Raw genomic sequence first — 49,925 nt, 5'->3', positions numbered from 1 at the left:
CCCGTACAGGTCCAGCTTCACCGACGCCCACGAGTGGGTCTCCAGCAGCTCGGCGAAGTAGTCCGTCAGCTGCTCGGCGCTCAGATCATCGATCCGATACTCGAAGTGTCCGGCAATCCGGCGTACGCCCCGCGCGTACGCCTCGATCGTCTTCGGTCGGAAGCCCTTGAGATGCAGATGCTTGTCCAGGGCGCTGTAGCGGCGCTTGAAATCGGCCTCGAAAGATGGTGACATGACGGTGCAACCTCATGATTCTCAGCGGAATGTCCCCTCGCACGGCGAGGGCGTGAGGTTGCATCTTAGTCACTGCGGGGCCGCCGCGTCGCTGTTCTCCGCGTAGCGGCTCCGTCCAACAAGTGGATCAGCGCGGACGCCCGCGGACAGTCGCGAACCGCAGCGTCGGCGCACGACGCCGGCGCAGGCGTGGCGGCGAGCCTCGTCGTCTCCACCGCGGGCGCCGGCTATCCACAACGTTGGCGCAGACAGGCAGCGACGCGTCGCACAGAAAAGGACATCGTGCTGCCCAAGGCGGTCCATTTGGCAACGTATCCGTTCGCGGCAAGTCATACGGCTGGAAAACGACGCGTTTGGAGCAGTACTACGCGCGAGCATGATTGCGGATCGAATGGAGCATGATCCGTGGAGCGAGGGTTAGGGACATTCGATACTTCGGCGTGGGCGGTTGGGGTTGCTCTCCTTCCGCCTAGACTCATCACTAGAGAGGGATTGTGACTATGCTTTCACTGCTACTTCAACGGCTTTCTTTCTTACACTCCATCTTTTCAATCCTCTTGACCGTGCTGCTTCTCGGCCTTTCACCGGGGGTAACGGCGGCCCTGATCGATTTCGAGGGAAGTTTCGACGGCGCGACCATCAACACCGCAGAGCCCGGTATTCAGTTCACGACTACCCAGGGACAGGACTGGATCTATGGCGACTGGCGTACCGGAAACTACAATGGCCCCTACCCGGACGGTAGCTATTACTCGTTTGGCAACTTCTTCGCCTGGCTTGGTCCGAATCAGGGGATAGGCCGCATCGATTTCGATATCGATGTCGCGAAGAAGGTCGTTGCCCGCTACAGCAGCTTCTCGACCGTCAAGCTTGAGGGCTACGACGCGGCCGGCAACCTGCTAGTCCAGGACACTGGCGGCGGAAACCTGGACACAGGAGCGATGGGCACATTGGAAATCGAGGAACCAGGTATCGCCTACGTTTTCGTGCACGACTCAGCCAACTACTGGCTGATCGACAACCTGGAGTTCGAACTCGCGGATGTCGAGCTACTGGAGGTTGATCTCCAAGAAGATGCGAACGAGACCGAGCACCGCACGGATGACTATGATTCCGTGGTCTTTCGCCGTGGGCAGGAGCTTATGATCAACGTCCTCCTTACACCGGGATACGATCCCGACTACTACAACCTGAGCCTCATCTTCAAGGACTCCGCCGGTACCAAGAACGTGGCCGTACCGGGCTCCGATTTCGATGCTACCAACTGGGTAGTAGAAGTTGGACAACCGGAGGACAAGTCCTGGCTTCCGTTTTTTGACTTCGACGACTACGTTGTCGTCCCGGTCAAGGTCTTCGTCCCTTACGACCTTCCGATCGATCAGTTCGAGGTTATTGCCCGCATCCAGCGCAGTAGTGGGGCCGGGACACCCGAGGAACTGGCAGCCGAAGACCCAGTGTACTTCATTTTCAATCCTTGGAGTCCGATGGATGATGATGTCTATGACGCCGGTATGTCCGATGCTGAGCGAGAGGCCTACGTGCTCAATGAGCGCGGAACGATTTTCGTTGCCGAAAGCGCGTCGAGCAAGCGTTGGAATTTTGGGCAGTTCGACGATACTGTGTTTGAGACAACTTTCAACAAGGTCTTGAGCCTGAGCGCCACCGAGCGCGCGCAAGCATGGGCGGTCGCCAGATACCTAACCGATATCGCGAATCTGGCGGGCACGGATTCCAACGGCGGGATCCTAATCGGAAGATGGGACGGCAATTACTCGGACGGTGTGGAGCCCACTTCTTGGTCCAACTCACGCAGTATCTTCAGAAGCTACGAAAGGTCCGGGGCGGTAAAGTACGGTCAATGCTGGGTATTCGGCGGAATCACCACTTCCATGAGCCGATCCCTGGGAATCCCCTCCCGAGTTATCACCAATATCGGGTCCGCTCACGATACCAAGCCCCTCGATGGAGTCATAACTCTGTACACAGGGGCGAATCCGGAAGATCGTGATTCCGAGAGCATATGGAACTTCCACGTCTGGAACGAGGCATATCTGAGTCGTCCGGATCGGGGCGGATATTCCGCTATCGCTTGGCAGGCCTATGATGGTACGCCGCAGGAGCTCTCAAGCGGCATCTTCCAGACCGGACCCGCGCCGGTGGCCGCGGTCAAGGCGAATGCCGGCGGCTCCTACGACGTGGAGTTTATTCACTATGAGGTACAAGCGGACGTCGAGGAGTGGTCGTACAATCCGTTCGATAATATGTATGAGGTCGTAAATGATTGGGAGTACCGGTCCGATCAAATGCCGACCCAAAACGCGAGCGGTAACAAGCTAGACCGCTTGAACGACTATTGCCTCGACTGTGCAAGCGGCGCTTTCCTCGAGCAAAAGCTGCAGGCTGTGTCTGGCAATCTGGCCTATGTCTTCGATCGGTCGATCAGCTTCGTGATCCCAAAGGCGCATGCGGCAGGTCTGCCCGGAGTCCATGAGGTTGAGATTTTCTCGAACGCTACGGTGGTACCGGGCGGCCAAGCGGTCGGTACGGTCGTGATCACCAACACTGGTGTAGTCGATGATCTCGTGAACGTCATCGTGTATCTGAAAGCGAGGTCCAGCAACGGTCAGACCATTGAGGAGTGGGATGAACAGCAGTATGTCGGTGTGAGTATCAGTGGAGGCGACTCGGAGACCCTGAACTTTGCTCTTAACGTGCCCGCTTCGACGAAGGCGCTACCCGGGTTCGACGCCTTTGCGGTGGAGGCGGTCGTGTTCGGAAACGAGGGTAACGGCGCGGGAACCTACCTCGGTGAGATCGCTGGTGCCGATCTCTCGCTCTCAGCACTGGAGGTCGACGAAGAAGGTCGAACAACCATTACCGCAACCGTCACCAACGTGATGCCAAATTCAATGCAGGGCGCGCAGCTTACTATCGGCACACCGGAGGAAGTGGATATCTTGGACCCGCTCGTCGTCACCGTCGGTGACCTGGCGGCGGGGGCATCTTCCCAAGGCGAGTGGGCGGTGCAGATCCCAGTCGGAGAGTTCGACATCACCGTTGGGGCGTCCGCCGATGGTCTTGCGACTGTCTACGACACCATCGAACTCTCGCTGGCCGGTCCGGCGAAGCTGCGGGTTTTGCTGGACTATTCCGAGATCATTGCCCTGGGTGCAAACACCGATGTTTCCGTGTCGGTCGTCAACTCCGGCGGCGCGCGAGTGCAGGACATCGATCTGTCCTTTTCTGCGGGTGCCGGCCTTGGCGGCGGCGCCAGTTCACTACAGATCGCCGAGTTGGACGCCGGGGAAAGTCAGGAATACATGATCGAGGTTACTGGTGCTGAGGTGGGGTCGCATGGCATGTCGGCGATCGCGACCGCCAACCACGATGGCTCGATCCTGAGCTCTCATGTCACCGGGATCATTTCCGTGCAAGCAGGAACGACCCTTGCCGAGATCAGCGTCGACCCGGTTTCGATACCAGGTAACCAGCTTGGAGATGCCAACCTGATCGTCTCGACGGATGCGGGGACAAATAAGGAAGTGGTCCTCTCGGCTATTGCCTCAAATGCCGACAAGCGCTACTCGGTGTTTGATGGCACCGAGCGCATATTGGCCCAGCCGGTTTCGGTACCGGCTGGTGGCAAGGTCTTGACGCTTCGGCTGGAGGAGCCAACGAGCGCCGGCTGGATCCGCGTCACCGCCACGCCGACTGAGAATCCGAATGGATCGTCCACGGCTGAGTTAGAGATTACGGGGGACGAACCGCTGGTCATTGTCGACGATCGCGTCTCCCTGAGCTACGATCGCACCAGTTACGACCGTCGGACTCAGTCCTTCGTAGTCCCGATCTACCTGGAGAACGGCGACCAGGGTGATCTCTATGGTCCCGTTCGGATCGTTATCTCCAATCTCCAGCCATCAGAGGCGGAGCTGATCGAATTTGACGGCACCAACCCGGATGGTCGCCCCTACTTCCAAGCGCTCAAGGACGGAGAGGTTTGGAGCGCTGGCGAGACTTTACCGGCGAGTATGGTCAAAATCCACAACCCCGTGCGAGAGCGCATTGACTTCTCGACGCAAGTGATGGCACGGGAAGAACCTAACGGCAACTAAGAACATACGTTGTTCGGTCAGAGGAGAGAGCAAGATGTTTTCCATTATTGTTAGAAGACAGGTCCTCGTGGCGACCCTGTTATTCTGCGGGTTTGGGGCCGCCTATGCAGGCAGCATAGCCCTTGATATGACGACAACCACAGGGGGTTTTGTGATATCAGACCCGTCACTCGTACAGTTGGGTCCTGCTGCCAATGAAGCGACGCTGCTTGAAGATAGTATGTTCGGTGTGACGTATCTGTCGAACGACCCATTCCTTGGTGATCCGGGCGTCCCTGTGCCGCTGACAGCAACCGCCTTGACGTTCGACTACGAGTTCTCTACGAGCGGAGACGACAATTTCTCGGTCTCGCTTCTCGATCCGAGCGGTGGCCCGCCCCTATTCGAATGGCTGCATGATGGCACCGCCATGGGACCAGGGACTTTTAACGGAGATGACATCCTCATCGATCTTGTTGGTTTGGGGTTGCAGGGGGATATGATTGGGATAGAGTTCCTCCTGAATGCGAACCTGAATGACACGACTCTCGACTCAGTCGTATACTTCAGCGACGTACGCTTCAGCGTACCCGACGAGCAGATTCCAATCGGTGGAACCGTTTGGCTATTCCTGCTAGGTCTGCTGCCGATGAGACTTTACTTCATTAGGGATTGCCGCAGCTAAGTGCGCCAACAAGCGCCTCGGCCCGAACGCCCGTTGCCGCGCCGTCGCTGCGCTCCGGCGCGGCAACGGGCGGCGGGCCAGGCGTAGCGTTGGGCAACAACAGTCAGCACTCGCGAAACAACAGATGCCAACAGTCTTGCGGCTTGGTCCCTACCGCTTCTTTATTCTACGCTGGCGATGGCGTTGAGCCTCCCCATGTCCATATCGAGCGGGATGAAAAGGTGGCATAGTTTCGGCTTGACCCTGTGAGGCTTCAGCGAACAGGCGGTTTCACTCGCCCGGAGCTGCGAAATATCCATGAGCAGGTATCTTCTCACCGTCTAGACCTCTTGGAGAGTTGGAATGAGTTCTTTGGCGATTCAGATTGACGCGCCCCTTGCGTTGCACGTCGACTTGACAAATGACACGCTTACAGTAGATCTCAATGATGGCCGAACAATTGCCGTTCCTATCGAGTGGTTCCCTAGGTTGGTCCATGCTACACCTGAGGAGCGGACAAATTGGCGATTTATTGGTGCGGGGGAAGGGATTCGTTGGGAATCCCTTGACGAAGATATAAGTACAAGCGCGCTACTCGCCGGGGTGCCGTCCGGCGAAAGCCAGAAATCTTTGAGAAGGTGGCTAGCGGCGCGCTCTGCGTCTCACCAAGGTTCTTCCCCTTCGTAGCGGGATCAGAACAGATGCCCGACAACAGCGGAACCTCCGACGCTTAACAGACCCCCGGCGCCATTGCGCCGTGGGAAAAGGGGTCAGCGGGGAAAAGGAGTCACGGGGAAAAGGGGTCAGAGCCATTGCCTTTAATCGGTGAATGAAAAGAACGCCCAACAAGCGCAAACGCTGCGACGCCTTGGAGCAGCCTTCGCTTCGCTCAGGCTGCTCCAAGGCGCTCGCTTTGCGGAACGTTGCGCGCACCAGCGGGTCTAGCGGAGCACGAAGACAGCCATGAAGTTCACCGAGTTGGTTCGCCTGCTGGAGAAACACGGGTTCCGGCTCACCAAGCAGAAGGGGTCCGTCCGATATTATGCAAAGGACGGCTGCGATAACCTGATCCGGGTTGACTACCATTGCGCAAAAGAGATTCCGAAAGGTACATGCCGCGCGATACTAGAACCTGCAGGCATTCAATAGTAAGGCATTCGCAATGATCGATCTCCCTTACTCACTGAGTATCGAGGCAACGGAAGAGCCGGACTTCTTCGCGTACTTCTCTCCTGATTTGCCTGGCTTCTCGGGAGTCGGGCATTCCGTAGAGGGCTGTATTTACCAAGCGAAGCTTGCAATGGCGGAGCATATCGCGCTTTTATCGGACACCAGCCGGCCTGTACCGCCTGCGACCCGGTGCCCCACCATCACCATACAAAATGCGCAACCGGTCGAGAAAGCTGCGTGACAAACTAGCGCTCAACAAACGGCTCGGCTGCGACCGCCAATCAAGCACGGGTCTACCATCGAGTATGCGGGTGGCGGAGCGCCCCGCCGATGCCTACGTGTTGGCCTGCCAGCGTGAATCCGGTGCGCGCGAGGATGTTGCAGCACCGGGTGGCTATTGCTGGTCGAGCTACCGCGCCAACGCGCTTGGCGCCTCCGATGCGGCTATCACGCCACACGCGCTCTACCGCGAGTTGGCGCAGTCGGACGAGGAACGCCGCGCAGAACCAAAAAGGAGCAGCTTAGTGCATCCGCCGTCTCGTCGACGCGCGGCTGACTGGGAGCGCCGGCTTTCCAGCCGGCTCGGCGCCGTCGCGGCTCGATGCCGCGTCGGCGTCGCCTTGGCGGGCAGCAAGGGCACAAGCGCAGTCGCCCGCCCGGCGGCGCGGCATGGGCAGTCGCCGTGCTCCAGCGCAGTAGATCGCGCGCCGGGGGCATCGAGCCCCCGGCGCGCGAAGCCGGCTGAAAGCCGGCGATCCCAGTCCGTGACGGCTCGCTGTCCAGGCCGGTTTTGTGGGGATAGCTTAGGGTCTGTCCCTGGTTTCGCGCGCTGGTTTGGTTTCGGGCTGGTCTCGCGCGGCTGGTCTCGCGCGGTCCCTGGTTTCGCGCGGCAGGAGCGGGCCGCTCTCGCACCGGGCCGCGGGAGCGGCCGCAGATGCGTTGCGCCGCTGGAGCGGCGCAACGAGACAGGAAGAGGGCTCGCGGAGGCTATGCGTTCAGTCGCTCGATCCACCAATCCCAAAGCGGATCGCGTCCGCCGGGTAGGAAACGCGCCCGATCCCGGACTGCGATCAGCGCAACGCGAATCTCGGTTGCGGTCGGACTGCGCTGGTCAGCCCATTGCTTGACGATCATGGACGTCGTCAGCACCGACACGCCCGCCGCGCCGGCGAGGCGCATCGGCTTGCGGTCGTCGGTGGCGAGCCGCCAGCCACGGCATTCGGCGATGGCGAGCGCCATGGCCTCGCCGTCGTCCAACTCGCGGGCAAAGGCGACGTAGGCGGCCAGCTCGGCGTCGGTCTCGGGCCGGATGACCGTCAGTAGGCCGCTTGCGATGTGCGGGGCGAGCGTAATAGGCTCAGGCACAGGCTCGCTTGGGTCCGCGTCCGCAACAGCGGCAGGCTGCCCGCTGCTGGCCCGCAGAAACAGCGCCTCGCCGAGCACTGCCTCGGGCAACACCCACTTGAGCGCGAGGTCGCTGAGCCAGGTCTCCAGCGCACCGGCCGCGGCGAGGTTGATCAGGCAGCGGGCATCCAGTACGACGGTGTCGGGCATGGCTTCCTGCGGCGTCAGGACGCGAGATCGAACAGCGAAAGCTGCTCCGGCATCTGCACGGACTGCTCATGGCCCTCGGCGTCGAGATCGCGGGAGGTCAGCGTCGCCTCCACGATCTCGCGCGCCGTTACTCGGTCGGTCCGCAGAAAACGGGCGAGCTGGCCCTCGCTGATGGCCTCTTGGATGTACGCCTGTACCGCAAGGTAACGGTAGCGCTCGGGGAACGAATCCTCCGAGGGGGCGCGCGCCGGCAGCCCGAGTAACCGGCGTGCCGCGCCGGGCTTAAAGCCGCGCTCGATCAGTGCATCCCAGGTGCCGCGGCTTAGGAGTCCCACATCCTCCAGCCGTAGCGCGGCGGCTTGCACCGACACGTAGAAATGGTGGGCGAGGCGGCTCAAGTCCGCGGTCTGGAAGTCGCCGGTACGCTCAGTGACGGCGAGAAAGTGGCGGCGCATGGCCGTTTCCGGCATCAGAAAGCTCGCCGCGAAGGCATCCGCGAAGCGCTCCGATAGGGGCTTGCGTTTCGGCGCCTGGACAGTGTCGACGCCGGGCTTGTGCCGGTCCGCAAGGAAATAGGCGTACTCGTGCGCCAGCGTCCAGCGGCGGCGCTCCGGCGGGTGCTTGCGGTTGATCAGGATGCAGTAGCCCAGGTCCGGCACGAAGGCATACAGCCCCGCGAGCCGCGACGGCAGTCCGCCGTAGAAGACATGCACGCCGGACTGCTCCACCAGCGAGCGCAGCTCGTAGACGGGCTGATCGCCCAGATGCAGCCGGGAACGCTCGCGGATCGCGACATCTTCGGCGAAGGCTGCGACCTCCACGCGCTGCGGTACCGAGACCTCCGGCGGGAACTGCCGGAACGGCAAGGTGCCCGTGAGCTGCTCCAGGGCGCGGTAGTCGTCGGCGAAGGCCGTCAACTCCCCGATGGCGCCTAGGAGATCGGGGCTCGTGTCGGCGCTCAGGGACGCGCGTAGATGGGGCTCAATGGGCTGCGGTGCGGGACCCGGACGGACCAGCTCGTTGAGCGTGCGGCCGTAGAGCGCCGCCAGCTTGATCAGCTCTTCGGGCTTCGTCTGCCGCGTGCCCTTTTCGATGGCGATCAGCGTCGGCCGGCTGACGCCCAACTGCTCCGCCGCCTCCTGCTGCGTGAGCCCGGCGGCCTTGCGAGCATCGAGCAGGCGTGCGGCGACGACGCCGGTCGGTGCTTCAGAAGCCTGATGCATTGGCAAGCTGCTCGCTGTCTTATTGGAGGGCAAGGATAGTTCTCGCTTTTACAATGTCAAGAAAACCCTCGTCTTGATGGCGCAAGCTGTCAAGTCGCTGATCGTCGAGCGCTGGCGGGACGGGCCGAGTCAGCCGAAGCCGCGTGCAGCGCGCGGTGCTCCGGCGCTGCGTTGGCAGCATGGTGCCGGAGCCTGCTTGCACGACCGGATGGCCGCAGGAGCGGCCCGAGAAGCCTTACGCCGCTGGAGCGGCGCGACGAGATCAGTTGGCCGGGGGGCGAGGGGCTTCAACGCCGAGCAGCTCGGCGACGTCGACCCGCAGCTCGGTGCCCTCGATGGCGACGGCCAGCTCCCCGGACGAGAGCGACTCCAGCTCGCGGTAGCGACGCTGAAAGCGGTCGGGATCTTGGTAGTCGTGCAGGGCGCGATTGACGAGATCGACGATCCAATAGCGGCGGACGCCGGCGCGGGCGTACTTGGCGAGCTTGACGGTGCGATCGAGACGCAGGCTTGAGGCGGCGACCTCGATCAACAAAAGCACGTCGTCGCCGGCGGGGTTCGTGGTGCGGTAGCGGTCCTCGCGCAGGCGGAGCACGCAGAGGTCGGGGTACAGCTCGGTGGCGTCGTCGAGGACCACCGCGCCCTGGACGCGGACGATGGCCTTGCCGGCCAATGCCGGCGTGAAAATCTCGTTGAGCCGGTCGGTGCTGCTGCCGTGGTCCGGTCCGATCGGCGGCATGTCGCGCATCTCCCCGTCGATCAGCTCCACGCGGTCCCCGCTGTCGAAGATGCCGGCCGCGATGAGGCGGTGAAAGGCTTCGACGCTGATGCGGTGGATGGGGTTGTGGTTGTCGGGGGCTTCCATGGTCGGGCGCGCCCGGTGCGGTGGCGGAGCAGTGGTCGCGGACAAGCAAGGTGGGCGGCGGCAGGGCGCCGCCGCCCGCGGACGGCAAACCGGCTTACTTGCTCAGCTCGTCGGCGCCGATCTGCTTCATGAGGTTGAAGCTCTTGACGAAGGGGCCGGCCATGCGCGGGTCCTTGATCATGGCGCCGTAGTCGCCGGTCTTGAACTTGAGCTTGCCGGTGGCGTAGGCGGTGCCCATGCCCATCATGCCGATGCCCTTTTCCACCCACTTGAGCCAGTCGGCCATGCTGGCGCGCATGTCCCAGTCTGGGGCTTCGCCGTCCCAGTCGCCGGCGCGGGTGCAGATGCCCTTTTCGACGACGAAGACGCCGCGCGGGTTTTCCTCGTCCTTGAAGCCGCAGGTGATGGTGGAGTCGAAGCCGATGTCGGCGAGCTTGCCGCTGACCTCGGGGTCGTTGTTCCAGGCGTCCTTGAGCTCGTTCATCCACTCGGCAGAGAAAATATTGGCCATGGTTGTTGCAGTCCTCCTGGTGTGTTGGCGGAAATCCGCCGGCTTGGCGCCGGGCGGACGCGATGCTCACAAATCGTCGGGGATTCTAGCAGCATCGGCGCGCTGCGCTAATGGTCGGTGCCCCGCAGACTGCACTTGCGGAGCGCCGGGAGGGTCAGCCGAAATCGAGGCACAGCCCGGCGGGGACCAGCCGGCCGGCCTCTTCTTCGAGCTCCAGTCGGGTCAGCGGGTGCTGATCGAGCCAGCCCTCCGGGAAGCGCAGCAGCAGCGTGTCGCCGTCGGCGCCGAGCGTCGGCGCCGGGACGCTGTCCGGGTTGCGGCCGCGGTGCATCAGCACCGACAGGCGCAGGATGACGCAGAGGCGCCGCGCGCAGCAGCGCAGGCCGCTCGGCAACTGCAGAAAACTGTCGATGGGAAACTTGCGCCGGTGGCCGAGCACGAGCGCCGCGAGCACGGTCTGCTCCTGGCGCGTGAAGCCGGACAAATCGGCGTTGTCGATGAGGTAGGCGCCGTGCTTCTGGTACTGACTGTGTGAGACGGCGAGGCCGATCTCGTGCAGCTCCGCGGCCCAGCCGAGCATCGGTTCGTAGTTGGCGTGGTCCAACTGCCAGGGCGTGCGCAACTGCGCCAACAGGTGCAGGGCGGTGTCCTTGACCCGTGTCGCGTGGGCCTGGTCGACGTCGAAGCGCCGGCAGAGCGTGGCGACGGTGCGCTCGCGCACGTCCTCGTGCTCCAGGCGGCCGACCAGCTCGTAGATCAGGCCCTCGCGTAGCGCCTGATCGGACACGCGCATGTGCGAGATGGCGAGGCTCGAGAACAGCGCACGCAACACCGCGACGCCGCCTGCGAACACCGGCCGGCGCTCCTCGGTGAGCCCCTTGAACGGCAGTGCGGAGACCTTGCCGCTGTCGAGCATGGCCTCGCGCAGCAGGTCCAAGGCGTGCTGGGTGATGCCGTCCTCGCTCCAGCCCTCGGCCATGATCACGGCCGCGATGGCCTTGATGGTGCCGGAGCTGCCGGTGGCGGCGGCCCAGCCGGATTGGCGGAACAGCACGCGCACCGGGCGGATCTCCAGCGCGCCGTAGAGCTCCGCCTTGTCCATTTGCTTGGGCGTAATCTTGTCGTTGCCGAAGAAGCGCTGCGACATGCTGACGCAGCCCATGTGCAGGCTCTCGCGCAGCAGCGGTTGGAAGCCCTGGCCGACGATGACCTCGGTGCTGCCGCCGCCGATGTCGATGACGAGGCGCTTCTCGTCGGCGACGGCGAGCCCGTGGGAGACGCCGAGATAGATGAGCCGCGCCTCCTCCCTCCCGGCGATGACCTCGATGGGATGGCCCAGGGCGTGCTCGGCCCGCGGCAGGAAGCGCGACTCCGGGCGCATCTGCCGCAGTGTGTTGGTCCCCACCGCGCGCACGCGCCCCGGCGGCAGGTCACGCAGCCGCTGGCCCATGCGCTCCAGGCAGGCGAGCGCGCGCTCGGCGACCTCTTCGCGCAGGTGCTTATCGTGGGTGAGCCCTTCGCCAAGGCGCACCATCTCTTTGTAGCGGTCGATGATCTGCATCGTGCCGCCGTCCATGCGGGCGACGAGCAGGTGAAAGGAATTGGAGCCGAGATCGACGGCGGCGAGCTGGCCGCCGTTGCCGAGGCTAGGCGGCAGCTCGGGGGCGCCGGGCTGCGGCGCCTGCCCGCCCGGCGCCGTGCTCGTCGCGTTGCGGGGGTCTGTCGAGGGGGCCGTTGCGGCGGAGTCTGCCATCGCCTGCTGGGGGCACTGCTGGTGGGGTCGGCCGCGGCAGTATAGCGGCCTGCTGCCGGCCGGGCAGGATGGATGTCAAGCGCGGCGGCGCAAAGCGGCGTCCGCCGCGGCTGCTCGGGGCGGGATCGGCGCCCGTAGGCGAATCCGGCTATAGTGCGCCGCGGCAACGGGGACGGGTCCGCAGTTGCTCGTGCGGGGCCGGACGCAACGCCGTTTCCCGATCCCGATCCCGATCCCGATCCCGATTTCGACGCGGACGGACGGTTGGCGGAAGGTGGGCGTCAGGTCAGTTGGTGTCGGTTGTTTTTGAACGGTTACTAAGGAGATCGTTGTGATCCTGGCTACGCTCGCGATCCTCGCCGGCTTTGCCCTGTTGGTCTGGAGCGCAGACCGCTTCGTCGACGGCGCCGCCGCCACCGCCGGACACATGGGCATGCCGTCGCTGTTGATCGGCATGGTCATTGTCGGCTTCGGCACCTCGGCGCCGGAGATGGTCGTCTCGGCCATGGCGGCCCTCGACGGCAAACCCGACCTCGCCCTCGGCAACGCGCTCGGCTCCAACATCGTCAACACCGGACTGATCCTCGGCATCACGGCGCTGGTGGCGCCCATTGCCGTGCATTCCAAGATCATTCGCCGGGAGCTGCCGCTCCTGTTCGGCATCGGGCTCCTGTCGGGACTGCTGTTTTGGGGCGGGTCGCTGACCCGCGCCGAGGCGCTGCTGCTGCTCGCGGGCTTCTTCGGCCTCATCGGCTGGACGGTCTTTGCCGCGCTGCGCGGGCGCGGCGATGCGCTGGAGGCGGAGACGGAGCAGGAGCTCGCGGCCCACCCGATGACCCTCAAGGCGGCCATGGTCTGGCTCGCGGTCGGGCTGGTGCTGCTCGTCGTCAGCTCCCGCGTGCTGGTGTGGGGCGCCGTGTCCGTTGCCGAGGCGCTCGGCGTCAGTGACCTCATCATCGGGCTGACCATCGTCGCGCTGGGCACCTCGCTGCCGGAGCTCGCCGCATCGGTGATGGCCGCCCGCAAGGGCGAGCACGACATTGCCATCGGCAACGTCGTCGGTTCCAACATGTTCAACCTGCTTGCGGTCGTGGGCATTGCTGGCGTCATCGCGCCGATGCCGACGCTGGCGCCGGAGCTGCTGACGCGCGACTGGCCGGTGATGATGGCGATGACCGGACTGCTGTTCGTCACGGCCTACGGTTTTCGTGGCCCGGGCCGCATCAACCGTCTGGAGGGCGCGCTGCTGCTCTCGGCCTACGTCGCCTACACCGCGTGGCTGGTCCTGAGCGTGACGGGCGGCTGAGGCTGCGGCTACAGCCAGCCCTTGCGTCGCAGCAGCCACAGTTGCCCGAGCACGATGCCGACGAGCAGCAGGCACAGGATCAGGAACGCGAGCGGGTCGTTGGCGTCTGGGATGCCGGCGAGGTTGACGCCGAGCAGGCCGGTGATGAAGGTCAGCGGCAGGAAGATGGCCGTGATGACAGTCAGGGAAAAGAGCCGGTGCTCCGTGGTCTCGGACGAGCGCTGCAGGATCTCGTCCTGCGTGATCTCGGTGATCTCGCCGGCGGCCCCGAGGCCGTCGATGGCGTGTTGACAGCGGTCGGCGACCTCGCGCACGGCACGCCGCGGCGCGTCACCGAACCAGCTAATTCGGCCCGTGGCGACGCGCACCAAAGCCCGGCGCTGCGGCAGCAGATGGAAGCGCATGCGGATCATGCCCCGGCGCAGCGTGGCGAGCTCGGACACCATGTCCTCGGTGCGTCGCCGCCGGTTGCCGGCCTGGCCGATGCGGCGCGCGGCCTCGAGCAAGTCGTCCAGCACGTCATCGGCGTGGGTCATGAGCCGGTCGGCGAGGTCGGCAATCAGCGCGTCGATGGCGCCGGGCCCACGGCCATGGCGAAGCTCGCGGTGCAGGTCCTCGATGGCGCCGACGCGCCCGTGCTGAGCGCTGATCAGCAGGCGCCCGTCGGTCCAGAGCCGTGCCGCGAGCATATCGCCGGGCCGCGCGGAGGAGCCGTGATCGATGCCCTTGAGCACCAGCAGCAGGCTGTCGCCGCGACGCACGAGCCGCGGGCCGGCGTTGGTCGCGGTGAGTGCGTCCACGGTGAGCTCATCCAGGCCGCTCTCCTGCTTCAGCCAGTGCAGCGCGTGCGGATGGCGCAGATCCAGGTGCACCCAGAGCGGGCGGTGCTCGGTGTCGCCCGGCGTCGCGCCGGCAGCGGCGCCGCAGCAGGCCGCCGTGACCTCGGGCCAGCCCACCGCGGCGCTGCCGCCGGCCGCGTCCAGCCGGAAGGCGAACACCAGCCCGAACCAGTTGTGCAGCCGCTCCGGGCGCTCGGGCATGGCCGCTGCGCCCGGCATCAGGGTTCGGCGGCCGGCGCGTCGTCGCCGGCGTGCGACGCGGCGCGGCGCAGTTGCACCTCCAGCGGCTGCACCGAACGGATGTGCAGGTCCCGCTGCGGGAAGGCGATGCCGATGCCGGCGGCCTGGAACTTGTCGTTGATGGCCTGGTGCAGCGCCGTGGTGGTGTCGATGCGATTGTCCATGTTCGGCAGGTAGCACCGCAGCACCAGCGTCAGCGCGTCGTTGCCGAAGCCCTCGAAGCTGATGATTGGCGCCGGGTCCTCCAGCACGTGCTCGTTCTCGCGGGCGGCGTCGCCTAGGAGCTTCAACGCCCGTTTGGTGTCGCTGCCATACTCGACGCCGACCGTGATAACGATGCGGTTCGTCTGGTCGGTGAGCGTCCAGTTCAGGAGCCGGCCGGTGATGAACTCCTTGTTCGGTACCAGCAGCTCTTGGCGGTCCCAGTTGCGCACCGTGGTGGCGCGGATCTGGATCTTGGTGACGACGCCGGTGGTGTCGCCGATGCTGACGATGTCGCCGACCCGCACCGGGCGCTCGAACAGGATGATGAGCCCGCTGATGAAGTTGGCCACGATCTCCTGCAGGCCGAAGCCGATGCCGACGCCGAGCGCGGCCACCAGCCATTGCACCTGGCCCCACGACAGCCCGAGGGCACCGAAGACCATCAGCGCGCCGATGGCGGTGATGACGTAGCCGGTGAGGGTGATGATGGTATAGCGGCTGCCGGCGCTGACGTGGCTGTTCTGCAGCAGCAGGATCTCGAGCAGCGCCGGCAGGTTGCGCCCTGCGGCGACGGCGGCGGCGATGATGACGAACACAATGCCCAAATCCGCCAAGGTCACGGGAATGGCCTGCTCGACCCCGTCGATGGTGCCGGTGTAGCTCCAGAGCTTGACGCGCTCCAAGAGGTTCAGGGCCGGCAGCACCTCGGACCAGATGAGCCAGAGTCCGACGACGGCGGCGACGAAGATGGCCAGGTTCAGGAGCTTGCGGCTTTGGGCGTCGAGCGAGGCCAGGTCCACGCCCTCGTCCGGCACCGCCAGCACATCGGCGCCGGCGCCGGCGCCGTCGGCGGCCTTTGCGGCTTCTCGCTGCGCGCGCCGCTCCAGCGCCGCCTGCAGCGCCAGGCGCCTGCGGGTGACGATGAGCCAGCGTACGATAAGCTGGTGCACGATGATGAGCCCGAGCGCGAACCAGAGCTCGTTGATCAGCGAGCGCAGCAGCACGCCGGAGGTATAGAGGAAGCCCGACAACGCGAAGCCCGCGAGCGCCAGCGGCACCGCGATCATGGCCGGATACCAGATGAAGCGCAGCCTGGCGAGCCAGCCGTCGGGCCGCTCTGCGATGCTGTGCTTCAGCGCGCCGCGCGTCGGGTGCAGCACCACCGCCGTGAGCACCGCGAGCCCGAGCTCGAACAGCGCCAGCGACAGCCGCCCGAGCGTGCCGGTGAACTCGGGCTCTTGGTGTTGATGAACAGCCGCCGCGACGAAGCCCACCGGCAGCAGCAGCGTCACCGCCGCGAAGGTGCTGCGCCGCACCATCAACAGCGTGTCGGTATGCCAGCGGAAGTGCCGGTCGGCGACGCCGCCGCGCATGGCGAGCGCCCGGAAGCCCAGCAGGTAATAGAGCGCCGGGGCCACCGCGACCATCGCATCGCCCATCGCCTTGCTGAACGGGTCCGCCGCGAGCGAGCCGCCGAGCAGCGCGCCGACGGCCGCGAGCAGCAGCGGCCAGGGCAGGGCGGCCAGCGCGGTCATGCCGAGTGCCGCGGCGGTGTGGCGGAAGCCATCGGTACTGACGCGCCGCAGCGGCTCGGCGCGGGCGCGGATGGCGCGCTTGAGCGGGGCGCTGCGCCACAACAGCAGCACGACGGCCAGGAGCGCGACCCAGAAGAGCGGTGCCCCGGGTGCCTCGGCCAGCAGCGTCGCGCCGACCTGTTGCCAATTGCCCGGGGCGACCACCCACCACAGCGCCCGCGGCAGCGGCGCCATGGACTGTTGCACGAGCGGGCCGATGCTGCGCACCCAGAGCAGCCGCTCGGACAGATAGCGGTCGTAGCGATCCACCACGTCGCGCAATTGCTGCGCGGCGAAGTCCACCTCGCCGAGGTCGCGGCGGAAGCTGTCCTCGATCTCCAGCGCGCGGCGCAGCAGCGAGCGGCGCGGCGTGGCCTGCGCGCGCAGTTCCTCCGCGAGCTCGGCCCGGCCGGCGGTGTCGATGGCAGCCGCCGGCAGATTGGCGAGCTGCTGCTCCACCCAGGCGTCGAGGTCGTCGAGTCGGCGCAGCTCCTCGCGCCAGCGAATGGATTTCAACGTGCTGTCGGCGATCTGATCCGCCCGCGCCGCCGCCTGCCGGCGCAGGCGGCGCAGGTCCGGCAGGCGCTGGCGCTGGTCGATCAGCACCTGGCCCTGGGCACGGTTCAGCCCGGCCGCTTCCAGCCGTTTGCGCGCGTTGGCGAACTCCTCGTCGATGCGCCGCACCTGTCGCTCGGTATCGACTCGCCGGTCGTCGAGCTTGTCGAGTGCCTCGGTGGTGCCGGCGATGGCGGCGGCGAGCGCGGCGTTTTGCTCCACCGCCGCCTGCACCAGCGGGTGGGCGCCGGCGGTGGCGATGCGCTCGGCGTCGATGCTCTCCTGCACCGCCGCAGCGGCCCGCCGGCGCAGGTCTTTGGCGCGCGCCTCCAGCGCCGCGCGCAGCGCCTTGGCTCGCTCCAGCTCCGCCTCCGCCTGCTCGCGCTGCGCGAGGGCCAGCACCCGGCGCGCGTCGGTGCTGAGCAGTTGTTGCGTGAGCATCTGCTGCTCGGCACGGAGCTTGGCCAGGCGGGCCTGGCGCAGCCAGGTGCGCGCCTCCCGCGCGGGCTCGGACAGGCCGTCGGCCTCGGCGACCGGTCCTTCCAGCTCGCGCAGCGCCGTATCGACGCCAGCGATGCGCTCGCGCAGCCGAGCAGGCTCTTGATCGGCAGCGTCCAGCGTTTCGCCGAGCTTGGCGAGACGCGTCCCGATCGAGGCGATCTCCGCCTGCACGGCAGCGATGCGCGCCTCAACCGCGGCGGCATCGGCATCGGCGGGCAGGTCCGGCGCCGGCGGGGCGGCGTCGGCGGCGTCGGCGTCGGCGAGGGCCTCGCGGATACGCTCGGCCTCCTGGGGTGCGGTCTCGATGGCGCGCGCGAAGTCGGCGGCGGCGGCGGTCATGCGCTGCGCTTCGGCCATGTCCTGCAACACGTTGTTGAGCTCGTCCGAGAGCTTGTTGCGCTCGGCTTCGGCCAGCTCCGACTGCGCGATGCTCTGGATGCGCTGCTCCACCTGCTCAACGGATGGCAGCGGCCTGGCCAGGTCGTTCGCCGACGCCGCGTCAGGGCTTTGCGCGCTTGCTTGCAAGCCCAGCGCGGCGAACACGAGGCCGAGCAGGAGATAGCAGGCGAGGGTGGGCCGCTGGTGCGGAGCGAAGCGGGAGGTCACGTACGAGGGATCCTGCGGTTACCGAACGCCCGCTATTGGATACCCGGACGGTGGCGCCGTGCAAATGGCTCCGCCGCATGCGTGCTCAGCGTCGGCGCGGCTCGGCACGAGAGCGGCGGCTGTGCGCGGAGCCATGGCGTCGGATACTGTCGGCCGCGCTGGCGCGGCTGCTGCCCGGGTGACCTCGCCGACGGTCCTCTTCAGCGGCCGTTGCGGCGCTCCCCGCCCTTGTTCGGGTTCCGCAACAAGACGTAAACCGCGCCGGTGCCGCCGTCGCGTCGCGTCGCGGAGCAGAACGCGAGCACGTCCTCGCGCAGCCGCAGCCAGTAGTTGACCTTGCACTTGAGCACCGGCGGGCGGTTATCGGCGCCGCGCCCCTTGCCATGGATGATGCGTGCGCAGCGCACGCGCCGATGGCGGCAGTCGGCGAAGAACTCCCGCAGCACGGCGCGGGCGCGCTCGGCGCGCAGGCCGTGCAGGTCCACCTCCAGCTCCGGCTCGATGCGCCCGCGCTGCAGCTCTGCGACAAGGCGCTTCTGCACGCCGGGGCGGGCGAACAGGAGGTAGTCGTGCGTCTCGACCTCGCTCTCCGCGAGCAGCGCCGGCGTGTCCGCCTCAGCTTCGTCGGGCACTGGGCGGGGTAGCGGGGGCGGGCGCTGCCGGTAGGGCTCCGCGTGCTCCGCATGGAGCGGTTGGGCGTCGCCGACTTCGGCACGAAAGAGTTCCCAATCAGTTTCGTGGAGCTGTTTGTTCATCTGACTTATGATACGCCTCGGGTGCATGACTTCGGGCGCGGGCTCGCCGTTCGGCGGGGCGTCCGGCGGGGCGTCCGGTGGTGCATTCCCGGTATGATGCCCGCAACGCTGCCGGCGGACACTGCGGACGATGTTGGGCCTCGCTGCCGGCATCGGAACCGAGTGCAGGTCCGGTCTGCATCGTTGTAAGGTCCCGGATATTCTCGTACCCCGGGCGGGCGGCGGCAGACGGTGGTCCATCGGCGTCGGCAGGACGCACAGGCATGAACATTCTGATCAGTAACGACGACGGTTATCTCTCCCCCGGGCTGCACGTGCTCGCCGATGCGCTGGCGCGACTCGGCCGGGTCACCGTGGTCGCCCCGGACCGCGACCGCAGCGGTGCCAGCAATTCCTTGACGCTCGACGTGCCGATCCGTGCCGAGCGGCTCGACAACGGCATCATCCGTGTCAACGGAACGCCGACAGATTGCGTGCATCTGGCCCTGACCGGGCTCTTGGACGAGGAACCGGACCTCGTGGTCGCGGGCATCAATCATGGCCCGAACCTCGGTGACGATGTGCTCTACTCGGGCACCGTCGCCGCCGCCACCGAGGGCCGCTTCCTCGGCCTACCCGCCATTGCCGTGTCCATGGCGACACATCGCCCGCAGCACCTCGAGACCGCCGCTGCCGTCGCGGCCAGGCTGGTCGCCGGCTTGCGCGGGGCGCAGATGAGCCCGAGCACCATTCTCAACGTCAACGTGCCGGACGTGCCGCTGGCCGAGCTGCGCGGCGTCGTGGCGACGCGGCTCGGCCATCGGCACAAGGCCGAATCGGTGTCGCGCATCGAGGATCCGCGCGGGCGGCCGATGTACTGGATCGGCCCCGCCGGGCCGGAGCAGGACGCGGGCGAGGGCACCGATTTTCATGCGCTGCGCACGGGCTTCGTGTCGGTGACGCCGATTCAGATCGACCTGACCCGGCACGCGGCGCTCCCGTCGCTGGGGCACTGGCTGGACAGGCTGCCTTGATCGTCGGCGCTGCGAGCATGGTGCCCGTCGGTGGCCGCGGCCTGAGCCACGCGCGCGCGCGCCAACGCTTGGCGGAGCGCCTCGCCGCCACCGGCATCCAAGATGAGCGCGTCATCGCTGCCGTGATGCAGGTGCCCCGCCATCTGTTCGTTGATGAGGCGCTGGCCACGCACGCGTATGAGGACTCCGCGCTGCCCATCGGCCAGGGTCAGACGATCTCGCAGCCCTACATGGTCGCGCGCATGACCGAGGCGCTATTGGCGCCGGGCTGCTGCTCGACGGTGCTCGAGATCGGTACCGGCTCCGGCTATCAGACCGCCGTGCTGGCGTCCTTGGTGCGACGGGTCTACAGCATCGAGCGCGTGGCCTCGCTGTGGCAGCGCGCTGATGCGCGGCTCAAGGCGCTGCGTTACCGCAACGTTCGGCTCCGCTATGGCGACGGCGCCCTCGGCTGGCAGGAGTACGCACCCTTCGACGGCATTCTGATCACGGCGGCGGCGGACGGCGTGCCGCGCCGGCTGGCGGCGCAGCTCGCGCCGGGCGGGCGCATGGTGCTGCCGCTGAACGGCGCCCACGGCCAGGTGCTGGTGCGGTTGACGCGCCGCACGCTCGGCTTCCGGCACGAGGTGCTGGAGTCTGTGACCTTTGTACCGATGCTGGGCGGGGTGGCCTGATGAGGGGCACCGCACCGATCCGCCGCCGCGCGGCGCGGGGGCGGTTGGCGTGAGTGCGCGCGCGGCATCGCCTTGGCTGCAGCCGTCGGCAGCGGGGCTGATCCATCGCCTTGCCGTGCTGCTGATCGCGGTCACGCTCGCGGGCTGCGGGGCCGGCGGGCTTGCGCCCGTGGACAGCCGCGACGGCTACGGGCCGGCGCCGCCGGGCTACTACCGCATTCGCCGCGGCGACACACTGAGCGAGATCGCCGAGCGCCGGCGCGTGCGGATGGCGACGCTCGCGGGCTGGAACAATCTGCGCCCGCCCTACGCGATCTACGTCGGCGATCTGCTGCGCGTGAAGCCGCCCGACGGCAAGTCACAACCGTCCGGCGCCGTGAGCAGCCGACGCACCGCCTCCCAGAGCCCGCCGCGCGCCGTGCGGACCTCGGCGCGGACCCCTGCCGCGGTGACCGGGGCCGATGCCGCAAGCTCCGGCATTCGCTGGGTCTGGCCGGCGCAAGGGCCGGTCAAACAAGGCTTTCGCGACGGCGACCGGACCCGCCAGGGCGTGCGCATCGCGGTGCAGGAAGGCGCTGCGGTCAATGCCGCGGCGGACGGAACCGTGGTCTACAGCGGCAGTGGACTCAAGGGTTACGGCAACCTTATCATCGTCAAGCACAATGCCCGCTACCTGAGCGCATACGGCTTCAATCGCGAGTTGATCGCGCGCGAGGGCGATCGAGTGAAGCGCGGTGAGCGCGTCGCCGTCGCCGGTCGGTCGGCCAACGGCGAGGGGCTGCTGCACTTTGAGATCCGCCAGAACGGCGTCGCCGTCGATCCACTCCGTTTCCTGCCCTCGTCGCGCTGAATCGGGCTCACAAGATGGGCGCCCGCCGCCTCACGGCGCATGGGCGCGACAGCCTCGGAGGGGTGTCCCATGTCCACGCAAGAGCGCGAAGACGAGCCGGACACGGAAAGTCTCGCCGACGAGGACGACATGCTGCTCGGCGATGACGACCAAGAGATCATGGACGAAGCCGAGGCGCCGCTGAGCGCCGGCGTGGACGGCGACGACGAGGAGCCGGAAGCCGAGCATCGCTACTCCGCCGGCGATGGCGACTTCGATGCCACGCGCATCTACCTGAACGAGATCGGTGGGTCCAAGCTGCTCACCGCCGAGGAGGAGGTGCACTACGCGCGGCTCGCCCAGCAGGGCGACGAGGTCGCGCGCTCGCGCATGATCGTGAGCAATCTACGCTTGGTCGTGAAGATCGCCCGACGCTATCTGAACCGCGGGCTGCCGCTGCTTGATCTCGTCGAGGAGGGCAACCTGGGCCTTATCCGCGCCGTCGAGAAGTTCGACCCGGAGCGCGGCTTTCGCTTCTCGACCTATGCCACCTGGTGGATTCGCCAGACCATGGAACGGGCCATCATGAACCAGACGCGGACGGTGCGGCTGCCGATCCATGTCGTCAAGGAGATCAACGTCTATCTGCGGGCGACGCGGATGCTGGCCCAGCAGCTCGACCACGAGCCAAGTACCGAAGAGGTGGCGGAGCTGCTCGATAAGCCCATCGGCGAGGTCAAGCGCATGCTCGGCTTGAACGAGCGCATCGCATCGGTGGACACGCCCTACGGCAAGGATGCGGACAAGCCGCTGGTGGACATGCTGCCCGATGACGGCGCGCATGACCCGAGCGACGATATCCAGGACGAGGACATCCACACCAACCTGGACCACTGGCTCGACAAGCTGAACGACAAGCAGCGCGAGGTGGTGGAGCGCCGCTTCGGCCTGCACGGCTACGAGCACTCGACCCTGGAGCGCGTCGCCGCCGAGCTCGGCGTGACGCGAGAGCGTGTACGCCAGATCCAGATGGATGCCCTGCGGCGGCTGCGCGACATCCTGGAGAAAGAGGGCTTTTCCGTGGAGTCCTTCTTCAAGTGACACCGCCTCGGGCCGGGCCGAGCGGCACGGCCGCCGGGCTGCGTCCGCCGCCGTCGCTGCCGGCGACGGCCTCCTGAACGGCCGGCTGTCGGATACTTGGGGCGCCGCGCGGCGCCCCGCGGCGCCGCGCTGCGCCCCCGCGGCGCCCGCTTGCCGCCTCGGTGGGCGAGCGCCGCACCCCGCCGTCGGCGAAGAGCCTGCGGAAATAGGGTGTTAGCGCGTCAGGGGCTTCGGTCTAGGTCCCTGTTCTCACATAAAAAAATTCAATGATGCGCGGAGCAGCGGGGCGGCGTCGAAGGACGCCGTTACTTGACTTTCATGGTCTGATGAATTGTCATTGCGGCCATCCTGCGCTGTGGATATCGCGCACGATTTCCAGGGCAGAAGACCCGAAGACGCCTCCCCTCTTCCCACAGTTCGCTTAGAGGTTCCTATGGAAGCCACTGCCGACAGGCTAGCCGAACAAAAATACAGTTTCGATGTCGTCCGCTGGTTCACGATCATGGCCGTCGTGTACCTCGTCGTCGGCGCAGCCGTCGGCGTTTACATCGCGTCCGAGCTCGCTTGGCCGTTCCTGAACTTCGACAGTCCCTACCTGTCCTTCGGCCGGCTGCGACCGGTCCATACCAACGCAGTCATCTTCGCGTTCGGCGGCTGCACCCTCATGGCCACCGCCTTCTACACCGTCCAGCGCACCTGCGGCGTGCGCCTGTGGAGCGAGAAGCTCGCCTGGTTCACGTTCTGGGGCTGGAACGCCATCATCGTGCTCGCCGTCATCACCCTGCCGCTCGGGCTGACCCAGGCCAAGGAATACGCCGAGCTGGAATGGCCCATCGACATCCTGATCGCGGTGGTGTGGCTCGCATTTACGATCAACTTCATCATGACCATCGCCATCCGGAAGACCTCGCACATCTATGTGTCGAACTGGTTCTTCCTCGGCATGATGGTGATGATCGTCTATCTGCATGTCGTCAACAGCCTTTCCATTCCGGTGGGACTGTTCAAGTCCTACAGCCTGTTCTCCGGCGTGCAGGACGCGATGATCCAATGGTGGTGGGGCCATAACGCGGTTGGCTTCTACCTGACCGCGGGCTTCCTTGGCATCATGTACTACTTCGTGCCGAAGCAGGCGAATCGCCCGGTCTATTCCTATCGGCTGTCCGTGATCCATTTCTGGGCGCTGATGTTCGGCTACGTTTGGCTTGGCGCGCATCATCTTCAATACACGGCTCTACCGGACTGGACGGGCTCGCTCGGCGCGGCCGTGTCACTCGCGATGATCATCCCCTCCTGGGGTGGCGCTGTAAACGGCATGATGACGCTCTCCGGCGCCTGGGACAAGCTTCGAACCGACTATGTTCTGCGTTTCCTGATTATTGCGCTGGCGTTCTACGCCATGTCCACCTTCGAAGGGCCGGTTATGTCACTGAAGACCGTCAATGCCCTTTCCCACTACACCGACTGGACCATCGGCCATGTGCACTCGGGTGCGCTGGGCTGGGTCGCGGGTATCTCCATCGGCGCCATCTATCACCTGATGACACGCCTGTGGCACACCGAGATGTGGTCCGAGAGTCTGGTCAACGTCCACTTCTGGACGGCGACCATCGGTACGGTGATCTACGTTGTCGCCATGTGGGTGTCCGGCATCATGCAGGGCCTGATGTGGCGCGCCTACGATGAGTACGGCACGCTTGCCTACACGTTCGTCGAATCCGTGGCAGCGATGCACCCCTACTACGCCATGCGCGCAGTGGGCGGCGGCATCTTCCTGCTCGGCGCGATCATCATGCTGTTCAACGTGCTGATGACGGTTGGCAAGGCGTCCTTGCAGGGCAGCTTGCGTGAGGCCAGGGGCACCTTGACCCCGGCGGCCGCCTGATCAACGACACCGAACAGGAGTATTCCCATGTCCGACAAGAAGACGCCGGTCAAGAACCCCCAGGAGTTCATGGAGCGCAACATTTGGGGCCTCCTCATCGTGCTGGCGCTCGCGCTCTCCGTGGGCGGCATCGTGGAAATCGTGCCGCTGTTCTATCTGAAGAGCACCGAAGAGGCGAATCGCTTCCCGGAAATCGTGTGGAACCGCGACAAACCGGGGGCGGAGCCCATCGTCACGGTCAGCGCCGACGGCAAGCAGGAGTGGAACTGGCAGCCCGGCGACGGCGTGCGCCCGTATACCGCGCTGGAGCTCGCCGGGCGTGATATCTACCAACGCGAAGGCTGCTATTTGTGCCATTCGCAGATGGTGCGTCCCTTCCGCGACGAGCGTGAGCGTTATGGCCATTACTCATTGGCGTCGGAGTCCATGTTCGACCATCCGTTCCAATGGGGCTCGAAGCGGACCGGCCCGGACATGGCTCGGCTCGGTGGCAAGTACTCCGATGAATGGCATCGGCAGCACCTTGTCGATCCGCGCTCGGTGGTGCCGGAGTCGATCATGCCGAGCTATCCGTGGCTAGAGAACCGCCCCGTGAAGGGGAAGCGCATGCAGCGCCACATGAAGGGGCTGCGCGCCATCGGCGTTCCCTACCATGACGACGACATCGCCAACGCCCCGGCCCTCGTCGAGGGGAAGACCGAAATGGACGCCATGATTGCATACCTCCAAGTGCTTGGCATCATGGCGAAACTGGAGCCAGGCGTGGATTACCGCCAATAACATGTCGGACTACTTCAAGACCGATTGGGCCGCGATGACGGCGACGGATTGGGTCGGCCTGACCCTGACCGTCGTCATCTTCGTGCTCATGGTCATCGCCTACGTCCAGGTCTTTCGGCCGAAGCATCGCGACAGCCTCGAGGCCAGGAAGCACATCCCCTTCGAAGAAGATATCGAAGACATCGGAGACAACGATGGCGGAAAATAATCCCTTCCCCGGCGAGAACAACACCGGGCACTTCTGGGACGATAACCTGCGGGAACTGAAAAACCCGCCTCCACGCTGGTGGATGATTGCGTTCTGGGCGTCGGTTGCATGGTGGGTGCTGTATTCAATCCTCTATCCGACGTGGCCGGCGCTGCCCGGGAAGTCGGACGGGGAGAACGACTTCACGCGCGGTATTCTGGGTTGGACGTCCATCAAGGAGTACAAGCAAGGCGTCGAGCAGGTGCAACTGGTGCGTGCGAAGTACGATGAGCAGATTGCGAGTATGACCGCCGAGGAGGTCCTCGCCGATCCGGGCCTGCTTCAGTACACGCTAGCCTCCTCCAAGGTACTGTTTGGTGATTACTGCGCCGCGTGCCACGGCAGTGGCGGGCAGGGCAACCCGGGCTATCCGGTTCTCGCCGATGACGACTGGCTGTACGGCGGAAGCCTGTCCAGGATCACAGAATCGATCACCAACGGTCGAAAGGGCCTAATGAACGCGCATGCCACCATCCTGACCGAGCCGGAGGTGGACGCACTGGCAAACTTTGTCGTGGAAATGTCCGAGGGCGGCCAAGGCAGCGCGGAGGCTTGGCAGCTCTATAACGACAAAGGTTGTGTGGCCTGCCACGGTGCGAAGGGCGACGGTGTGCTTGCTGAGCTGCCGGGGGGGGAGATCCTCACGGTAGGCGCCGCGAACCTGACCGACGGAATTTGGCGCTTTCAGCCCGGCGGCTACGAGAGCGCGAAGCACACCATCCTGTACGGCGTGAATCAGCCCGACGTCGAGGGGACACGCGATGCGGTGATGCCCGCCTTCGCGCAGGTGGGCCAATTGGAGGGCAAGCTCTCACCGCAACAGATCAAGATGTTGACGGTGTATGTGCACCAGTTGGGCGGCGGTCAATAGCTACGCTCGCGGCGCTGTGCCAGCGGCGTCGCGCGACGTGACTGCGCGGCGCGGCGCTCATTGCGGCCGAGCGGATGAAATAACAGGGGCCAGCGGCCGTTCGCTGTGGCCGAAGGCCCCGTACCAAAGGTGGCGAGGAGGGGAACATGCACTTAGACGCGGTCTTTTGGGGTTCGATCGTCAGCGTTGTGATCGCTGTCGTGATTTTCGTGTATTTGGGCTTCAAGGTTGTGAAGTTGATGAACGAAGACGCGCAGCGGAACCAAAGTGGGGGCGAGAAGCCGTAGTCTATAGATAGGTGGAGGAGAGGCGGCGGAGGGGATCTGGTGATCCCCTTTTTTTTTCGGTTGTTCGGCGCGTTGCCGGCGGAACCTGCCCGGCTTGGGGCGGCGTGCCCGTGCTGGACCAATGTTCGGTCGTGCGGGGGGCGCTATCCCTACGGGCGCTATTCTTTCTGGCGCTATTCTTTCTAAGGTGTATATCCGATGTCTGAGACAGTTTCCGCCGCAGAGCGCGGCGGGCAAGCGGGCAGCATGGATGAAATCTATGCGGAAGCCGAGCAATGGCATGTCAACACGGGCAACGAAACTATCCACGCAAAGCGGATTCCCGGTCGCTGGCGGCGGATCAAGTGGATTGCCGCCTCCGTCTGGGTCATTTTTTTCCTGGGGCCTTATCTGCGCTGGGACGGAGGCCAGGCGGTCTTGTTCGACATCCCGAATCGCCAGTATCACCTGTTCGGCGTGACCGTGCTGCCGCAGGATTTCTGGATGCTATCTCTGCTGCTCCTGTTCTTTGCCATTCTGCTGGCGGTCGCCACGGCCTTGGCCGGGCGGGTGTATTGCGGCTACTTCTGTTTCCAGACAGTGTGGACCGACATTTTCACGCTGATTGAAGAGAAACTCGAAGGCCACCCCGCGCAGCGCCGCAGGCTGGATGCGGCGCCTCTCAGCGCTGCCAAGCTGCGCACCAAGGCCATCAAGCACCTGTCCTGGATCGCCATCGGCTTTGCCACCGGCTTTAGCTTTGTCGCCTGGTTTTATGGCGCGGGCAAGCTTTGGCAGGATTTCTTCGTCGGCAACGCCAATGCCGCGGTCTACGCCTCCGTTGCGCTGTTCACGGTCGGCACCTACGTGCTCGCCGGATGGCTTCGGGAGCAAACCTGTTTTTGGCTCTGTCCCTATGCCCGCATCCAGGGCGTCATGCTGGACCGCACCACCGTGGTGCCGACCTATGATGAGGGCCGCGGCGAGCCGCGTGGCCGCATGAAGAAGGACGAGACCGAAGACAATCGCGTCACCGGTGACTGTGTCGATTGCAACCAGTGTGTGGCCGTCTGCCCGACCGGCGTCGACATCCGCAAGGGGCAGCAGGAGGGCTGCATCATGTGCGGATTGTGCATTGATGCCTGCGACGCGGTGATGGACAAGGTTGGGCGTCCGCGCGGGCTCATCCGTTACGCGTCCCTCGACGAGATGGAAGGCCGGCACGCACCGGCGATGCTCGCGCGGCCGCGCGTCTGGGTCTACAGCGCGATTTTGGTCATCGCGTTAGCCGGCATCTTCTATGGCCTGTCGTCCTTGGCCCCCATCGATCTCAAGGTGCTGCATGAACGCGCGCCGCTGTTCGTGCAATTAAGCGACGGATCAATCCAGAACAAGTACACGGTTAAGCTGTTGAATAAGGCCAACGACGACCTGAAGGTGCGGATTTCCGTCCGAGCGGACGTGCCCATCACCGTGGTCGGCGCGGACAAGCCCATTCAGGCCAAGCACGGGGATGTGACGCCGGGTATCGTCTTCGTGAAGATCCATCGCAAGGATCTCGTCGGTGACAGCGTACCGCTGACCTTTGTCGCTTCGGCCACGCTACCGAACGGTACTGAGATCGAGGCACCGCGCGAGAGCGCTTTCTTCGGCCCACGCCAATGACCCTGAGCTGCGTATGAACCAATCCATGTCAACCGCCGCGGCGCGCCCCGAGGCCGGCGCGGATGTGGCGGTGCCGTCCGACCGCAACAATGCCTGGAAGAGCCCCTGGGTCCGCGCCTGGGTCGGGCTCATCGGTGTCGTGCTCGCGGTCAACGTCACGATGGTCGTGCTCGCCATTGCGACCAATCCCGGCCTGATCCGAGACGACTATTACGAGCGCGGCCGGGACGTTGAGCGTACGATCGTGACCCGGCTTGCCGAAGGGCCGCAGTGGACCATGAGCATCGACCTGCCCGCGGACACCCGCGCCGAGGAGACGACCAAGGTGCGCTTCGCAGTCGTGGACAAGGCCGGCCAACCGGTCCAGCCCGAGCGTGTGACCTATTACGCTTACCGTCCATCGGACGCGACGCGCGACTTTTCCGTAGCCATGAGCCAGGAGGCTCCGGGTATCTACGAGGCAGAGGTACGCTTCCCGCTCGGCGGCATCTGGGACACGCTGGTGTCCATCGAGCACGCCGGCAAGGAGCACAGCCTGGGGCAGCGCGTCAGCGTCTTGTTGCCTTAGCGAGGAGGCGGGTGCCGAGGGCCGAGGGCTGGGCTGAGGGCCAAGGGCCAAGGGCTAAGGGAGGCCTCCCTTGGCCCTCGGCCCTTCCCCCATTCGCTTCGGTGCATCAGCGCCATATCCGGATTTCGATAACAGACCAAGAATTAGCCGCGCACCGCCCCAACCTCCGCGCCCGCAGCCGAGATCCAGCCGTACCAGTGACCGCCGTCCACGAAGGCGCAGGGCTTGCACCACCTGCGACAGCTCCAGCACAAACCCGCGCGCCGGCCGAACCCTGCCACCACTGCGGACTGCCCGCCGATGCCGGGATCAGCGCCGAGATCGACGGCACGGAGCGCCGTTTCTGTTGCCACGGCTGCCGGTCCGTCTGCCAGGCGATCTACGCGGCCGGCCTGCAAGGCTTCTATCGGCGCACCCCCGCCGGGCTCGTCACCGGCCCACCGCCGGAGCCACCGAAAGAGCTCAAGCTGTACGATCTCGACGAGGTCCAGCAGGGGCTCGTCGTGCACGGCGAGGGCGATGTGCGCGAGGTGAGCTTGCTCGTGGAGGGCATCCACTGCGCCGCGTGCGTGTGGCTCATCGAGCAGGGACTCGCCGGCACGGAGGGCGTCGTCGAGGCGCGCGTCAACCTCACCGGCCGGCGGCTCCGGCTCAAGTGGGACAGCTCACGCGCGAAGCTGTCCGACCTGCTCGCGCGCCTGGGCGCGCTTGGCTACGCCGCGGTGCCGTTCGACCCGCAGGCGGCCGAGGGCAGCATCCAGCGCGAGAATCGTCGGCTACTGTACCGGATGGCCTTTGCGGCCTTCGGCGCGATGAACCTGATGTGGATCTCCATCGCGCTCTATGCCGGCGCGGACGAGGGCGAGTTCCGCGGCCTGTTTCACTGGATCGGCTTCCTGCTCGCGACGCCAACGCTGCTCTATTCCGGCTGGCCCTTTTACATCGGCGCCTGGCGCGGGCTGCGGCAACTGCGGCTCGGCATGGACCTGCCCATCGCCATCGGCGCATCCATCACCTACCTGTATTCGCTGCACGTCACCGTCACGGGCGTTGGCCACGTTTACTGGGACACGGTGGTGAACTTCCTGTTCGTGATCCTCGTCGGCCGCTACCTGGAGGCGATGTCGAAGCGCCACGCCGTCTCCGCCACGCAGCGCTTGCTCGACCTGCAACCGCGGGTGGCGACGCTGCTCAAGGACGGCGAGGAGTCCATCGTGCCCATCCGCGCGGTGCGGATGGGTGATCGCATGCTAGTGCGCCCGGGCGAGACCATCCCCGCCGACGGCGTCGTGGTCCGTGGCGAGAGCAGCGTCGATGAGTCCATGCTCACCGGGGAGTCCATGCCCGTTGCCCGGGCGGCGGGCGAGCGCGTCTCCGCCGGCACGCTGAACGGCACCGGCGTGCTGGAGGTGGAGGTCTCCGCGGTGCTCCGAGACAGCGCGCTCGGACGTATCGTCGAGCTGGTGGAGGCGGCGCAGGCGAGCAAGGCGCCGATCCAATGCACCGCCGATCGCATCGTGCCCTGGTTCGTTGCCGTCACGCTGGGGCTCGCTGCCGTGACCTTCGCGCTGTGGGTGCAGCAGGACGCCGAGAAGGCCCTGATGGCCGCGACGTCCGTGCTCATCATCACCTGCCCCTGCGCCTTCGGCCTGGCGACGCCCATGGCCATCGCCGTGGCCTCGGGTGCCGGCGCGCGCCACGGCATCCTGGTCAAGAACGGTGCGGTGCTGGAGACGCTGTCCGGCATCGACCACTTCGTCTTCGATAAGACCGGCACCCTCACCGAGGGCCGCCCGCGTGTCACCGCCGCCGCGGACGCGGACGGACCCTGGCCCCTGGACGAGCCGGCCGCCTGGGGGCAGGCACGGCGGGACCTGCTCGCGCCCATCGCCGCGCTGGAGCGCCTGTCCGAGCATCCGGCGGCGCGCGCCCTCGTGCATCTGGCCGACAGCGCGGGGGTCGCCTACAAGGGGCTTCCGGTGGAGCGTTTCGAGGCTGAGCCCGGCTTCGGCGTCAGGGGGCTGGTCGGCGGGCGGCCGGTCTTCATCGGCACGGCCGCGTGGCTCGCCCGCAACGGCGTCGCTCCGGTGAGCTCGGACGCCGGCGATGCCGAGCACGGGCAGGCCATCGGCGCCCCCGTGCACTGCGCCATCGACGGCGTCGAGGTGCTGCGCCTGACGCTTCGGGACCGGCCCCGCGCCGATGCCGCAGAGACGATTCGCGCGCTGCGCGCGGACGGCGTCCAGGTGACGTTGCTGACCGGAGATCGGCGCCGGGTCGCCGAGGCCATTGCCGCCGAGGTTGGTGCCGACCAGGTCATCGCCGAGGTGCTGCCGCAGGACAAGGACGCCGCCATCGGCCGGCTGCAGGCCGCCGGGCAGCGGGTCGCGATGGTCGGCGACGGCATCAACGACGCGCCGGCGCTGGTGCGCGCGGACGTCGGCATCGCCGTCGGCAGCGGCACGGACGTGTCCATCGCGAGTGCCGACATCGTGCTGATGACCAGCGAGCTGGCGCGCGTGCGCGATGCGGGGCGGCTCGCCCGGCGCACGCTCCAGGTCATCCGCCAGAACATCGCGCTGTCCATTGCCTACAATCTGGTCATGGTGCCCTTGGCGATGGCCGCGCTCGTCACGCCGCTGCTCGCGGCCATCGCGATGCCGTTGAGCTCGCTCGCCGTCATCGGCAACTCGGCGCGTATCCGGCGCTTTGTCGACGCGGACGTGGCCGGGCGCAGCAGCCCTTCACGCTGAGCCCGCACGGCCGCCCGCGCGCCGCGCCCCACTCATTTTCCGCACGGAGGAACCGATGGAAGTCATCTATGGCCTCATCCCCGGCATGCTGATCCTGGGCCTGGTGGCCGTCGGCGTGCTGTTCTGGGCCGCCCGCTCCGGGCAGTTCGAGGACCTCGACGGCGACGGTCAACGCATCCTGATGGACGACGACGTGGACGCCCGCGATGCGCGCCGCTTCCCGGATGCGGACGACTGACCGGAGCGCCATTACGTCCAGCGCTATTACGTCCAGCCTCTGATTGCGAGTTTTGCCCGCCGCGGCCCGAAAGCCATCGGACCCGGCTCGGCGTCATGGTGTCGCGGAGCAGGCGGCACCGTGCACTCTCGTCCCCCGCGCTGGCCAGGAGGCCCGGGAGGCCGTCAGGCGTCATCGGCGGGTTGGGCGTCCTTGGGAATGATCCGCTTCGGGTCATCAATCAGCCTCGGCAGCTAGTTCTGAACGACTGACCACACCAGGCCGATGCGAACCTCGGCGTAGCCGTGTCGGCGATAAAGCCGCGGGCGTCTTGTGCCGCGAGCAGCATGTCCAGCAGCAGTGCCGTGTCGCGTTGCTGCGTGGCGTCAGCCATAGAGCGGTTGCGCACTGTTCAGGATCGCCCGCCGGCGGATGCTGTTGCGGCTGGCCTCGATGGCGTCGCGCTCCAGCATGTCGACGGGGCGGCCGAGCAGGGTCTCCAGCGCCTCTTTCAGGTCCAGATAGGTGCCGAGATCGTTGCCGGCGGCGGCCGTGAAGGTCACGAGGAAGTCGGCGTCGCTGGTGGCGGGGTCGAAGTCTGCGTCTCGGGCGGCCGAGCCGAACACCTCCAGCCGTGCGACGCCGTGGCGGCGGCAGAGCTCGGCGATGTCCGCGGCCTGATTGGCGATCTCAGGGAGCATGGTGCGTTGTTGGGGTTGCGGCGGGTCGTGCGTGGATCATAACCGTCGTTGCCGAGAGCCGCGGGCTCCCCGGTTACGAGCCGAACGAGGACGGACGTGTCAACCTAGATCCGGGATTTGGACCACGAAGAACACGAAGGGGCAAATCCCGAAGCGAGGGATCATGTGGCGCTTCGCGGAAGCGCTCCAGGTCGAAGGTGCCGTGTCCGCGGCGAAGCTTGTTTCGGAGCGGCGCCAGACGCTCCGTCTGGATGCGTCGCGGGCGCAGCAGATAGCCGTCCGGTCCCGGTTCCAGCTCAAGTTGATCGCGGGGGCCGACGCCGAGGGCCTCGATGACGTTGGCCGGGAAGGTTACCTGGCGCTTGGCGGTGATGCGACCGTACATGGTGCTGGAACCTGGTTGATGCTGACGTGGACTACCCTCGCCACCTTACGGAGAGAGTAGTTGCGTAAGGCGTCCAGCTCAACGCGCTGCTTCGCAAAGCGCCGCCTGCAAGGCATGCACCGCCTGCCCGAAGGTCAACGGCAGGTTGAGCAGGTATTCGAGGACGTCGTCGGTGCGCTTGGGCTTGTGCGCGGGAACGGCGAAGACTGGGCAGCGAACCACTTGCCGAGCGGTGCCGGGCGGGTGCCGGAGAGCCGACCTCCCGGTCGGCTGCGCAGTCGCGACAGCAGGTGCCGCACTGTCGCCGTGTTGACCTAGAGGTCAACACTCCAGACGACACTCCAGACCTAGAGGTCAACACTCCAGACAACACTCCAGTCAACACCGCGGGGATTAAGGACCAAGGACCAAGGACCAAGGGCCGAGGGCCGAGGAGGGCTCCCTTGGCCCTCGGCCCTCGGCCCTTTTACCCTCAGCCGCCGTGTCGTCGTGAAGCTTGACTCATCTGCAAACATTCGGCGCCGTCAGGCAATCTAACAAGCAATCTAGCGCCGCCGCCCCGGCAGCGTTTCGGCCAGCAACCACGCCAACGCCAGCGCGGGCGCGAGCCAGCCGCTGCGCAGCATTTGGCGCATCAGCAGCAGCAGAAAGAGCCCGAGGGCCAGGTCGCGCCGCCGCAGCCGCGCGCCGCGCAGGCGGAGCGGGCGCGCCGCGGGCGCAGGGCGTTGCACGGGCGTGGGCAGCGCGGGTCGGTCCGCAAGGCGCAGGCCGGCGGTCGCGAGCTGCGTCGACACCGCCGGCCCGGCCGCGCCGTTGCCGGCGGCGAGATGGAGCGTGAGCGTCGCCGTTTCGGGGCTGACCCGCACGGCGCTGATGCCCGGCTGCGTCGCCAACACCCGCTCGACCGCTGCGAACCAGGCCGCATCGCAGCGGCGCCCGGGGACCCTGAGTCGCAACCGCGTCTGGCTCGCGTGCAGGGCATATACCGGCTCCAGCATGGCAAGGCCCTGCACTGCGCCCGTCAGTGCGCGGGGCCGTTGCCCAGATGGAAGCTGAGCCAGGTGTTGAGGAGGAAGAACCCGATCAGACCGAGGCTCGCCCAACTGCTGATGCCGAGCAACCGCTTGCGCGGCCTGAGATAAATGGCGGAGATGACCAGGCCGGTCATTGCAATGGCCGTGACGGCGGACATCAAGTGGCCGGAGGAGATGTCGGCATAGAAGGAGCCCCCGGTGTAGACGACATCGTCGATGGCGAGCACCAGGATGTTGAACATGTTGCTGCCGAGCACGTTGCCCGCGGCCATGTCGATGGCACCGATGCGCAGCGCCGCCAGCGTGACCACCAGCTCCGGCACGGAGGTGCTGAGCGCCGTGAATAGGGTGCCGGTGAAGGACTGGTTCCAGTCCATCACGCGCGCGAGATCGGCCGAGACGTAGGGCAGCGCGATGCCCGCCGCGACCACCACGGCCGCGGCGATGCCATAGCGCTTGCTGACCTGCTGCAGCGAGAGGTGCGCGTAGCGGTCCGGCTGCTGTTCGGCAAATTCCTTGACCTCTTCCTCCCGATAGCCGTGCAGCGTGCGGATGGAAGCGGCGTAAACGATGACGATGACGGGGGTGGTCCAGGACAGGTTACCCGCGATGCCGGGCATCCCCGCCTGCGCTGCCAGCAGGCCGAGTGATGCGATGGCGATGAGCATGATGCCGAAGCCCGCCGAGATGACATGCTGGCGCTGCACGCGCGAGAGCACCGGCTGGCGGCGACTGAACAGGTCCAGCACCGCGAATAGCGCCAGGTTGTACACGCAGCTTCCGAAGACGTCGCCGGCGGCGATGTCGGGCAGGAGCGCAACCGTGGATGCGGTGATGCCGGCGGCCAGCTCCGGCAGCGACGTGACGCTGGCGATCAGCACCAGGCCGACCCAGGACCCGCCCATGCCGGTCTTGTCGGCGATGGAATCGCCATAGTCCGTGAGCTTGACGCCGGCGATGCCGATGGCCAGCAAACAGACGCCGTACTGGGTCCAGACGAGGGTTGCCGTGGGTTCCATGGTCACTCCGGAGCGCTGGCGCAGGGGCTAAGCGACGATCGGCGCGCCGGAGGCCGACGTTGGGGGCATCGCTATCGCTATCGTTATCGCGATCGACGATGAGCGACATCGCACGACACACGGGTTTCGTACTTCGCCGCGGCTTGAGCCAAATGCGGTGAGGGGCAGAATCTCGATTTCGATTTCGATACCGATTTCGATTTCGATCCCGATTGTGGACCTGGCCTGCGCCCCGAGGCGATCCGCTCTCAGCCCGCTGGCAGCGGCAGGGGCGGCGGCCGTTCTGCCGGCGCGGGCGCGCTCGGGCGCGGATAGCTCGGCGCCGCCGCCGGCAGCGCAGCGGATACCACCTGGAACCGGCAGAATTCGCCCGTCACGTCGCGCACCTCGCCGAGCCGCGCCCGCGTCAGCCGGCGGCCCGTGCGGATGCAGACGAAGGCGTCCTTCCAGAGCTGCTCCTGCGGCGGCGTAATGATGCCCCAGCCGTGCTGCGGGTGGTGGATCAGGAGCGCCGTCATCGGCTCACCCATGAGGTCCGCCTCGCTGATGGGCGCGAGGGTCGGATCGCTGTCGCCCGCCGGGTGCGGGGCCGCACAGCCGGACAGCCGCACCGGCGTCGCGAAGCTCGCGAGGTAGTCGATGTCGAGCATCACGACCCCGGACGTGGGGCGGAAGATCCGGTTCACCTTGCCGATGCGCGGTGTGCGGACCTCGTCCTCGCCGAAGCCGTAGGCCAGCAGGTTGCCGACGAACATGCGGTTCGTGAAGCGCGTCTCTTGGGTGCGGATGCGCATGGCGTCCTGGCTGTCTTGCAGCACGAACCAGAGGCTCTGTTGCGGCGCCGTATCGTCTTCGCCGATGACGGCGGAACGCTGGGCGAACAGGTCGGCCAACTCGCGGGAACGCTTCACGCGCCCGTCGTCGTCGCGGCTGTAGATGGCGAGCAGGTGCGTGCGCACCTCCGGGAAACCGGCGTAGACGCGCAGATCCCGGTGCTGCTCGGCCGCGGCCGGCTCGTCCGTCCAGTCGTTGCCGACGCGCAGGTTGCGCTGCAGCAGATAGGCGACGGCGGTGCGGCGGTCCGCCTCGATGCGCGCCAGCCGCGGCGGCACGCGGAAGCGGTCGTGGGCGATGATGGCCTGCTCCAGCGCCAGCGCGTCGGCGCGGATGTGGGCCGCGAGGGCGTGGTGGTCCAGCAGCACCGTGGCGCCGTGACGCGTGTCGTCCGGTGGCCGGCGCGTGGGCGCGCCGTCGTCGTAGCAACTGGCGTACAGGTACCAGGGCCGCGGATCGAGGCGCGGATCGTAATCGAGCACCCGTATGGCATGCGGCACGCTGTTGACGTAGACGTCGATGGCGATCTGCTCGCGCTCCGGCCATGCCGTCGCGTCGAGGATGCCGTAGGTGGACAGCGACACATAGTGCTGGCGCAGCGACGCCTGGGTGCGCCGATCCAGGCTCTGGTTGCGCAACGACAAGGTATCGAGCACCCGGTCTACGGGCTCGCAGGCCCGCAGCGCCGCAAAGACGGTGTTGGCCGTGCGCCAGGCGTCCGCTTCCAGGCGCAGGTAGCGCACGCCGGCCAGGCGCTGGCGCAGCTTGATCAGCTCCAGCATGCGGCAGGCACAGCGATACACGCGACCGCGCACGCGGCTGTAGAAGAAATTGCTGCGCGCGTAATCGGCGGCGAAGAGCGCCCGGTAGCCCTGCACCAGCGACGCCGCGCAACGCTCGTAGAGCTCCAACACCTCGCGGCGCCCGGGCGACTCCGGAATGCCGCCACCCTCGGCGACCAGATCCTTGAGCGCGGGCGCCACGGCCGCGTAAAAGCAGCCGGACAAGGATTCCAGCAATGCGAGTCGGCGCTCGGCATCGAGTGGCCAACGGTTGAGGTCGCCGACGATGCCGAGCAGGGCCTTGAGGTAGTCGTCCGGCGTGGCGCTGTTCTGCCCGAGCAGCGCGTGGGCGCGCTCCGGCGTCAACGGGGGCCGGCGGCCCTTGCGGTTCGGGCGGGGCGTGTCGAAGCGCAGCTCAATGGCGCGGGGCGGGATGTCGAGCCCGAAGAACCGGCGCAGCCCGCCGAGCAGCGTCGGCGCTGCGTCGGCCATGCTGTCCATGCTGGCCGGCTGCGGGTACTGGCCGCTGGTGTTTGGAGCAGCCGGGGCGCCGAGGGCGATGGTCGGCCGTTCGGTGTCTGCGTGTTCGCCGTTCATGGCGCCCCCTGGGGCTTCCGCCCCGGCCTTGCGGACTTACTGGACGCTGCCGAAGGACGGATCCACGGAGCCCGCCGGCGGCTCCAGGCCCGCGAGGCGGCAGCCTTGGGCCACCGGTCCGCCCGGCAGGATGCCGTACAGGTACTTGAGCCCGCCCTGCTGGTGGAAGCCCTCATCGAGGGCATCGTGCACGGCGCGCACGTTCGGCGCCTTGTCACCCGCATAGAGCCGTTGCAGCGCCCGGACCACCTGCCAGTGGTCCGGCGTCGGCTCAAGGCCCTCCGCAGCGGCCACGGCCTCGCCGTCGGCCCGCGTCCAGCCCGCGGGGGCCTCGGGGAAATCGGGATCATGCCGGACCGCGCCGGGGTTCATGATGTCTTGCATCGTCTCTGTCATGGCTGTCTTCCTCATCGCTCGTTCTTGGGGTCCCGGTGTGGCCGGGGCAGGGTGGCATGCGCAGTGGTACTGGACGGGGCGGCGGGCGTCAAGCTTGAGGCGAGGGCCGAGGCGGCCACCGCGGCCCCCGGCCCTTCGATACTTGACGCATCAGCAACGCTATCGCATTGGGCCAAGGGCCGAGGGCCGAGGGCCGAGGAGGCCTCCCTCGGCCCTTGGCCATCGGCCCTTCCCTCAGGCGTCAAGCAATCTAGCCCATCCAGAGCCCCAAGAGCAGCCCCAGCACCGCGGCGGGGATGGCGACGAGCCAGCAATTGGACAGGCTTGCAAGCGGTGCCGCCAGGGTTGTCGGCGCTTGCGTTGTTGCCGCCGGCGCCGGTTTCAGCGCGATGGGCGGCGCAACCGCGTCCGCCTCGGCGGGCGTCGTGGCGCGGCGCTCCCCCATGGCACCGGCGTCGCGCAGGAGCCCGGGCAGCTTGCGCGTGAGCTCATCCGTGCCCAATACGGCGAGGGCGCCATGGCGCAGCGCCGTCGCCGCGAGCGGCCAGTGCCCATCCGGACAGTGAATCAGCACCGGCGTTGGCGGCTCGCCGTCGCGCGCGGCCATCAGTTCCAGCAGCTCAAGCGCGTTCATGCCCGGCAGCGCGGAGGCCGTGACGATGAGGTCGGCGGGACGCTGGGCGAGTTGCGGCAGCGCCTCCTCCAGGCTCTGCGCCTGCCGAACTTGGGCGCCGAGCGCCAGGAGCTGCAGCCGTAGCGCGTAGCGCGATGGCTTGGAGGCGTCGATCAGCAGGACGTCGGGCTCTGACATGGGTTTTGGGTGGGCTGGCGGTGCGTCGGCTAGGATCGTGGCGCCGGGGTGGCGCGGGTGGCAGTGTAGGGCCGAAGGCGGCGCTTGCCCACCAGGGCCGATGCGGCGTTGTCGGTGCTGCGCCCTAAACTCGCTTGCGGCGGCTAGGCGGGCGGCCGGGGAGCCACTACCATAACGGGCCGAACAGACAGAGTGGGCCGAACAGAGTGGGCCGAACAGAGTGGGCCGAACAGAGTGGGCCGAACAGAGTGGGCCGAACAGAGTGGGCCGAACAGAGTGGCCCGAACAGAGTGGCCCGAACAGAGTGGCCCGAAGCACATCGGGCGCGCGCGGTCGCGGCGCTTGCCCATCCGTCTCCGAGGGGAAACACGACCATGCAGTTGACCGGTGTACAAGCCCGCATCCTGCCGGATGCCGAGGCGGTTGCGGATGCGGCGCTGGGGATCATGCTTGCCGCCGCGGAGGAGGCGATCGGCGCCCGCGGCGTGTTCCGGATCGTGCTCACCGGCGGCTCCACGCCGCTCTTGGCCTATCGCAAGCTCGCCGGTGCATCGGCGCACTGGGCCGATTGGCATATCTACCACGGCGATGAGCGTTGTCTTCCCAGCGAAGATGCCGAGCGCAACAGCCGCGCCGCCGACGAGACCTGGCTGTTGCAGGTGCCGATCCCGCGCGAGCAGGTGCATGCGATTCCGGCGGAGCGGGGTGCTGAGGCTGCGGCCGCCGCCTACGAGCCCATCGTTGCCGCCGCGCTGCCCTTTGATCTCGTGCTGCTCGGCATGGGCGAGGACGGCCATACCGCGAGCCTGTTCCCGGAGCACGAGATCCGCCCCGGCCCGCTGGTCATGCCGGTGCATGAGGCGCCGAAGCCACCGCCGGAGCGCGTCTCGCTGACGCCGTCGGCGTTGTGCCGCACGCGGCGGATGCTGGTGCTGGTGACCGGCGCCGGTAAGCGCCCGGCGATGCACCGTTGGCTCGCGGGCGAAGGCCTGCCTGTCGCGCGCGTCGCAGTGGGCGGCAACGCCCTGGTGCTGCTCGACGAGGCCGCCACGCCGCAGTTGGAGCACTGAGCGAGCAAGTGCGCGGGTGCTGATGGATCTTCGAAATCGGGATCGGGATCGGGATCGGGATTCGATTTCGATAGCGATTTCGATCCCGATTTCGATAGCCCAACTTCGGGTTCCGCCGCGCTGGTGCGATTTCGCATTAACTCTTCACTGACTCGTCCGAGACAAGCTGTACCCCCTATGACCATCCAGTTGGCCATCGCCATCGCCTTGCATCAGCTCGCCACCGTCATCTGGATTGGCGGGATGTTTTTCGCGCATTTCGCGCTGCGCCAGTCCGCACAGGACAAGCTGGAGCCGCCGCAGCGGCTGCCGCTGGTGCTTGCGGTGTTCGACCGCTTCTTCGTCTGGGTCTGGCTCGCGGTGCTATTGCTGTGGGGGAGCGGATTCTGGATCTTTTCGGGGATCTACGGCAGCCGCATGGGCTGGCATGTGCACGTGATGATGGCGGTGGCGCTGGTCATGACGGCGTTGTTCGCCTACCTGTATTTCGTGCCGTACCGGGCGCTCGGTCAGCGCGTCAAGGGCGGCGACTGGGCGGGCGCCGCTGTGCGGGTGACCGCGATCCGGCGCATCATCCTGATCAACCTAGGCCTCGGGCTGGTCACGGCGATGCTGGGCTCGGCGGGGCGGTACCTGCAGTTTTAGCGAGGCGGAGCCTCAGCCCGGCAAGGAGCAGCGTTTGGCGCGGTCCGCTTGATGGCGCGTTGGGCCGAGGGCCGAGGAGGGCAGCCTCGGCCCTCGGCCCTGGCCCTTTGCGGGGCCTTGGGCGTGTGCTGGGGCGAGCCGGGCAGGGTGCTTCGGCTCGCCGATCCCGGCTTTAGAAGGCCGGGCCGGGCTCTTTGCCGAATTTCTTCAGAATGGTCGCGAGCGGGCAGAAGCCCGTGAACGCGGACTGCAGTAGATTCAGGCCGACGAAGCCGGTGAACCACAGCCATAGCGGGCTGACGGTTGCAGCGAGGATGGCGGAGATCAGCACGAAGCTGCCGGCGACGGCGAGCACGATACGTTCTATGGACATGCGATGCCTCAGGCGTTTATGGTCTGTTTTCGGATGCGCCTAATCATCGGCAGAAACAGTGTCTTGCGCAAGTGGCGGGGGTGCCTTCATGACGCCCGACGACGATTGCGATGACCTCGGACAACGCGCGCTCGTCGAGCGGCTGCGTGCGCTGCTCGGGGCTGCTTGCGCGGATTCGGGAGAGATCATCGAGACGCACATCTCCCGGGTGCTGCTGGTCGGCGAGCTCGCCTACAAGCTCAAGCGCCCGGTGGACTTGGGCTTTCTCGACTTCTCCACGCTCGCGGCGCGCCAGCACTATGCGACGGAGGAGGTGCGGCTCAATCGGCGCCTCGCCGAGCGCCTCTACCTCGACGTCGTGCCGGTAACCGGCACGCCGGCAGCACCGCGTTTGGGCGGGGACGAGAACGCCGGGATACTCGATTACGCCGTGCGCATGCGCCGCTTCCCGCAGGACGCGCTGCTGACGCGCCAGGCGCTCACCGACGGGCTGACGGACGCGCTGGCCGAGCGCATCGCCGCCTTCCATGCCGCCATTCCCGAGGCGCCCCCAGACGGCCCCTACGGTGCGCCGGAGCAGGTGCTGGCGCCGATGCTTGAGAACTTCGCGGTGATCCGCGCGAGCGTGGAGCTTGACCCTGCGCTGGACGCGGATCTGGACCGGCTCGAGTCCTGGACGCGTCGGCAATGGGTCGCGCTCAAGGGCGTGCTCGCGGCGCGGCGTCGCGACGGCTTCATCCGCGAATGCCATGGTGATCTGCATCGCGGCAACATCGCCGTGCTGGACGGCGAGCCGCTGATCTTCGATTGCATCGAGTTCAGTCCGGCGCTGCGCTGGATCGATACGCAAAGTGAGCTTGCCTTCCTGTTGATGGACCTGAAGCAGGCGGGTGAAGTACGCGCCGCACGCCGGCTGCTGAATCGCTGGCTGATGCGTAGCGGCGACTACGCCGGGCTGGCGCTGCTGCCGTTCTATCTGGTCTATCGCGCCTTGGTGCGCGCCAAGGTTACCGCCATCGGCGCCGCGCAGCATCACCAGGGCCACGCGGCGCCGGATGTTGCGTTGCGCGGTTACGTGCGCCAGGCGCTGCTGGACAGCCGCGCGTCGTCGCCGCGCCTCGTGCTGCTCTGCGGGCTGTCCGGGTCCGGCAAGACCTACCTCGCCGAGCGGCTCGCCGAGCAAGTGGCGCTCATCCATGTCCGCTCCGATGTGGAGCGCAAGCGGCTGTTCGGCCTACCTGCGGAGGCGCGCGGCGACGCCCAACTCTACAGCGAGCAGGCGAGCACGCGGACCTACGCGCGGCTGCTCGCGCTCGCCGATGGCCTGCTGCGGGCGGGCTGCGGCGTGCTGGTGGACGCGACCTTCCTGACGGCGGCGCGCCGCGGGCCGTTCTGCGCCCTGGCGGAGCGGCTCGGCTGCCCGCTCGACATCCTCGCGCTGGATGCACCCCCTGCGGTGCTGCGCGCGCGCGTGCGCGCCCGCCATCGCGCCGGCACGGACCCGTCGGACGCGGACGTCGCCGTCTTGGAGCGGCAGCTCGCCGGACGCGAGCCGCTCGGGGCCGCCGCGCGTGCCCGGGCCATCTTCGTCGACACGCGGGGAGTGCTGCCGCTGGAAGACCTCGCTCGGCTGTTGTCGTAGCACTTCGCTGACACCAAGGCGAAGTAAGCGCGTGCGTCCTGCGCGAGACCGAGAGCGAGGCGGTGTCCAAGCTCCGCGAGCTCGGTGGATTCGAGCACGATCACGGAGGCGACCGCCGGTTCCCGGACCCGAGGCACCTTCACGGCTTGCGTTTGCTAGAGTTTATGGGTGACAGCCGCTTGCCCTCGTCCGCTTGCGGACAGCCGGCACGGGAACTGTTGTACCAAGGGGCGCCGGGCCTGTGTCGGCTGAAGCTACTGGAGGAAGCGATACTGAGCGAACGACAGTCTGCCTACAGCATCGCGCAAGTTCCAGGCCAACCCCATCATGGCTGGCTGAAGCGACAGCGGACGTTGCCGACGGTCAAGCTGCGCAAGTCGATTCGGTCGTTTCGCAAGCTGATCGTGCAGCATGAGGCCTGGGTCAAGAATCCCTATCTGAAATTCCCGCGCGACGCCGAATTGGCAGAAGTCCGTTATCACCAAGATTTCAAGTGGCCGAGCGACATTGCGCGGCATTATGAGCAGATCGATATCCTGTAGGGCGTCATCCGTGAGCGAGAAGAATGAATCGGCACTGGTGGTCTTGGAGGAGGTGCTGCTGGCCGCGCGCCGGGCTGCCGAGCGGGCGCAGCAGGAGCCGACGCCGTTCAACAGCGGCCTGAAGGCGGCCTATTACGACGTACTGACAGTCGCGCTGGAACAGGCCGCGGCGCTCGATCTGGACCCGAAGGAGTTTGGGCTTGCGGACTATGATCCGGATGCCCTGCTGCGTAAGGACCAAGCCGCCTAGCCACTGCCTCCGGCTGCGGAAAAAGAGATCGGCTCGGCGGCCAATACTCGGAGTCGCCAGCCGCTCGGCCGCACTATTCGCTAATTCTGTTTATCGTCGAGGCAGGCACCCACGGTCGAATCCCAGGTCACCGGCGCTGCGCCGCGACAACTGCCTCGCTAGGGGCTAGCGGGCATAGGCTTGGGCGGAGAAGGGCTGCTGCGATTCCCGATGCCGATCGTGAGACCGCTTGCCCGTGCGTGGTCCGGGCCGGGCGGCTTCGCGCGGCACAGGCCCCGCGTACGTCCAAAAAAAGGGGCCTTACGGCCCCGCAAAACAGGTCGGTGCGAGCGGGCAGTCGGCGCGCAGCATCGTCTGCTGTGAGTCGCCGCTCGCGCCGGGGCTTAGCGGAAGGAGTCGTGGACGATGTTGTCGTACCAACTGTAGGCGTACTGCACCTCGCGGGCGAGCGCGAACTCCGGCGCGTCGGCGGGCGTGAGACCGCCCGAGCCTTCGACGCCGGCGATGGTCTTGCCGTCCTCGCTCAAGCGGTAGACGGCAGCAACGGAGATGCCATAGTCCTTGCCGATAATGCTGTAGCAGGTGTTGACGTAGGACGGCATGCCGGGCTCTTCGCCGTTCAGCATCGCTACCACCGCGGCGGCGGCCACTTTGCCCTGGCTGTTGGCGGAGTAGGCCGACTTGGGCATGTCGGTGGCAATCGCCGCATCGCCGATGACATGGACGCCCGGGAGCTTGGTGGACTCGAAGGTCTTCATGTCCACCGGGCACCAGCCGCTGTCGTCGGCGAGGCCGGCGTCAATGGCGATCTTGCCCGCGACCTGCGGCGGGATGATGTTGATGACGGCGCCCTCGATCTCGTCACCGAAGCCCGTTTCGATGGTCATGTTCTCCGCGTTGACCGACACCACGGCGGCGTCCGGACCCGGCTGCCACTCGATCAGGGCGTTGTCGGTGCCGAAGCCGTACAGGCGCTCCCAGCCCTGCGTGAACAGGCCCTGCTTGGAGAAGGCCTGCTTGCTGTCGAGGATGATGACCTTCGACTTCGGCTTGTGCTCCTTTAGGTACATCGCGATCTGGCTCGCGCGCTCGTAAGGTCCGGGCGGGCAGCGGAAGGGGTTCGGCGGCGCGGAGATCAGCACGACGCCGCCGTCGTCCATGGCCTCCAACTGACTGCGCAGCAGCGTCGTCTGTGGGCCGGCCTTCCAGGCGTGCGGCATCTGCTTGTCGGCGACCTCGGCGCTGTAGCCCTCGATCTTGTCGTAGACCATCGAGACGCCCGGCGACACCACGCAGCGATCGTAGGGAAACTCGCCGGAGGCGGTCTTGACGACCTTCTTGTCGGCGTCGATGCCGGTGGCCGCCTCGTGCACGATCTTGATGCCGCGCGCGCGCAGGCCGTCGTAGCCGTGCTTGATCGACGCCATGGTGCGCTCGCCGCCGAGCACCTCATTGCTCATGTAGCAGGTGTAGTACTCCTCGTTCGGCTCGATGATGGTCACATCGATGCTGTCGTCGGCCATCTTGATGTACTTGGCCGCGGTGGCCCCGCCGGTGCCGCCGCCGACGACGACGACCTTTTTGCCCTGGCCGAAGGCGATGGCGGGTGCGCCGAGCATGCTCACCGCCGCGAGGGCGCCGGTGGCCTTGACGAAATCACGTCTGTTCATGGTCATGTGGCTGTTCCTCCTGCTCGGTTATTCGTCGTCTTCGTCGTCGTCGCCGGCCCCGGAGCTCTCAAAGTCCGTATAGGCGGCGTAGAAGGCGTAGAGGGCGGCAAGGCTTTCTTCGCCGTCGGACTCGAGCATTCGCTTGAGCTTGCTGGCCATCTTTTTCGGCATTTCGCGGCGGTCCTCCCTGAAGTCGGCCATCGCGTACTCGAGGTACGGCGTCCATTGGCCCGCTAGGATGTAGTAGTCCTCTTCGTCGGGCACCGGCTTGCCGCCCTCGATGTGGCAGTTCTCGCAGTACTTGTCGTGCAGTTTCGCGCCCTTGTCGACCAGGGCTTGGTCGAATTCCTGCTTCGCGGGCTCGAAGGTTTGCTCCTTCAGGTACTCGCCCATGGCCTCGTATTCTTCTTCGGTATAGCCCTTTGCGATGCGGCCCATGACGGTCGAGTAGATGTCGCCTTCGGCGAAGGCGATCATCATGTCGACGAACACGTACGGGTCCATCGCGGCGATGCTCGGCGAGGCGGGGCCGACGCTGTTGCCGTTGGTGCCGTGGCAGCCGGCACAGGTGTCCACCAGCATTTTGCCGGTGGGCATGTCGTCGGCGCCTGCGGCACCGACGAGGCCGAGGGCGAGCGCGCCGCCGACCAGGGCCTTCTTGATGGTCGATGTGGCCATTGTTCCTCCCGTTGTTCGGATTTGTTCAGCTTTGCGGATCACGCGGAGCCCCTGGGCTCCGCCATGCCGGACTGCATTACCGCTCGCGGTCGCATGATCCGTGCATTGGTGTGGCACGGCCCCCGCGGGGGCGGTGCCGGGTTCAGGGCCGCGCTGGCGGCGACACGAGGGCGGTGGTCGCCTCGTCATTGCCGCTGTTGCGGGCGATGTCGGCGGCGGTGTTGCCGTCGGCGTCGGTCAGCGCGGGGTCGGCGCGGTGCTCAAGGAGCGGCCGGATGAGCCTGTTGTGTTTGGCGGCGACGGCCTCGCGCAGCGCGAAGCTGCCGTCGTGGTTTTTGATATTCGGATCGGCGCCGTGCGCGAGCAGCGCCTCGGCCACGTCGCCATGGCCGCCGCTGACGGCCCAGATCAGCGCCGTGGCGCCAAGCTCGTCGCGGGCGTTCACGTCGGCACCCTGCTCAATGAGCGTCTGCACGGCGTCGGCGTGGCCGGCGTCGGCGGCGATGATCAGCGCGGTGGCGCCCTCCGCGTCGCGGGCATCCGCGTCGGCGCCGCCCTTGAGCAGCAGTCTGAGCGCCGGCGCTTGGCCGCGCTCGGCCGCCTGCATCAGCGCCGTGCGGCCGTTCTTGTCCGCGGCCTTGGGATCGGCGCCGCTGTAGAGCAGTTGCTCCACCATCTGCGTGATGCCGTAGCGCGAGGCGATCATCAGCGCATCCCAGCCGGAACGGGTGCGGTCGTGCACATGCGCGCCGCGCTCAAGCAGCAGCGCGGTGAGGCCGGTATGGCCGTTCTCGGCGGCGAAGGTGAGCGCCGTGCAGCCGGCGACGGTGCGGGCGTTAACGTCGGCGCCACGGTTCAGGAGTTGCGCGGTGCTGGCGAGGTTGCCGCCCTCCACCGCGTACATCAGCGCCGTCTTGCCGAACTGGCTCGCGGAGTTGACGTTGGCGCCGGCGTCGAGGAGCCGGTCCACGCTTTCGCCGTCGTCGATCATCGCCGCCATGCGCAGCTCCTTGTCGAGCTCGGCTTTGTCGATGCCGGCTTTGTCGATGCCGGCTTTGTCGATGCCGGCGTCGTCGATGCCGGCGTCGTCGATGCCGGCTTCGGCAGTCGCCGCTGGGGTCTGCGCCGACTCGGCGCCGGCGGGCTCGGCGAGCGCAAGGCCCGTGGACAGCAGCGGCAGCAGCGCCAGCGCGGCGATGGGCAGCCATGCCGGGGTCAACCCAGCGGGCGGGCGCGACCCTGCCGGGCCGACCCCGGCGGGTGGCATCGGGGATGCAGCATCGAATCGCGATGCCATGGCCACGGGCAAGGGATCACGCATCGTCGTCGTCCGGTTCGTCGGGCTCCAGGTGCACGACGCCCGTGTGGCAGTCGATGCAGGTCTGGCCCTTTTCCTCGGCGCGGGCATGGCGGCTGCGGGCGGAACGGCTTTGCCCGGACAGGTCCATGTTGGCGAACTCGTGGCAGGAGCGGCACTCGCGCGAATCGCTGCTGTGCATCTTCTTCCACACGCGCGAGGCCATGTCCCAGCGGTGCGCCTCGAACTTCTCCGGGGTGCTGATGGTGCCGATGATCTCGTGGTAGACGTCTTTGGCCGCGATCACCTTGGTGATCATCTTTGGCACGAAGGGCTTCGGCACGTGACAGTCGGCGCAGGTGGCCTGCACGCCGGACTGATTCCGGAAATGCAGGCTTTCCTTATATTCGTTGTAGGGTTTTTCCATGGTGTGGCACGACACGCAGAACTCCATTTCATTCGTGTAGGCCATCCCGGTGTTGAAAATCCCGGCGAAGACAACGCCGGACACGAACAGTGCGATAACAGCAATGAGCGTGCCGAGCTTGCCGCGCGTGCGGCTGCCGTTGGGGGCGGACATGCGTTTCCTCTCTTCGGTGGCAGAGCCGCGCCCGTCGGGGCGGGCGCCGGCTGACCCGTGATGCCTTGTCGTCGGGTTCGTTCTTGTTAGGCGCTGTGGATACTATGACAATCCGCAACGGTTGCCAACGGCTGTCCCGGCAAATCCGCAAGCCCAGCGCGCCGAGTGCGGCGCTCGGTCACGCAGGGTGCCCCGCGGACCAAGCTCGCGAGGCCGCTCCGGCAAGGCGCTTGAGGGAAACAGGGCCGAGGGCCAAGGGCCGAGGGAACCCTCTTCGGCCCTTGGCCCTCGGGCGCTTACGCGCCCCACAAGCGCAGCGCGTTGCGGAGCCCGATGCGCGCGAGCGCCGCCCGGTCCAAGCCGGCGGCGCGGGCGCCCGCGAGCAGCCGGTCGATCTGCTGCTCGGCTAGCAGCCAATCCGCCTCCGCGCCGCCGGGCGCGAAGGCGCGCCGCTCGGCGAGAAAGTAGGCGGCGACGGCGATCATCTCGTTGCGCTCGGGCGGGCTCGGCTCGAGTCGGGGCGGGGGCGCGTCGGCGTCATCGTGCTCGGGATCGAGCGCTGGCACGGCGAGGCACTGATGGAGTTGAGTCATGGCGGCTGCGGAAACGGCATGGAGCGCGCGACCTGCGGATTATGCCAGGGGCCGCCAAGCGCGGGGCGCCCGGCAGCACGCTGGTGGGAGGCGCGCGGTCTTGGCGCCGGTGTCGCCCGGCAGGTTTCCGCACGCGACCAAAGCACGGGTGAACAGCCGTGCCGTCGCGATGTAAACTTGGCGGCTTCGCGGCGGCCCGTCTGCGTTGCTTGTCGTCGCCCCCCTTGCCCGTTGCCGCGGGCTGGCCTTGTGCCGGTGCCGGCGGCGGCTCGGTTCGGTGGGCGGGGAGACGGCGCCGTCGGCGCAGAGCCGCCACCTGGCCGCAGCAGGTTCCCTGCCACGCCGAACACCAGCCGGCGCCATGATGGCGCCCGATGCCCGAGGGTCCTTCCGCATGACCGAACCCAAGCCGTCCATCGGTGCACGCCTGCGGCCCGTGCAACAGGCGCTGCTCATGGCCCTGCGCGTGGCCGCCCACTGGCTTGGCATTGCCGCCGCGAAGACCTGGGTGGTGCTCAAGCGCGCGCCCATCGCGCTGTACAGCTTCGTGCGGGCGCTGGCGGACGCCGATTACGCGCGGCTGTTGACGGACCTCTACATCGATGGCGCGAGCTCGCTGCCGAGCCCGGCCCCGCGCGCCAGGTCAGCCCTGCCGCAGCCCGCCGCCCGGCTCCACGACACGCCGCCGGACGCCGCCCTGGTGCTGCTCGGGTTGTTCCAGAAGGATGGTCGGCTTGTGGACTTTCTGCAGGAAGACGTGACTGGCTACTCGGATCAGGAGATCGGCGCGGCGGCGCGGGTCGTGCATGAGGGCTGCCGGAAGGTGCTGCGCGACTATCTCAGCATTGCACCGGTCCGCGCCGAGGCCGAGGGCAGCCGCGTGACGCTGGAGCGCGGGTTCGACCCGTCGGCGGTGCGGCCCATCGGCAACGTGATTGGCGAGCCGCCCTTCACCGGTGCCTTGGTGCACCGCGGCTGGCGGGCGGACGAGGTGCGCCTGCCCAAGGTCAGCGGCAGCCGCGACGTGACCATCCTGGCACCGGCGGAGGTGGAACTGTGAGCAATCGCTTCGCCATCGGCATCGACCTCGGCACCACGCACTCGGCGCTGTCCTATGTCGAGATCGCCAAGTGCGACGGCGAGGAGGTCGAGCAGCACTTGATGCAGATCCCGCAGCTCGTGGACCCGGGCTCGGTGGAAGAGCGCCCGATGCTGCCGTCGTTTTTGTACCTGCCGCACCCGGACGAGCTCAAGCCGGAGGATCTCGGGCTGCCCTGGCCGGCGCCCGCGGGGCAGCTCGTCGGCGAGCTGGCCCGCAAGCAGGGCACCAGCACGCCGATCCGCCTCGTCGCCAGCGCCAAGAGCTGGCTCTGCCATCCGGACGTGGACCGCAAGGCGCCGATCCTGCCGCCGGAGGTGCCGGCCGAGATCCCGCAGGTGTCGCCCTTCGATGCCAGCGTCGCCTTCCTGACCCACCTGCGCGAGGCCTGGAACGGGCTGCACGGCTTCGATCCGCTCGGCGAGCAGGAGGTGACGGTTGCGGTGCCGGCCTCCTTCGACCCCGCCGCGCGGGAATTGACCGCCGAGGCCGCCCGCGCCATCGGCATTCAGAACCTCGTGCTGCTGGAGGAGCCGCAGGCGGCGCTCTATAGCTGGGTGAGCGACAGCAAGGGCCAGTGGCGCCACGATGTAAAGGTCGGCGACATCATCCTCGTGGTGGACGTGGGCGGCGGCACCAGCGACTTCTCGCTGATCGCCGTGACCGAGCAGGACGGTGCGCTGGAGCTGACCCGCGTCGCCGTCGGCGAGCATATCCTGCTCGGCGGCGACAACATGGACCTGACCCTCGCGCACCTGGTCAAGCAAAAGCTCAAGGCCCGGGGCGTCGAGCTGGACCGCTGGCAGCTACAAGCACTCACCTACGGCTGCCGCATCGCGAAGGAGCGGCTGCTCGCGGACGCGAGCCTGGAGGCCATGCCGGTGGTGGTGCCGAGCCGCGGTGCCAAGCTCATCGGCGGCAGCATCCGCACCGAGCTGACCCGCGACGAGGTCACGGCGATTCTCATCGACGGCTTCTTCCCCGAGGTCGCGGTCACCGACCATCCGGCCCAGCGCGCCCGCGGCGCCCTCACCAAGGTCGGCCTGCCCTTTGCGCAGGACCCGGCCGTGACTCGTCACCTGGCGGCCTTTCTGAGCAAGCAGGCGGGTGCCACCGGAGACCTGGAGGGCTTCGTCGAGCCCGCCCACTGGGCGACCTTCCTGCACCCCACCGCGGTGCTGTTCAACGGCGGCGTGTTCACCGCCGGCCTGTTGCGCGAGCGCGTGCTCGCGGTCATCAACAACTGGCTCGCGGCCGAGGACGCACCGCCGGCGCGGCTCTTGGAGGCGGCGGATCTCAACCTCGCGGTGGCGCGCGGTGCGGCGTTCTTCGCCTACGTGCGCAAGCACGGCGGTGTGCGCATCCGCGGCGGCACGTCGCATTCGTACTACGTCGGCGTCGAGCGTAGCC

General features: G+C 66.9%; 48 protein-coding genes (1 of these 48 running past the window's edge). 25 read left to right on the top strand and 23 right to left on the bottom strand.

What is annotated here, in order from left to right:
• Window positions 1-234, bottom strand: a 234-nt coding sequence (locus ML01_RS07320) for a phage integrase N-terminal SAM-like domain-containing protein (protein WP_162267982.1), incomplete at its 3' end; no start/stop codon positions are given.
• Between the two features lie 500 nt (window positions 235-734).
• Between ML01_RS07320 and ML01_RS07315 the strand changes: the two genes are divergently transcribed.
• From ML01_RS07315 to ML01_RS26965, 5 genes are all read left to right on the top strand, one after another.
• Window positions 735-4,349, top strand: a complete 3,615-nt coding sequence (locus ML01_RS07315; protein ID WP_058554739.1) for a transglutaminase domain-containing protein — start codon at window positions 735-737, stop codon at window positions 4,347-4,349.
• Window positions 4,350-4,383: 34 nt separating this feature from the next.
• Window positions 4,384-5,013 (top strand): hypothetical protein, encoded by a 630-nt coding sequence (locus ML01_RS07310; protein WP_058554738.1) that lies wholly within the window; start codon window positions 4,384-4,386, stop codon window positions 5,011-5,013.
• Window positions 5,014-5,355: 342 nt separating this feature from the next.
• The gene (locus ML01_RS26975; RefSeq protein ID WP_082674041.1) at window positions 5,356-5,679 is read left to right on the top strand and encodes a DUF2442 domain-containing protein; all 324 of its coding nucleotides are present in this window, start codon (window positions 5,356-5,358) and stop codon (window positions 5,677-5,679) included.
• A 276-nt stretch (window positions 5,680-5,955) separates the two neighbouring features.
• On the top strand, window positions 5,956-6,141 hold the full coding sequence (locus tag ML01_RS26970; RefSeq protein WP_082674040.1) for a type II toxin-antitoxin system HicA family toxin: 186 nt from the start codon (window positions 5,956-5,958) through the stop codon (window positions 6,139-6,141).
• A 13-nt stretch (window positions 6,142-6,154) separates the two neighbouring features.
• The gene (locus ML01_RS26965; protein WP_082674039.1) at window positions 6,155-6,403 is read left to right on the top strand and encodes a type II toxin-antitoxin system HicB family antitoxin; all 249 of its coding nucleotides are present in this window, start codon (window positions 6,155-6,157) and stop codon (window positions 6,401-6,403) included.
• Between the two features lie 746 nt (window positions 6,404-7,149).
• Here ML01_RS26965 and ML01_RS07305 read toward each other — a convergent pair.
• The 5 genes from ML01_RS07305 to ML01_RS07285 all read right to left on the bottom strand — a co-directional run bounded on the left by ML01_RS07305 (window position 7,150) and on the right by ML01_RS07285 (window position 12,068).
• Complete coding sequence (locus ML01_RS07305) at window positions 7,150-7,716, bottom strand: hypothetical protein (RefSeq protein ID WP_058554737.1); 567 nt, start codon at window positions 7,714-7,716, stop codon at window positions 7,150-7,152.
• Between the two features lie 14 nt (window positions 7,717-7,730).
• Window positions 7,731-8,939, bottom strand: coding sequence for an XRE family transcriptional regulator (locus ML01_RS07300; protein WP_058554736.1), 1,209 nt, complete (start codon window positions 8,937-8,939; stop codon window positions 7,731-7,733).
• Window positions 8,940-9,201: 262 nt separating this feature from the next.
• Window positions 9,202-9,804, bottom strand: a complete 603-nt coding sequence (locus ML01_RS07295) for a Uma2 family endonuclease (RefSeq protein ID WP_058554735.1) — start codon at window positions 9,802-9,804, stop codon at window positions 9,202-9,204.
• A 94-nt stretch (window positions 9,805-9,898) separates the two neighbouring features.
• Entirely contained in the window at window positions 9,899-10,315 is a 417-nt protein-coding gene (locus ML01_RS07290; protein WP_058554734.1) for an SCP2 sterol-binding domain-containing protein, read from the bottom strand.
• Window positions 10,316-10,469: 154 nt separating this feature from the next.
• The gene (locus ML01_RS07285; protein ID WP_082674038.1) at window positions 10,470-12,068 is read right to left on the bottom strand and encodes a Ppx/GppA phosphatase family protein; all 1,599 of its coding nucleotides are present in this window, start codon (window positions 12,066-12,068) and stop codon (window positions 10,470-10,472) included.
• A gap of 331 nt (window positions 12,069-12,399) precedes the next feature.
• On the opposite strand from ML01_RS07285, the gene ML01_RS07280 reads away from it, so the two are divergent.
• A complete protein-coding gene (locus ML01_RS07280; RefSeq protein WP_058554733.1) occupies window positions 12,400-13,374 on the top strand; it encodes a calcium/sodium antiporter in 975 nt (324 codons plus the stop codon).
• Window positions 13,375-13,382: 8 nt separating this feature from the next.
• On the opposite strand, the gene ML01_RS07275 is transcribed toward ML01_RS07280, so the two are convergent.
• From ML01_RS07275 to ML01_RS07265, 3 genes are all read right to left on the bottom strand, one after another.
• Window positions 13,383-14,414, bottom strand: coding sequence for a CorA family divalent cation transporter (locus tag ML01_RS07275; protein ID WP_162267981.1), 1,032 nt, complete (start codon window positions 14,412-14,414; stop codon window positions 13,383-13,385).
• Window positions 14,415-14,431: 17 nt separating this feature from the next.
• A complete protein-coding gene (locus ML01_RS07270) occupies window positions 14,432-17,893 on the bottom strand; it encodes a mechanosensitive ion channel domain-containing protein (protein WP_058554731.1) in 3,462 nt (1,153 codons plus the stop codon).
• A 200-nt stretch (window positions 17,894-18,093) separates the two neighbouring features.
• Window positions 18,094-18,525, bottom strand: coding sequence for a Smr/MutS family protein (locus ML01_RS07265; RefSeq protein WP_371258192.1), 432 nt, complete (start codon window positions 18,523-18,525; stop codon window positions 18,094-18,096).
• A gap of 386 nt (window positions 18,526-18,911) precedes the next feature.
• Between ML01_RS07265 and surE the strand changes: the two genes are divergently transcribed.
• From surE to ccoS, 12 genes are all read left to right on the top strand, one after another.
• Window positions 18,912-19,661, top strand: coding sequence for a 5'/3'-nucleotidase SurE (gene surE / locus ML01_RS07260; protein ID WP_058554729.1), 750 nt, complete (start codon window positions 18,912-18,914; stop codon window positions 19,659-19,661).
• Between the two features lie 17 nt (window positions 19,662-19,678).
• The gene (locus tag ML01_RS07255) at window positions 19,679-20,335 is read left to right on the top strand and encodes a protein-L-isoaspartate(D-aspartate) O-methyltransferase (RefSeq protein ID WP_058554728.1); all 657 of its coding nucleotides are present in this window, start codon (window positions 19,679-19,681) and stop codon (window positions 20,333-20,335) included.
• A 49-nt stretch (window positions 20,336-20,384) separates the two neighbouring features.
• A complete protein-coding gene (locus tag ML01_RS07250; RefSeq protein ID WP_254045165.1) occupies window positions 20,385-21,185 on the top strand; it encodes a peptidoglycan DD-metalloendopeptidase family protein in 801 nt (266 codons plus the stop codon).
• Window positions 21,186-21,254: 69 nt separating this feature from the next.
• Window positions 21,255-22,265, top strand: a complete 1,011-nt coding sequence (gene rpoS / locus ML01_RS07245) for an RNA polymerase sigma factor RpoS (protein WP_082674037.1) — start codon at window positions 21,255-21,257, stop codon at window positions 22,263-22,265.
• Between the two features lie 433 nt (window positions 22,266-22,698).
• Window positions 22,699-24,150: a cytochrome-c oxidase, cbb3-type subunit I gene (gene ccoN, locus ML01_RS07240; protein ID WP_058554726.1), complete on the top strand. Its 1,452-nt coding sequence runs from the start codon at window positions 22,699-22,701 to the stop codon at window positions 24,148-24,150.
• A gap of 27 nt (window positions 24,151-24,177) precedes the next feature.
• Complete coding sequence (gene ccoO / locus ML01_RS07235) at window positions 24,178-24,930, top strand: cytochrome-c oxidase, cbb3-type subunit II (RefSeq protein ID WP_058554725.1); 753 nt, start codon at window positions 24,178-24,180, stop codon at window positions 24,928-24,930.
• Between the two features lies 1 nt (window position 24,931).
• Window positions 24,932-25,138 (top strand): hypothetical protein, encoded by a 207-nt coding sequence (locus ML01_RS07230; RefSeq protein WP_058554724.1) that lies wholly within the window; start codon window positions 24,932-24,934, stop codon window positions 25,136-25,138.
• Complete coding sequence (gene ccoP / locus ML01_RS07225) at window positions 25,125-26,048, top strand: cytochrome-c oxidase, cbb3-type subunit III (protein WP_058554723.1); 924 nt, start codon at window positions 25,125-25,127, stop codon at window positions 26,046-26,048. Before ML01_RS07230 ends, ccoP begins: the two co-directional genes overlap by 14 nt.
• A 485-nt stretch (window positions 26,049-26,533) precedes the next feature.
• Window positions 26,534-27,979: a cytochrome c oxidase accessory protein CcoG gene (gene ccoG / locus ML01_RS07220; protein WP_058554722.1), complete on the top strand. Its 1,446-nt coding sequence runs from the start codon at window positions 26,534-26,536 to the stop codon at window positions 27,977-27,979.
• A gap of 25 nt (window positions 27,980-28,004) precedes the next feature.
• Window positions 28,005-28,547 (top strand): FixH family protein, encoded by a 543-nt coding sequence (locus ML01_RS07215; RefSeq protein WP_254045164.1) that lies wholly within the window; start codon window positions 28,005-28,007, stop codon window positions 28,545-28,547.
• A gap of 197 nt (window positions 28,548-28,744) precedes the next feature.
• Complete coding sequence (locus ML01_RS07210; RefSeq protein WP_082674035.1) at window positions 28,745-31,300, top strand: heavy metal translocating P-type ATPase; 2,556 nt, start codon at window positions 28,745-28,747, stop codon at window positions 31,298-31,300.
• 55 nt (window positions 31,301-31,355) lie between these two features.
• Window positions 31,356-31,538 carry a cbb3-type cytochrome oxidase assembly protein CcoS gene (gene ccoS, locus ML01_RS07205; RefSeq protein ID WP_058554721.1) on the top strand — a complete coding sequence of 61 codons (183 nt, stop codon included), beginning with the start codon at window positions 31,356-31,358 and terminating at the stop codon, window positions 31,536-31,538.
• 365 nt (window positions 31,539-31,903) lie between these two features.
• On the opposite strand, the gene ML01_RS07200 is transcribed toward ccoS, so the two are convergent.
• From ML01_RS07200 to ML01_RS07170, 8 genes are all read right to left on the bottom strand, one after another.
• Entirely contained in the window at window positions 31,904-32,218 is a 315-nt protein-coding gene (locus ML01_RS07200) for a nucleotidyltransferase family protein (RefSeq protein WP_058554720.1), read from the bottom strand.
• Between the two features lie 73 nt (window positions 32,219-32,291).
• Window positions 32,292-32,603, bottom strand: a complete 312-nt coding sequence (locus ML01_RS28475; protein WP_156427592.1) for an AbrB/MazE/SpoVT family DNA-binding domain-containing protein — start codon at window positions 32,601-32,603, stop codon at window positions 32,292-32,294.
• 78 nt (window positions 32,604-32,681) lie between these two features.
• Entirely contained in the window at window positions 32,682-32,825 is a 144-nt protein-coding gene (locus ML01_RS28470) for a hypothetical protein (protein WP_156427591.1), read from the bottom strand.
• A gap of 323 nt (window positions 32,826-33,148) precedes the next feature.
• Window positions 33,149-33,601 (bottom strand): hypothetical protein, encoded by a 453-nt coding sequence (locus ML01_RS07190; protein ID WP_058554718.1) that lies wholly within the window; start codon window positions 33,599-33,601, stop codon window positions 33,149-33,151.
• A gap of 23 nt (window positions 33,602-33,624) precedes the next feature.
• Window positions 33,625-34,656, bottom strand: coding sequence for a sodium:calcium antiporter (locus ML01_RS07185; RefSeq protein WP_058554717.1), 1,032 nt, complete (start codon window positions 34,654-34,656; stop codon window positions 33,625-33,627).
• 248 nt (window positions 34,657-34,904) lie between these two features.
• Window positions 34,905-36,869 carry a hypothetical protein gene (locus ML01_RS07180; protein ID WP_058554716.1) on the bottom strand — a complete coding sequence of 655 codons (1,965 nt, stop codon included), beginning with the start codon at window positions 36,867-36,869 and terminating at the stop codon, window positions 34,905-34,907.
• A 36-nt stretch (window positions 36,870-36,905) separates the two neighbouring features.
• Window positions 36,906-37,265 carry a TusE/DsrC/DsvC family sulfur relay protein gene (locus tag ML01_RS07175; RefSeq protein ID WP_058554715.1) on the bottom strand — a complete coding sequence of 120 codons (360 nt, stop codon included), beginning with the start codon at window positions 37,263-37,265 and terminating at the stop codon, window positions 36,906-36,908.
• A gap of 250 nt (window positions 37,266-37,515) precedes the next feature.
• Window positions 37,516-38,076 (bottom strand): response regulator, encoded by a 561-nt coding sequence (locus ML01_RS07170; protein WP_058554714.1) that lies wholly within the window; start codon window positions 38,074-38,076, stop codon window positions 37,516-37,518.
• Window positions 38,077-38,450: 374 nt separating this feature from the next.
• On the opposite strand from ML01_RS07170, the gene pgl reads away from it, so the two are divergent.
• Together pgl and ML01_RS07160 are read left to right on the top strand one after the other, a co-directional pair.
• Window positions 38,451-39,146 (top strand): 6-phosphogluconolactonase, encoded by a 696-nt coding sequence (gene pgl, locus ML01_RS07165; protein ID WP_058554713.1) that lies wholly within the window; start codon window positions 38,451-38,453, stop codon window positions 39,144-39,146.
• Between the two features lie 189 nt (window positions 39,147-39,335).
• On the top strand, window positions 39,336-39,791 hold the full coding sequence (locus ML01_RS07160) for a CopD family protein (protein ID WP_082674043.1): 456 nt from the start codon (window positions 39,336-39,338) through the stop codon (window positions 39,789-39,791).
• A 172-nt stretch (window positions 39,792-39,963) separates the two neighbouring features.
• On the opposite strand, the gene ML01_RS07155 is transcribed toward ML01_RS07160, so the two are convergent.
• The gene (locus ML01_RS07155; RefSeq protein ID WP_058554711.1) at window positions 39,964-40,164 is read right to left on the bottom strand and encodes a DUF2892 domain-containing protein; all 201 of its coding nucleotides are present in this window, start codon (window positions 40,162-40,164) and stop codon (window positions 39,964-39,966) included.
• An 88-nt stretch (window positions 40,165-40,252) separates the two neighbouring features.
• Here ML01_RS07155 and ML01_RS07150 point away from each other — a divergent pair, with 88 nt between their 5' ends.
• From ML01_RS07150 to ML01_RS07140, 3 genes are all read left to right on the top strand, one after another.
• Window positions 40,253-41,806: a bifunctional aminoglycoside phosphotransferase/ATP-binding protein gene (locus tag ML01_RS07150; RefSeq protein ID WP_058554710.1), complete on the top strand. Its 1,554-nt coding sequence runs from the start codon at window positions 40,253-40,255 to the stop codon at window positions 41,804-41,806.
• A gap of 62 nt (window positions 41,807-41,868) precedes the next feature.
• Window positions 41,869-42,348 (top strand): hypothetical protein, encoded by a 480-nt coding sequence (locus ML01_RS28465; RefSeq protein ID WP_156427590.1) that lies wholly within the window; start codon window positions 41,869-41,871, stop codon window positions 42,346-42,348.
• A gap of 10 nt (window positions 42,349-42,358) precedes the next feature.
• Window positions 42,359-42,598, top strand: coding sequence for a hypothetical protein (locus ML01_RS07140; protein ID WP_254045163.1), 240 nt, complete (start codon window positions 42,359-42,361; stop codon window positions 42,596-42,598).
• Between the two features lie 383 nt (window positions 42,599-42,981).
• Here ML01_RS07140 and ML01_RS07135 read toward each other — a convergent pair whose 3' ends face one another.
• From ML01_RS07135 to ML01_RS07115, 5 genes are all read right to left on the bottom strand, one after another.
• Window positions 42,982-44,274: an FCSD flavin-binding domain-containing protein gene (locus ML01_RS07135; RefSeq protein WP_058554707.1), complete on the bottom strand. Its 1,293-nt coding sequence runs from the start codon at window positions 44,272-44,274 to the stop codon at window positions 42,982-42,984.
• A gap of 21 nt (window positions 44,275-44,295) precedes the next feature.
• Entirely contained in the window at window positions 44,296-44,988 is a 693-nt protein-coding gene (locus ML01_RS07130) for a cytochrome c (RefSeq protein WP_371258191.1), read from the bottom strand.
• A gap of 100 nt (window positions 44,989-45,088) precedes the next feature.
• On the bottom strand, window positions 45,089-46,267 hold the full coding sequence (locus tag ML01_RS07125; protein ID WP_254045162.1) for an ankyrin repeat domain-containing protein: 1,179 nt from the start codon (window positions 46,265-46,267) through the stop codon (window positions 45,089-45,091).
• A complete protein-coding gene (locus tag ML01_RS07120) occupies window positions 46,260-46,823 on the bottom strand; it encodes a NapC/NirT family cytochrome c (protein ID WP_058554705.1) in 564 nt (187 codons plus the stop codon). The genes ML01_RS07125 and ML01_RS07120 overlap by 8 nt, the downstream gene beginning before the upstream one ends.
• Before the next feature lie 296 nt (window positions 46,824-47,119).
• Window positions 47,120-47,416 (bottom strand): DUF2934 domain-containing protein, encoded by a 297-nt coding sequence (locus ML01_RS07115; RefSeq protein ID WP_058554704.1) that lies wholly within the window; start codon window positions 47,414-47,416, stop codon window positions 47,120-47,122.
• Between the two features lie 394 nt (window positions 47,417-47,810).
• Here ML01_RS07115 and ML01_RS07110 point away from each other — a divergent pair, with 394 nt between their 5' ends.
• Both ML01_RS07110 and ML01_RS07105 read left to right on the top strand, forming a co-directional pair.
• On the top strand, window positions 47,811-48,476 hold the full coding sequence (locus ML01_RS07110; RefSeq protein WP_254045161.1) for a DUF2760 domain-containing protein: 666 nt from the start codon (window positions 47,811-47,813) through the stop codon (window positions 48,474-48,476).
• On the top strand, window positions 48,473-49,925 hold the 5' portion of the coding sequence (locus ML01_RS07105) for an Hsp70 family protein (protein WP_058554703.1). It continues 386 nt past the right edge of the window; 1,453 of the gene's 1,839 nt are visible here — the first part of the coding sequence; its start codon is at window positions 48,473-48,475; its stop codon lies off the right edge, out of view. Before ML01_RS07110 ends, ML01_RS07105 begins: the two co-directional genes overlap by 4 nt.

Source organism: Thiohalocapsa sp. ML1, from assembly GCF_001469165.1.
GTDB lineage: Bacteria > Pseudomonadota > Gammaproteobacteria > Chromatiales > Chromatiaceae > Thiohalocapsa.
This window is presented reverse-complemented; position numbering and strand designations above follow the sequence as displayed.

Bases quoted from the DNA above. Each gene is read 5' to 3' on its own strand.
- ML01_RS07135 (WP_058554707.1), bottom strand. From the start codon at position 44,274: ATGACCATGAACAGACGTGATTTCGTCAAGGCCACCGGCGCCCTCGCG.
- ML01_RS07155 (WP_058554711.1), bottom strand. From the start codon at position 40,164: ATGTCCATAGAACGTATCGTGCTCGCCGTCGCCGGCAGCTTCGTGCTG.
- ML01_RS07125 (WP_254045162.1), bottom strand. From the start codon at position 46,267: ATGCGTGATCCCTTGCCCGTGGCCATGGCATCGCGATTCGATGCTGCA.
- pgl (WP_058554713.1), top strand. From the start codon at position 38,451: ATGCAGTTGACCGGTGTACAAGCCCGCATCCTGCCGGATGCCGAGGCG.
- ML01_RS07295 (WP_058554735.1), bottom strand. From the start codon at position 9,804: ATGGAAGCCCCCGACAACCACAACCCCATCCACCGCATCAGCGTCGAA.
- ccoS (WP_058554721.1), top strand. From the start codon at position 31,356: ATGGAAGTCATCTATGGCCTCATCCCCGGCATGCTGATCCTGGGCCTG.
- ML01_RS07315 (WP_058554739.1), top strand. From the start codon at position 735: ATGCTTTCACTGCTACTTCAACGGCTTTCTTTCTTACACTCCATCTTT.
- ML01_RS07120 (WP_058554705.1), bottom strand. From the start codon at position 46,823: ATGTCCGCCCCCAACGGCAGCCGCACGCGCGGCAAGCTCGGCACGCTC.
- ML01_RS07200 (WP_058554720.1), bottom strand. From the start codon at position 32,218: ATGCTCCCTGAGATCGCCAATCAGGCCGCGGACATCGCCGAGCTCTGC.
- ML01_RS07290 (WP_058554734.1), bottom strand. From the start codon at position 10,315: ATGGCCAATATTTTCTCTGCCGAGTGGATGAACGAGCTCAAGGACGCC.
- ML01_RS07300 (WP_058554736.1), bottom strand. From the start codon at position 8,939: ATGCATCAGGCTTCTGAAGCACCGACCGGCGTCGTCGCCGCACGCCTG.
- ML01_RS07190 (WP_058554718.1), bottom strand. From the start codon at position 33,601: ATGCTGGAGCCGGTATATGCCCTGCACGCGAGCCAGACGCGGTTGCGA.
- ML01_RS07170 (WP_058554714.1), bottom strand. From the start codon at position 38,076: ATGTCAGAGCCCGACGTCCTGCTGATCGACGCCTCCAAGCCATCGCGC.
- rpoS (WP_082674037.1), top strand. From the start codon at position 21,255: ATGTCCACGCAAGAGCGCGAAGACGAGCCGGACACGGAAAGTCTCGCC.
- ML01_RS07215 (WP_254045164.1), top strand. From the start codon at position 28,005: ATGTCAACCGCCGCGGCGCGCCCCGAGGCCGGCGCGGATGTGGCGGTG.
- ML01_RS07255 (WP_058554728.1), top strand. From the start codon at position 19,679: ATGGTGCCCGTCGGTGGCCGCGGCCTGAGCCACGCGCGCGCGCGCCAA.
- ML01_RS07110 (WP_254045161.1), top strand. From the start codon at position 47,811: ATGACCGAACCCAAGCCGTCCATCGGTGCACGCCTGCGGCCCGTGCAA.
- ML01_RS26975 (WP_082674041.1), top strand. From the start codon at position 5,356: ATGAGTTCTTTGGCGATTCAGATTGACGCGCCCCTTGCGTTGCACGTC.
- surE (WP_058554729.1), top strand. From the start codon at position 18,912: ATGAACATTCTGATCAGTAACGACGACGGTTATCTCTCCCCCGGGCTG.
- ML01_RS28475 (WP_156427592.1), bottom strand. From the start codon at position 32,603: ATGTACGGTCGCATCACCGCCAAGCGCCAGGTAACCTTCCCGGCCAAC.
- ML01_RS07310 (WP_058554738.1), top strand. From the start codon at position 4,384: ATGTTTTCCATTATTGTTAGAAGACAGGTCCTCGTGGCGACCCTGTTA.
- ML01_RS07230 (WP_058554724.1), top strand. From the start codon at position 24,932: ATGTCGGACTACTTCAAGACCGATTGGGCCGCGATGACGGCGACGGAT.
- ML01_RS07175 (WP_058554715.1), bottom strand. From the start codon at position 37,265: ATGACAGAGACGATGCAAGACATCATGAACCCCGGCGCGGTCCGGCAT.
- ML01_RS26970 (WP_082674040.1), top strand. From the start codon at position 5,956: ATGAAGTTCACCGAGTTGGTTCGCCTGCTGGAGAAACACGGGTTCCGG.
- ML01_RS07285 (WP_082674038.1), bottom strand. From the start codon at position 12,068: ATGGCAGACTCCGCCGCAACGGCCCCCTCGACAGACCCCCGCAACGCG.
- ML01_RS07115 (WP_058554704.1), bottom strand. From the start codon at position 47,416: ATGACTCAACTCCATCAGTGCCTCGCCGTGCCAGCGCTCGATCCCGAG.
- ccoP (WP_058554723.1), top strand. From the start codon at position 25,125: ATGGCGGAAAATAATCCCTTCCCCGGCGAGAACAACACCGGGCACTTC.
- ML01_RS07275 (WP_162267981.1), bottom strand. From the start codon at position 14,414: ATGCCCGAGCGCCCGGAGCGGCTGCACAACTGGTTCGGGCTGGTGTTC.
- ccoO (WP_058554725.1), top strand. From the start codon at position 24,178: ATGTCCGACAAGAAGACGCCGGTCAAGAACCCCCAGGAGTTCATGGAG.
- ML01_RS26965 (WP_082674039.1), top strand. From the start codon at position 6,155: ATGATCGATCTCCCTTACTCACTGAGTATCGAGGCAACGGAAGAGCCG.
- ccoN (WP_058554726.1), top strand. From the start codon at position 22,699: ATGGAAGCCACTGCCGACAGGCTAGCCGAACAAAAATACAGTTTCGAT.
- ML01_RS07185 (WP_058554717.1), bottom strand. From the start codon at position 34,656: ATGGAACCCACGGCAACCCTCGTCTGGACCCAGTACGGCGTCTGTTTG.
- ML01_RS07180 (WP_058554716.1), bottom strand. From the start codon at position 36,869: ATGAACGGCGAACACGCAGACACCGAACGGCCGACCATCGCCCTCGGC.
- ccoG (WP_058554722.1), top strand. From the start codon at position 26,534: ATGTCTGAGACAGTTTCCGCCGCAGAGCGCGGCGGGCAAGCGGGCAGC.
- ML01_RS07305 (WP_058554737.1), bottom strand. From the start codon at position 7,716: ATGCCCGACACCGTCGTACTGGATGCCCGCTGCCTGATCAACCTCGCC.
- ML01_RS07150 (WP_058554710.1), top strand. From the start codon at position 40,253: ATGACGCCCGACGACGATTGCGATGACCTCGGACAACGCGCGCTCGTC.